Source organism: Nocardia noduli (assembly GCF_019038455.1).
In the GTDB taxonomy this organism is placed as follows: domain Bacteria; phylum Actinomycetota; class Actinomycetes; order Mycobacteriales; family Mycobacteriaceae; genus Nocardia; species Nocardia noduli.
Map to the genome: position 1 here is coordinate 1 of NZ_JAFMPL010000006.1, position 57671 is coordinate 57671.

45 protein-coding genes and 1 tRNA gene (1 of these 46 running past the window's edge) are annotated in these 57671 nt (G+C 67.6%); 19 read left to right on the forward strand and 27 right to left on the reverse strand.

Annotation, left to right across the window (positions count from 1 at the left end):
- The first annotated feature begins 165 nt into the window (after positions 1–165).
- The 4 genes from mobF to JZ792_RS06045 all read left to right on the forward strand — a co-directional run bounded on the left by mobF (position 166) and on the right by JZ792_RS06045 (position 8672).
- On the forward strand, positions 166–5220 hold the full coding sequence (gene mobF, locus JZ792_RS06030) for a MobF family relaxase (protein WP_216907699.1): 5055 nt from the start codon (positions 166–168) through the stop codon (positions 5218–5220).
- Between the two features lie 1447 nt (positions 5221–6667).
- Entirely contained in the window at positions 6668–6907 is a 240-nt protein-coding gene (locus JZ792_RS06035; protein WP_216907701.1) for a hypothetical protein, read from the forward strand.
- 341 nt (positions 6908–7248) lie between these two features.
- On the forward strand, positions 7249–7449 hold the full coding sequence (locus JZ792_RS06040) for a helix-turn-helix transcriptional regulator (protein WP_109528011.1): 201 nt from the start codon (positions 7249–7251) through the stop codon (positions 7447–7449).
- An 11-nt stretch (positions 7450–7460) separates the two neighbouring features.
- The gene (locus JZ792_RS06045; RefSeq protein ID WP_254189390.1) at positions 7461–8672 is read left to right on the forward strand and encodes a tyrosine-type recombinase/integrase; all 1212 of its coding nucleotides are present in this window, start codon (positions 7461–7463) and stop codon (positions 8670–8672) included.
- 42 nt (positions 8673–8714) lie between these two features.
- Here JZ792_RS06045 and JZ792_RS06050 read toward each other — a convergent pair.
- From JZ792_RS06050 to JZ792_RS06060, 3 genes are all read right to left on the reverse strand, one after another.
- Positions 8715–8788: transfer RNA gene (locus JZ792_RS06050), tRNA-Pro, on the reverse strand.
- Positions 8789–8968: 180 nt separating this feature from the next.
- Positions 8969–9823 carry a crotonase/enoyl-CoA hydratase family protein gene (locus JZ792_RS06055; protein WP_216907947.1) on the reverse strand — a complete coding sequence of 285 codons (855 nt, stop codon included), beginning with the start codon at positions 9821–9823 and terminating at the stop codon, positions 8969–8971.
- 398 nt (positions 9824–10221) lie between these two features.
- The gene (locus JZ792_RS06060) at positions 10222–12051 is read right to left on the reverse strand and encodes a flavin-containing monooxygenase (RefSeq protein WP_216907703.1); all 1830 of its coding nucleotides are present in this window, start codon (positions 12049–12051) and stop codon (positions 10222–10224) included.
- A gap of 137 nt (positions 12052–12188) precedes the next feature.
- Here JZ792_RS06060 and JZ792_RS06065 point away from each other — a divergent pair, with 137 nt between their 5' ends.
- The 7 genes from JZ792_RS06065 (at position 12189) to JZ792_RS06095 (ending at position 20501) form a co-directional block, all read left to right on the forward strand.
- Entirely contained in the window at positions 12189–13478 is a 1290-nt protein-coding gene (locus tag JZ792_RS06065; protein WP_216907949.1) for a GAF domain-containing protein, read from the forward strand.
- A gap of 10 nt (positions 13479–13488) precedes the next feature.
- Positions 13489–14703 carry a transcriptional regulator gene (locus tag JZ792_RS06070; protein WP_216907706.1) on the forward strand — a complete coding sequence of 405 codons (1215 nt, stop codon included), beginning with the start codon at positions 13489–13491 and terminating at the stop codon, positions 14701–14703.
- A gap of 115 nt (positions 14704–14818) precedes the next feature.
- On the forward strand, positions 14819–16336 hold the full coding sequence (gene adh, locus JZ792_RS06075; RefSeq protein ID WP_216907708.1) for an aldehyde dehydrogenase: 1518 nt from the start codon (positions 14819–14821) through the stop codon (positions 16334–16336).
- Complete coding sequence (locus JZ792_RS06080) at positions 16336–16731, forward strand: DUF779 domain-containing protein (RefSeq protein ID WP_216907710.1); 396 nt, start codon at positions 16336–16338, stop codon at positions 16729–16731. Before adh ends, JZ792_RS06080 begins: the two co-directional genes overlap by 1 nt.
- A gap of 96 nt (positions 16732–16827) precedes the next feature.
- Complete coding sequence (locus JZ792_RS06085) at positions 16828–17907, forward strand: alpha/beta hydrolase (protein ID WP_216907712.1); 1080 nt, start codon at positions 16828–16830, stop codon at positions 17905–17907.
- 86 nt (positions 17908–17993) lie between these two features.
- Positions 17994–18980, forward strand: a complete 987-nt coding sequence (locus JZ792_RS06090) for an alpha/beta hydrolase (RefSeq protein WP_216907714.1) — start codon at positions 17994–17996, stop codon at positions 18978–18980.
- Positions 18981–19079: 99 nt separating this feature from the next.
- Positions 19080–20501 carry a carotenoid oxygenase family protein gene (locus JZ792_RS06095; RefSeq protein WP_216907716.1) on the forward strand — a complete coding sequence of 474 codons (1422 nt, stop codon included), beginning with the start codon at positions 19080–19082 and terminating at the stop codon, positions 20499–20501.
- A gap of 3 nt (positions 20502–20504) precedes the next feature.
- Here the strand turns inward: JZ792_RS06095 and JZ792_RS06100 are convergent, their stop codons facing one another.
- The 4 genes from JZ792_RS06100 to JZ792_RS06115 all read right to left on the reverse strand — a co-directional run bounded on the left by JZ792_RS06100 (position 20505) and on the right by JZ792_RS06115 (position 24331).
- Entirely contained in the window at positions 20505–20816 is a 312-nt protein-coding gene (locus JZ792_RS06100; RefSeq protein WP_216907718.1) for a Rieske (2Fe-2S) protein, read from the reverse strand.
- Positions 20813–23329, reverse strand: a complete 2517-nt coding sequence (gene nirB / locus JZ792_RS06105) for a nitrite reductase large subunit NirB (RefSeq protein WP_438804296.1) — start codon at positions 23327–23329, stop codon at positions 20813–20815. The genes JZ792_RS06100 and nirB overlap by 4 nt, the downstream gene beginning before the upstream one ends.
- Before the next feature lie 20 nt (positions 23330–23349).
- On the reverse strand, positions 23350–23703 hold the full coding sequence (locus JZ792_RS06110) for a molybdopterin oxidoreductase (protein WP_216907720.1): 354 nt from the start codon (positions 23701–23703) through the stop codon (positions 23350–23352).
- 100 nt (positions 23704–23803) lie between these two features.
- Positions 23804–24331 (reverse strand): hypothetical protein, encoded by a 528-nt coding sequence (locus tag JZ792_RS06115; RefSeq protein WP_216907722.1) that lies wholly within the window; start codon positions 24329–24331, stop codon positions 23804–23806.
- Positions 24332–24593: 262 nt separating this feature from the next.
- On the opposite strand from JZ792_RS06115, the gene JZ792_RS06120 reads away from it, so the two are divergent.
- A complete protein-coding gene (locus tag JZ792_RS06120) occupies positions 24594–26714 on the forward strand; it encodes an acyltransferase family protein (RefSeq protein ID WP_216907724.1) in 2121 nt (706 codons plus the stop codon).
- 75 nt (positions 26715–26789) lie between these two features.
- Here the strand turns inward: JZ792_RS06120 and JZ792_RS06125 are convergent, their stop codons facing one another.
- The 3 genes from JZ792_RS06125 to JZ792_RS06135 form a co-directional block, all read right to left on the reverse strand.
- Positions 26790–29318, reverse strand: a complete 2529-nt coding sequence (locus JZ792_RS06125) for a DUF6493 family protein (RefSeq protein WP_216907726.1) — start codon at positions 29316–29318, stop codon at positions 26790–26792.
- A 2-nt stretch (positions 29319–29320) separates the two neighbouring features.
- Positions 29321–30646 carry an SWIM zinc finger family protein gene (locus JZ792_RS06130; RefSeq protein WP_216907728.1) on the reverse strand — a complete coding sequence of 442 codons (1326 nt, stop codon included), beginning with the start codon at positions 30644–30646 and terminating at the stop codon, positions 29321–29323.
- Between the two features lie 91 nt (positions 30647–30737).
- On the reverse strand, positions 30738–31025 hold the full coding sequence (locus JZ792_RS06135; protein WP_216907730.1) for a cation:proton antiporter regulatory subunit: 288 nt from the start codon (positions 31023–31025) through the stop codon (positions 30738–30740).
- Positions 31026–31205: 180 nt separating this feature from the next.
- Between JZ792_RS06135 and JZ792_RS06140 the strand changes: the two genes are divergently transcribed.
- The gene (locus tag JZ792_RS06140) at positions 31206–32219 is read left to right on the forward strand and encodes a sensor histidine kinase (protein WP_216907732.1); all 1014 of its coding nucleotides are present in this window, start codon (positions 31206–31208) and stop codon (positions 32217–32219) included.
- Between the two features lies 1 nt (position 32220).
- Positions 32221–32874, forward strand: coding sequence for a response regulator (locus JZ792_RS06145; protein WP_216907734.1), 654 nt, complete (start codon positions 32221–32223; stop codon positions 32872–32874).
- A gap of 35 nt (positions 32875–32909) precedes the next feature.
- On the opposite strand, the gene JZ792_RS06150 is transcribed toward JZ792_RS06145, so the two are convergent.
- Together JZ792_RS06150 and JZ792_RS06155 are read right to left on the reverse strand one after the other, a co-directional pair.
- The gene (locus JZ792_RS06150) at positions 32910–34124 is read right to left on the reverse strand and encodes an amidohydrolase family protein (protein ID WP_216907736.1); all 1215 of its coding nucleotides are present in this window, start codon (positions 34122–34124) and stop codon (positions 32910–32912) included.
- Positions 34125–34339: 215 nt separating this feature from the next.
- Positions 34340–34732: a pyridoxamine 5'-phosphate oxidase family protein gene (locus tag JZ792_RS06155; RefSeq protein ID WP_109530830.1), complete on the reverse strand. Its 393-nt coding sequence runs from the start codon at positions 34730–34732 to the stop codon at positions 34340–34342.
- A gap of 226 nt (positions 34733–34958) precedes the next feature.
- Here JZ792_RS06155 and JZ792_RS06160 point away from each other — a divergent pair, with 226 nt between their 5' ends.
- Positions 34959–38195, forward strand: a complete 3237-nt coding sequence (locus JZ792_RS06160; RefSeq protein ID WP_308165173.1) for an ATP-binding protein — start codon at positions 34959–34961, stop codon at positions 38193–38195.
- On the opposite strand, the gene JZ792_RS06165 is transcribed toward JZ792_RS06160, so the two are convergent.
- The 7 genes from JZ792_RS06165 to JZ792_RS06195 form a co-directional block, all read right to left on the reverse strand.
- Entirely contained in the window at positions 38182–38856 is a 675-nt protein-coding gene (locus tag JZ792_RS06165; protein ID WP_216907740.1) for a hemerythrin domain-containing protein, read from the reverse strand. The genes JZ792_RS06160 and JZ792_RS06165 overlap by 14 nt on opposite strands.
- Before the next feature lie 303 nt (positions 38857–39159).
- Positions 39160–39930, reverse strand: coding sequence for an SDR family NAD(P)-dependent oxidoreductase (locus JZ792_RS06170; RefSeq protein ID WP_216907741.1), 771 nt, complete (start codon positions 39928–39930; stop codon positions 39160–39162).
- Positions 39931–39985: 55 nt separating this feature from the next.
- A complete protein-coding gene (locus tag JZ792_RS06175; protein WP_216907743.1) occupies positions 39986–40747 on the reverse strand; it encodes a crotonase/enoyl-CoA hydratase family protein in 762 nt (253 codons plus the stop codon).
- Positions 40748–40864: 117 nt separating this feature from the next.
- On the reverse strand, positions 40865–42043 hold the full coding sequence (locus JZ792_RS06180; RefSeq protein WP_216907746.1) for a thiolase family protein: 1179 nt from the start codon (positions 42041–42043) through the stop codon (positions 40865–40867).
- 131 nt (positions 42044–42174) lie between these two features.
- Positions 42175–42366, reverse strand: a complete 192-nt coding sequence (locus tag JZ792_RS06185) for a rubredoxin (protein WP_216907749.1) — start codon at positions 42364–42366, stop codon at positions 42175–42177.
- Between the two features lie 2 nt (positions 42367–42368).
- Positions 42369–43217 (reverse strand): mycofactocin-coupled SDR family oxidoreductase, encoded by an 849-nt coding sequence (locus JZ792_RS06190; RefSeq protein ID WP_109530762.1) that lies wholly within the window; start codon positions 43215–43217, stop codon positions 42369–42371.
- A 53-nt stretch (positions 43218–43270) separates the two neighbouring features.
- On the reverse strand, positions 43271–44809 hold the full coding sequence (locus JZ792_RS06195) for an aldehyde dehydrogenase family protein (RefSeq protein WP_216907751.1): 1539 nt from the start codon (positions 44807–44809) through the stop codon (positions 43271–43273).
- 91 nt (positions 44810–44900) lie between these two features.
- On the opposite strand from JZ792_RS06195, the gene JZ792_RS06200 reads away from it, so the two are divergent.
- From JZ792_RS06200 to JZ792_RS06215, 4 genes are all read left to right on the forward strand, one after another.
- The gene (locus tag JZ792_RS06200) at positions 44901–46121 is read left to right on the forward strand and encodes a CaiB/BaiF CoA transferase family protein (RefSeq protein ID WP_216907753.1); all 1221 of its coding nucleotides are present in this window, start codon (positions 44901–44903) and stop codon (positions 46119–46121) included.
- Positions 46122–46250: 129 nt separating this feature from the next.
- Entirely contained in the window at positions 46251–47549 is a 1299-nt protein-coding gene (locus JZ792_RS06205; RefSeq protein ID WP_216907755.1) for an amidohydrolase family protein, read from the forward strand.
- 121 nt (positions 47550–47670) lie between these two features.
- Positions 47671–49194 carry a class I adenylate-forming enzyme family protein gene (locus JZ792_RS06210; RefSeq protein WP_216907757.1) on the forward strand — a complete coding sequence of 508 codons (1524 nt, stop codon included), beginning with the start codon at positions 47671–47673 and terminating at the stop codon, positions 49192–49194.
- Positions 49191–49502: a hypothetical protein gene (locus JZ792_RS06215; protein WP_216907759.1), complete on the forward strand. Its 312-nt coding sequence runs from the start codon at positions 49191–49193 to the stop codon at positions 49500–49502. Before JZ792_RS06210 ends, JZ792_RS06215 begins: the two co-directional genes overlap by 4 nt.
- 68 nt (positions 49503–49570) lie before the next feature.
- Here JZ792_RS06215 and JZ792_RS06220 read toward each other — a convergent pair whose 3' ends face one another.
- From JZ792_RS06220 to JZ792_RS06255, 8 genes are all read right to left on the reverse strand, one after another.
- The gene (locus JZ792_RS06220) at positions 49571–50188 is read right to left on the reverse strand and encodes a cysteine hydrolase family protein (RefSeq protein ID WP_216907761.1); all 618 of its coding nucleotides are present in this window, start codon (positions 50186–50188) and stop codon (positions 49571–49573) included.
- A 25-nt stretch (positions 50189–50213) separates the two neighbouring features.
- Positions 50214–51227 (reverse strand): aromatic ring-hydroxylating oxygenase subunit alpha, encoded by a 1014-nt coding sequence (locus JZ792_RS06225; RefSeq protein WP_216907763.1) that lies wholly within the window; start codon positions 51225–51227, stop codon positions 50214–50216.
- Between the two features lie 92 nt (positions 51228–51319).
- Positions 51320–52249 (reverse strand): TIGR03619 family F420-dependent LLM class oxidoreductase, encoded by a 930-nt coding sequence (locus tag JZ792_RS06230; RefSeq protein WP_216907764.1) that lies wholly within the window; start codon positions 52247–52249, stop codon positions 51320–51322.
- A gap of 15 nt (positions 52250–52264) precedes the next feature.
- Positions 52265–53146, reverse strand: coding sequence for an alpha/beta hydrolase (locus JZ792_RS06235; RefSeq protein WP_308165174.1), 882 nt, complete (start codon positions 53144–53146; stop codon positions 52265–52267).
- On the reverse strand, positions 53143–54801 hold the full coding sequence (locus tag JZ792_RS06240) for a thiolase C-terminal domain-containing protein (RefSeq protein ID WP_308165175.1): 1659 nt from the start codon (positions 54799–54801) through the stop codon (positions 53143–53145). The genes JZ792_RS06235 and JZ792_RS06240 overlap by 4 nt, the downstream gene beginning before the upstream one ends.
- A 7-nt stretch (positions 54802–54808) precedes the next feature.
- Positions 54809–56011 carry an acyl-CoA dehydrogenase family protein gene (locus JZ792_RS06245; RefSeq protein WP_216907768.1) on the reverse strand — a complete coding sequence of 401 codons (1203 nt, stop codon included), beginning with the start codon at positions 56009–56011 and terminating at the stop codon, positions 54809–54811.
- A 9-nt stretch (positions 56012–56020) separates the two neighbouring features.
- On the reverse strand, positions 56021–57073 hold the full coding sequence (locus JZ792_RS06250) for an acyl-CoA dehydrogenase family protein (protein WP_216907769.1): 1053 nt from the start codon (positions 57071–57073) through the stop codon (positions 56021–56023).
- A gap of 26 nt (positions 57074–57099) precedes the next feature.
- A protein-coding gene (locus tag JZ792_RS06255; protein WP_216907771.1) for an amidohydrolase family protein crosses the window boundary here: on the reverse strand, positions 57100–57671 show its 3' portion. Its footprint extends 262 nt past the window's final position; 572 of the gene's 834 nt are visible here — the last part of the coding sequence; its start codon lies beyond the right edge, outside the window — the gene reads right to left on this strand; its stop codon occupies positions 57100–57102.

Consider the following 57671-nt stretch of genomic DNA (forward strand, 5'->3'; position numbering starts at 1 on the left):
CTCCTCCCCCGCGCCCACCCTCACATCCACACATTTTCCAAGCGCAGACCTGGTGCACGGCGGATAACGAACCGGACACGCCGAACCGATGCTGGCCAGCATCGGTACAGACTGCATCACCAAAGTTACTGGCGTAGAGATCTTCTGGTCCGGTCTCATGGAGTGGTGACGGCGACCCTGCACAAAATCACCGCAGGTGACGGCTACGAGTACTACACCCGACAAGTCGCGGCGCACGACGCCTCCGACCGGGGCCGTTCTCCGCTGGCCGACTACTACTCCGCACGCGGTGAGACACCAGGGACATGGCTCGGTTCGGGACTGGCGGGACTCACGATCACCTACCGCGACCGCAAACCCGATCCGGCCCCTTCGGACCCCTCGCTGGTCGATGACGAGGTCAAGACCGATCCCGCTCCGCTGGTCGATGAGGACGACGCCTTTCCCGTGCGCGAGGTCGCGGCGTCGCGGGTGAATGTCGGTGACGTCGTCACCGAGGAGCAGATGCTGGCCCTGTTCGGATTGGGGATCCACCCACAGGCCGACGCGATCACCGGCGAGATCGTCGCCCTCGAACTCGCGTGCGGCGCCACACGCAAGATGGCCGAGCGCGCGGCGGAGAAGGCCTCCCGGCTGGGGCGCCGATTCCAGGTCTTCAACGACGACAACGCGTTTCGTCGGCAGTGCGCACGCGCGTTCTCCGAGTACAACACCGACCTGGGCCTCGCCGCCGACGACCCGGTGCCCGACGAGGTCCGTGCACGTATCCGGACCGCGGTCGCGCGTGGCATGTTCCGGTACGAGCTCGCACGCGATCCGCTCAACGAACGCGAGTTGTCGGGGTGGATCGCGCGCAACAGCCGCCAGAACACGACCGCGGTGGCGGGGTACGGGTGGTGTTTCACCCCGCCGAAAAGTGTGGCGGTGCTTTGGGCATTGGCGCCGCCCCGGGAATCGGAACTGATCGCGCAGGCTCACCGTTTGGCGGCCCTCGACGGGTTCGGCTACCTCGAATCGCAGGCGACCTACACCAGGAAAGGGAAGAACGGGGTGAGACAGGTCGATGTCGACGGGCTGATCGCGGCCAGTTTCGAGCATCGTGACTCCCGCAGTGGTGACCCGGATCTGCACACCCACATCGTGGTCGCGAACCGGGTACGTGCCCTCGAAGACGGTCAGTGGGGCACCCTGGACGGGACGATGTTCTATCGGGCCAAGGTCACAGCGAGCGAAATCTACAACACCCGCCTCGAGCATCATCTCGAAACCCTGCTCGGACTGCGGTTCGCGCCACGACCGGGCACCAACCCCAGCAAACGACCGATCCGCGAGATCATCGGCGTCGATGTCGCGTTGATCAAGCACTTCTCCCAGCGCAACGCCGCGGTCATCTCGCGGCTGGGTCAGTTGACCGTGGAATTTCAGCAGCAGCTCGGCCGCGATCCGACCAGCCGGGAGATGTACGGGCTCAGCCAACGCGCGACCCTCGAGACCCGCCCGCACAAACACGCTCCGCGATCACTGTCCGAGCAGCGCGAGATGTGGCGCCGGCAAGCCGAATCGGTACTCGGAAGCAGTGACGCGGTCACGGCCATGCTGACACGAGCCTTGACGCCCAGGTCGGTGACTCGTCCGCAGATCAGCGTGAGGTGGATCGTCGAATGCGCCGAGCAGGTGATCGACACGGTCTCCGGGGAAAGGTCGACCTGGCGGCGAACCCATGTCCGCAGCGAAGCCGAACGCCTCACCCGTGGGCGGGTCCATCCCGACCTGTGGCCGCAGGTCGTCGAGGCAGTCGTGGACCAAGCGCTGGCACCGACACAGTCGGTGCCACGCGGTGACCCGAACCGTGCCGCCGAGCCCGCGTTACGCAACCCACCGGAGGTGTTTCGGCGAGCCGACCGCACCAGCGCGTTCACCGCAGTGGGAGGTCCGATCTACAGCTCGGTGGAGATTCTTTCCACCGAAGCGCAGTTGATCTCGATGATCACCGAATCCCGCGGCCGCGTGGTCCCGGGGCCGGTGGTCGAGGCCGCGATCGCCGCCTATAACGACCACCCCGCTCACCGCGACCGCCAACTCAACCAGGGCCAGGAGGCGGTCGTGCGCGGGTTCGCGACCTCCGGACTCGGTATCCAGATCACCGACGCCCCGGCGGGCACCGGGAAAACCACGGCCATGACGGTGCTGACGAGTGCGTGGCTGGCCTCGGGCGGCACCGTGTGCGGGCTGGCGCCGACCGCGAAAGCCGCCGGTGAACTGAGTGCCGAAATCGCGGCGCCGGTCAATACCGTGGACAAATTCCTGCACGTCCTCGACAGCCACACCCCCACCTTAGAATCGATAGTCTTCGACTCCGATCGGCCTCCACCGTCGCTGCCGCAGTGGATCCTCGACATCGATGAAACCACCCTGGTCATCATCGACGAGCACGTCCAGATCCCCGACCTGGCACGGCTACGCGTGCTGATCTTCATGCTCGGACGCGGTGCCACTGTGCGACTACTCGGTGACCAGTGGCAACTGCAATCCATCGACGCCGGTGGCAGCGCCCGCGACATGATCGCCGTCGCCGGCGCCGATGTCTTGACACTGACCGATGTAGTGCGCTTCGCCGACAATGCCGAAGCCGCCGCGAGCCTGGCGATCCGCGAGGGAAATTCGGCCGGGCTGGGTTTCTACCTCGACCGTGACCGCGTCCGAATCGGCAGCCCCGCCTCGGTGGTCAACGGTGCCTTCCACGCGTGGCTGGCCGACCATCTCGCCAGGCGCGACACCATCATGCTCGCCTCCACCCACGCCGTCGTCGACGAACTCAACGCCCTCGCCCGCGAATACCGGCTCAGCGGAATGCCCGATCCCGGCCTCGAGGTCGCACTCGGCGACGGCCGATCCGCCTCGGCGGGTGACACGATCCGCACCACCCTCAACAACCGTCAATTGACCGTCGGCAACGACGACTTCGTGCGCAACGGCTACCAATGGACCGTCACCTCCGTACGCCCGGACGGCTCGATCGTCGCGGTTCGTCAACTACCCCACCGCCGACACGGCGAGGCCGTGTACCTCCCCGCCGACTACGTCGCCGCGAACACCCGATTGGGCTACGCGGCCACGATCGGCTCGGTGCAAGGGGTCACGGTCGACACCAGCCACACCGTGCTCACCGGCAACGAGAGCCGCTACCAACTCTACGTCGCCACCACCCGCGGACGCTCGGCCAATCACCTGTACGTGACCACCTCTCTGAACGGCACACCCGAGGAATCGTTCTGGACCGAACGCGCGGTACTCCCCCCGACCGCGACCGACATCCTCGTCGCCATCCTCGGCCGCGACGCCACCGCCACCTCGGCACACACCGAACTACGACGCACCATCGACCCGCTACTACGGATAGGACGCGCCGCCGACGTCTACGCCGAAGCCCTCGCCGTAGCCAGCGAACACGCCCTCGGCACAGACGCCATGGCGCGACTGGACGCCGACGCCGAAACCCTGCTCCCGACACTGACTTCCGGCCCCGCATGGCCGGTACTACGCCAACATCTGGCGACCCTGGCCCTGTCCGGACACAACCCCGTCCACGCACTACGCGACGCGATCGCAAGCCGCGAACTCACCACCGCAGACAACATCGCCGCCGTACTCGATTGGCGCCTCGACACCAGCGGCCAACACTCCGCACCCCCAGGACCATTACCGTGGCTTCCCGGAATCCCCCACGCACTCACCCACCACTCGGAATTCGGCGAATATCTGTCCGCGCTCGCCCGCATCGTCACCGACCTCGAACGTCAACTGCGACACAGCGCAAGGGATTTCACCTCCTCGAACGCGCCGACATGGGCACGCCCGCTGCTCGACGCCGATCCTGAACTGCTCGCCGATCTGGTGGTGTGGCGCGCGGCCACCCGCGTCGCCACCCAGGATCTACGCCCGGCCGGACCGCCACGTCACACTGTCATCGAACGACGACACCACCACCGCCTCGTGCTGCGCGCCAACGAAGCCATCGGCGAGGCCAACCTCGCCGCCACGCACTGGGCCGCCACGGTCAAACAACTCGACGACCGCATCACCGACGACCCCTTCTGGCCCGTCCTCGCCACTCACCTCGACAACGCCCACCGCGCAGGCATCGACATCGACGCACTACTCACCCAAGCCGCCGCCCCTCGCCCGCTGCCCGACGACATGCCCGCAGCCGCCCTCTGGTCGCGCCTGGACCTCGACCCCGAAACCCTGTCAACCTCCACGGAGTCCGACAACGGGCTACCACCAGACCCCAACCCCGGTGACATCGTGGAACTTTCGACAACTACCCCACCCGCGAGCAGCCGACCTGACCACACCGGCTCGGGCTTCGAGGCCACCGCGATATCAATCCCCGCCCCGCACGTCATGAACGTCGCCCCCCGACCCGCGGAACTCACCGAAGACACTGGTACCGCAGACCGTCGCGACCATGTCGACGCGACCGCGCCCGAGGATGCCGCCGAACCCGCGGCAAGTCTGGAAACCGACACCGAACCCGCATCGGCACTGTCCCGACTCACCGACGCAGAACTCGCCCAGCGGATCTCCGAACTCACTCGGCACATCGCCGGGATCATCCAACTCGACGCCGCCGTATTCGCGCCGCCACCCCCGGAGACCCCGCAGCGACAACGCCATCACGACGTAGCCGCGATCGACGCCATCGCCCTCGCGCGTACCGCTGCCACCGAACTGAGCGCCGTCCAAGCCCGCGTCGACGACCTCACGCGTTCGATTTCCACCACGGCACAACGCAGAATCACAGCCACGCGCCGCGAACGACGCGGACTCGACACCCAACTCACCACACTGCGCACCGACAAACAGGCACTGCTGACCGAGCTCGACCACGCACGCCACGACGAACGCGCCGCTCGTCGACACGCAGAGTTACTCGCCGGACCTGCCCACGAATGGGACGCCACCCTCAGCACCCTGCGGAGCCGCCTTGAACAGGACGCGCCCAAGCCCCGGCCGAACTTGGTCGTCGCAGGCGATACCTACCTCGTCGCCGAGAAAGAACAGCTCGCCGCTCTGCGCGCCGAACGCGACCGACGCGGACACCTCGACATACCGCCAGCCACCGATTCGGCCATCAGCAATCTCACGACATCCACTACCCCCGAGCGCGACCCACTCCCCGAACCTGCCCCTGACTACGGAATCGACCCACTGTTCTGACTCCGCCGCCACACGGCGACCCAACTGTCGGCCAGATCTATCAGGGCCCTACCAATGAGAACGAGCCGCGGCCATGTGTCAGACGGACATGTTCGCGTCGCCAGCCCATCCCGCTGAGCGCCACCCAAAAGTCACGACCGGCCGCCGGTAATGACCACACATCGCGGCCCTCAAGAAACGTCCGCACCAATTGCTTCATCAAGGCAATCTGCCCGGCGTCGCTGCGGAAACCAAGCGCCGACCGCTAGACCTTGATCGCGTTTGTGACCTTCGCCATAGATCCGACAATTTTTATACAGTTGGCACGGCACTGAGGAGTAGCAGCCACAGGTGTCCACGTTCGAGCCCAGAGCCACTTACAGTTCGATGGCAACGGTTGCCCGACGATCACTGATTCCGTTCAGCAGCGCACGAAATGCCACGCCTCCGCCAATGGCCGCCGAAGTATCGACATCCAACCGAACAGAATCGTGAGGCTCGCCCCGCGGTCAAAAGTGCGGTAGCGGCGTCTACGTAGTCGATTCGATGACCGCGTCCTCAGGACTCTTCGACCGTACGCGGCGGAACAGACGTGATCGACACACGAGTCGACCTGCTCGATCTCGTTGGTGGCGAATCCGCCACCCGGGAGGAGACGGCGTTGACGCCTCTCGCCGCCCAGACCAGCCGCACTCTCGTTCGGTGGCAGAAAAGTCCATCCGGACTACTTCCATAGGCCGACGGACGCCGCAGCCACACAGCAAAGCGAATATTGCCAACTATTAGCAGGACCAGCTGAAGAGCTCACGACCACCGACATCCACCCATTTAGGCCGCAGCCAAAAGTCCCCCAATTTGGGGGGAATTTCCCATTGAAATGCACCCGCTGCGGGGCAGTTACGAACCGAAGGCACCCAGGCCGGGTGTCTTTTCGGCTTTCTTGACCAAACGCGAAAAGTATTGAATGCTCGCAATATCGCTAAACTGCGAGCGAGAGTCTCCAAATGTGTTGCCAGATAGCCGCTACTCGACAAGCACTTCCATAACCGCCCCAGCCAAGAGAGCTCGAGACAGGTGGACCCCGAGCCCCGCCGACCAGCCGCACAGGCTGCAACGCAGTCGATTTCCCCGGGAGGACAACCCGATGCCGCCACACTCAGAAGACCCCATTCCGACATCCCGCACCTCTGGGATGCGGATGGCGAAGCGCCTCCATCGGTGCACGCCGTCGACCGGGAGAATCCACCAGGAGCCGCCCGACCACAGCGGGGCAATCGGCTTCAACGGCAGGTCGAAGCCGAGCCGAACTCCCGACGCCCCCGGCCTGCCGCTCGATCAGCTGACGCCGCCTGATTCCTTCGTCATTGGCGAACTTCACTGCGCCACAACTACTGTCGATGTCAATGGCCGACTCGGGAGCCGCTCGACGCTTCGAGCCCTCGAATGGATACCGGGCCAACCCGTATCGTTGAGAACCGATCGCGGCCTGCTCATCGCCCGAGCAGCAGAACGCGCCCGATGGGCAGTCGGCGCGACCGGCTACTTGCATCTGCCTGCCACGATGCGTCGCGAATGCGATATCGGCACCGGTGATCACGTATTCCTCGCGGCCGTAGTCGATCACGCACTGCTGGTCGTGTATTCCTTGCCCGTTCTGGAGGAAGCGCTCGCCGCGCAGAGGGCCGACCTTTGGGGCAGACGGTCGTGAAGCCCTACGGCTCTGCGCCACCCTGCATCTGGACGACCGCCGCGAAACAGCTGTCGGCGGCCTCATCGGCTTCACGTCTCACCTGGTCCGCCCGGGCTCCAGCGTCTACACCGGCCATTTGCGCACACCGAATCCACAGAGCCGTCGCGGCTACGCTAGCCGCCGGAACGTCATCGAAACAGACTGCGGTGTAGAGGATCCGAATGGACCCTTCTCTCGAGTTCGGTGCGCGCGCCCTCCGTCGAAGGCCGCGGGATCGCCTCGATTTCGATGACAGCACCAGCAACAGGAACACTCGTCGAGCCAGCAACAGCGTGAGAGATCAGAACTGCGAGGTCAGGATGAATGAACAGGAGTGCTACACCACCGAAGAGGTCGCCAGACTGCTTCGGGTGGACGAATCGAGTCTGCGGCGTTGGCGTACCGCTCGCCCACCCCAGGGACCGCCGTTCATACACCTATCGGCGCGTGTGACGCGCTATCTGCGAGCCGACGTCGAGGAGTACATGCGCCGCCACCGTATCGATCCGATGGCAGCGTGATGGATACCAGCATGGTTCACGTGGTCCCGCTCGGGGTCCAGATTCGCGCCGATATCGAACAGCGCGACAGAGCTAAACCGTTCCGCGCTCGCGTCCGCTGGACCGATCCCGCCACCAAACAACGGCCATCGAAGTCACAGGCCTTCGATACTCGTGAGGAGGCCGAGGAATGGGTGAACCGGATTCGGCAAGCCGCCGCCCGCGGCGTCGATCCGATCGCCGCCACGGCCACCCTCGCGGACTACGGGACAGCGAACTGGGCCACCGCCATGAGAGGTCTGGAAGACAAGACCATCGGTCATGCCTATCTCCCGGCGTGGCAGCGGCGAATCGTTCCGGCGATCGGACACCTGCCCGTCACCATGATCACCGCCGGAGTCGCCGATCGCACGGTCATGAAATGGATCGCCGACGGGGTCAGCAAGTCCGCGGTCAAGAACGGATTGGCCGCACTGGCAAGAGTGCTCGACCAAGCGGTCCGCGACGAGGTGATCGAACGCAATCGTGTGGAAGTCGTAGGCTGGCAACGCCAGTACGAACGCTACGAAGACGAACTCGACGACCCTCGATCACTGGCACTGCCGGACTGGGCCACCTTGACCACGCTCGCTGACTCGCTGGTGTCCGCCTCGACCGACGGCTACCGAGGATGGGGCGATGTCGTGATCTTCGCGGCCTGCACCGCGGTCCGCATCGGGGAAGTCGCCGGATGCAGAGTCGGCGACATCGACACCAGCGAATGGGTGTGGCGACTACGACGACAGACCTCGCCCGGTCCCGGAGGCTTGAAAGACAAAGGCACGAAAGGAAAGAGATCCCGCAGAATCCCCATCATCGAGGACATCCGCCCCCTGGTACTCAAACGGATCGACGCCTCCAACGGCAAGACCGACGCCCGACTGTTCGTCGGACCACGCGGCGGCCGGATCCAAACCGGAGTACTCCAGAAGGCCACACACTGGCACGAGGTGGTCACCAAACTCGGATACGAACACCTACGCCGCCACGACCTACGCCACACCGGCCTGACATGGCTCGCCGACGCCGGAGTCCCCCTACATCGGCTCCAACAGATCGCCGGACACACCGACCCCCGGATCACCCAACGCTACCTACACCCCGACATCGAATCGCTCCAGAACGACGGCAACCTGCTCACCATCCACCTACGAGCCCCGCAAAGGTCCCCGAATGGTCCCCAACTACGAGTGGTCGGACAATGACAAAACCCCTCCCGATGCTGGTCGGAAAGGGTTTTGCAACTGTCGGGCTGACAGGATTTGAACCTGCGACCACCTGACCCCCAGTCAGGTGCGCTACCAAGCTGCGCCACAGCCCGTTGCCCCCGCTCGGCGGGTGCTTGACGAGGTTACCCCATCACCCCCCTGCTGGACCAAATCGGCTGGATGCGGCACGGCGGGGCGCGGTTGACGTGCGAGGAAGGCGATCTCGTTATCGATATCGGGCGGCATGGAATCGGGCTCGACGGACCGAATAGGTAGCAGCAAAAGCGGACCTGTCAGTGCGACGGCCGAAATGGCGGGACGGCGAGGTCGGGGCCGAAGATGTCCGGTACGTCGCGGTCGACGCTGTCGGGGAATCGGGCTGGCCGTTTTTCCAGGAAGGACGAGACGCCTTCCAGGGCGTCGGCGCTGGCGCCGCGGGAGAGGAGGGCGCGGGATTCGATGCGGTGGGCGATCATCGGGTGGTCGGCTCCCAGTCCGCGCCAGAGCATTTGGCGGGAGAGGGCGACGGAAACGGGGGCGGTGTCGTCGGTGAGGCGGCGGGCGAGGGTGTCGGCCTGGGCGAGGAGGGTTTCGGCGGGGTGTAAGGCGTAGAAGAGGCCGGCGGTGAGCGCCTCTTCGGCGTCGACGAGGCGGCCGGAGTAGACCCAGTCGAGTGCGGTCTGCATCGGGACGAGGCGGGGTAGGAACCAGCTGGAGCAGGATTCGGGGACGATGCCGCGGCGGTTGAAGACGAAGCCGATGCGGGTGGTGTCGGCGGCGAGGCGGAAGTCGGCGGCGAGGGTCATGGTGATGCCGACGCCGACGGCGGGGCCGTTGATGGCGGCGATGACGGGTTTGCGGAATTCGAACATGCGCAGGACGACTTCGCCGCCGATGTCGCGGAAGTCGTCCGGGTCGCCGGGGTCGGCGACGAAGGTCTGCGCGCCCGCTGAGAGGTCCGCGCCCGCGCAGAAGGCTCGTCCGGCGCCGGTGAGGACGACGGCGCGGATCCGGTCGTCGCGGTCGCAGGTGTCGAAGGCCTCGATCAGTTCGTGTGCCATGGCGGTGGTGAAGGCGTTGAGCTGTTTCGGGCGGTCGAGGGTGATGGTGGCGATGGCGTCGGTGACATCAAGGCGAATATCGGGCATGGCGGTCAGCATGCCATTCGGGCGGGCGCGGTCGACCCGGTTCGGTACGTGGGCGGCGGGCACCGCGGGGGATGGTTCCACCACGCGCGGCGGGGCGGGTCAGCGTATTCGGCATCAATACGACCGGTCATCGGTGGTCGTCCTTCGAAGCACTGTTCCACTTCGCCGAGTCGCTGTTCTGCCTACGGTGTACCGCCCCGCCGATCGACGTCGAGTCCTCGTCGCCCACTCCACCGGCCGGTTCGGCACGGCGAGCCCGTGATCGTCGAGGATTTCATCTGAGGTGACGACTTGCTCGCGGGACGGCTTTCTACCGTGCAGAGGCGGTCGCTGCCCTGGATCGTCGGACAGATAGGTATGGGTGATCGAGATCGGAAACCGCATGTGCGGTGGGCTTTTCAGCTGCGATGGTGCACTTCCTGGAGTCCGTACACCGGTGTCGGAATGCTCTCGTATCGGGCTTTCAATTGCAGTGCGAGGTACAGCGAATAGTGCCGGGACTGGTGCAGGTTGCCGCCGTGGAACCAGAGTCCTTCCTGCTGTGTCGGCTTCCACATGTTGCGGAGTTCGCCTTCCCACGGTCCGGGGTCCTTGGTGGTGCCCGATCCGTAGCCCCAGCATTTGCCGACTTTGTCGGCGACGTCCTGTCCGATGAGGTCGGCGGCCCAGCCGTTCATCGATCCGTAGCCGGTCGCGTAGACGACGAGGTCGGCGGGGAGTTCGGTGCCGTCGTCGAGGACGACGGCGGTTTCGGTCAGCTCGCGCACTTCCCCGTGCGCGAGGGTGATGTCGCCGTCGGCGACCATTTCGGCGGCGCCGACGTCGATGTAGTAGCCGGAGCCGCGGCGCAGGTATTTCATGAAGAGTCCGGAATCGTCGTCGCCCCAGTCGATTCGGAATCCGGCGCGTTCCAGTCGTCGATAGAATTCGGCGTCGCGTTCGCCGATGGCGCGGTAGAGGGGGCGCTGGAATTCGGGCATGAGGCGGTAGGGCATCGAGGCGAAGGCGAGATCGGCTTTGTCCGTGGTGATTCCGGCGTCGATCGCACGTTCGGAGTACAGGTCGCCGAAGACGTGGTCCATCAGTGACTCGGATTTCACGACGTGGGTCGAGGAGCGCTGCACCATGGTGACCGAGACGGCGCCCGTTTCCCACAGGGCGGCGCAGATGTCGTGCGCGGAATTGTTCGAACCGATGACGACCGCGCGTTTGCCGGCATAGCCGTCGGGGCCGGGGTGGGCGCTGGAATGGTGCTGGTCGCCCATGAAGCGGTCCATGCCGGGGAAGTCGGGGATATTCGGTTTGCCCGACATTCCGGTGGCGAGTACCAGGTGCCGGGGCCGGAGTTCGACGGCCGCGCCTTCGCGTTCGACGGCGACGGTCCACTCCCCCGCGAGGTCGTCGTAGCGGGCGGAGGTGCAGGTGGTCGACGACCAGTACGGGACCTCCATCACCGTGGTGTACATCTCCAGCCAGTCGGCGATCTTGTCCTTGGGCGCGAAGACGGGCCAGTTGTCGGGGAACGGGAGGTAGGGCATGTGGTCGTACCAGACGGGGTCGTGCAGGCACAGCGATTTGTAGCGTTTTCGCCACTGGTCGCCGGGTCGGTCGTGGGCGTCGACGACCAGGGCGGGCACGCCGAGCTGGCGCATGCGGGCGCCGAGCGCGATACCTGCCTGGCCGCCGCCGACGATCAGGGTGTAGGGCTGGCGGGTGTAGCCGAGTTCCCGGTCTTCCAGGGCGCGCTGTTCGGACCAGGTGACCCGGCTGGGGTCCGCGCCGTGTCGCACTCCGGTGGGGCGGCGGGTTCGGGTTCCCTCCTCGAAACCTTTCAGTTCCCGCAGGGCGGTGAGCAGGGTCCAGGCGCCGCCGTCGGCGAGTCGCAGGTGTCCGGCGCCGCGGCCCGCGGCGGTCTCGAAGCCGATCCAGGCGGTGACGACGCCGTCGTTCTCGGTCGGCGGCTCGGTGGTGTGGAATCCGGAGGGGTTGGTGGCATCGAGATCGGCGTGTAGCAGATCGGTGATGGCGGCGCGGCCTTCGACGGTGGTGATGTTCCAGGTGAAGGCGATGAGGTCGCGCCAGAAGCTGTCGGTGGCGAACAGGGCGGCGGCGGCATCGGCGTCGCGGGCGGCGAGTGCGGTCTCGAAGGCCGCCAGCCAGGCGTCGACGCGCTGCTGTGGCGTGGAGGCCGCCGGATCGCGCACTATGTGATCGAGCGTCTGGGTCATGGATACTCCTCGGCATGGATCTGTGAGCTACAGCACAGCGCATGACGCGTAATGTCACAATCGTTGCAACGCGTTGCGACCGACGCGGGCAAGACCCGGTTGTGCGACCGGGACCGCACGGACGAGGGATGAAGATCGTGGGTGACTTCGCCGCCATCGAACCCGGTACCGACCTGTCCGGTTACGCCCGCCAGCTGATCCGGATGCACGGCGCGTTGATCGGCGGCAGCCGGTCGCCCCTGCGGCCGCGGCCTCTCGTCGGCAGATCGTGGTCTCGCGCGCTGGACGCGGGGCTCGCGCCCGACCACACGAACGCACGCGCGGTGCTCGGATTCGACGAGGTGGAGATCCGTCGACGTACCTCGGTACTGGCCGATGTCGTCGACGATATGCGGAATGTGATCTTCGGCGTCGGTGACGACTCGAATATGCTGCTCGTCGTCGCCGACGCCGAGGGGGTGGTGCTGTGGCGGCACGGTTCGACGCGAGTTCGCCGCCAGGCCGACACGCTCGGCTTCCAGGAGGGGACGCGGTGGAGCGAGGCCGCGGTCGGCACCAACGGCATCGGCACCGCGATCACGGAAGCCGCTCCGGTGCAACTGTTCTCGGCGGAGCATTTCGAACGCAACCAGCATCCCTGGTATTGCACGGGGGCGCCGGTGCACGATCCGCGGACCGGGGATCTGCTCGGCATCATCGACATCAGCGGGCCCGCGCTCTCGCTGCATCCGGCGGTCACCGCGCTCGTGGCGACCTCGGCACGGCTCGCGGAGACGCAACTGTGGCGTCATCACGAGGACAGGCTCGAACGATTGCGGACCTCGGCGGGGCCGGTGATGGCCGCGTCCACGGGGCCCGCGCTGGTGGTCGATGACGACGGGTGGGTCGCGCACGCGGTCGGTGTCGCGCCGGTCCGGCGGATCCCGGTGCCGCGCACGGGCAAGGCAGTGAGCGTGCCGGGGCTGGGCATGTGTGTCGCGGAGCAGATCGTCGACGGCTGGCTCGTGCGCCCGGAAGCGGGCGGCCTGACGGTGCGCGTCGAACTGGCGCTGACCGATCCGCCGACCGTCGCGGTGCAGGGCAGCGGGTCGGGCTGGCGCAGCGCCGTCTCGGTGCGGCACGCGGAAATTCTTGTATTGCTTCATCTTTCGGGTCGACTGGGGATGACAGTGACGCAGCTGAGCCAGGCGTTGCACGGCGACCCCGATCACGAGGTCGCGGTCAGGGCGGAGATCTCACGACTGCGCCGGATCCTGGGATCCGTACTGGCGAGCAGGCCGTATCGCTTGGCGGACGGCGTCGAGCTGTCGGTGAGCTATGGCGATGCCGAGGGTTTGGCGGGTTCGGATTTCATCCGTCGGGTGGCCGGGGCCGATGTGCGGGCGTTCGCGATGGCCGGTGGCCCCGGCCTGCCCGGCGAGATGTGAGGGGCGACCGTTGGCGCAACGTCGGATCCTGTCCCAGCAGCGAGCCGCGCTGGAGGACGCGTGGGCACGGTGGCTGACACGCGGGGCGGAGGGCGTGCCCGCCGGTGATGACGCGCCCCCACGCGGCGAGGTCGAGCGGTCGTGGCAGCGATCGCTGCGCACCGTGGATCCGGCGCGGGACTGCGCGCCCAGCGCCGGGGATATCGACGCGCGATGGGCCGACTCGGCCTTGCGGGCGCCGGTCACCGAGCTGACCGGGGAATTGCGCAGCATCGCCGACGACGCCGATTTCGTGGCCGCGGTGACCGACGAGACGGGCACGATCCTGTGGTCCTACGGCGGCCGGGTGATGCGGCGGCGGGCGGAGCGGGTGAATTTCGCGCCGGGCGGGCAGTGGGACGAACCGCATATGGGCACCAACGCGCTGTCGCTGGCGTTGCGGACCGATCAGCCGCACACCGTCTTCTCCGCCGAACATCTGGTGGCCGCCCTGCACGGGTGGGTCTGCTACTGCGCGCCGATCCGGGCGGCGGACGGTCGTCAACTCGGTGTGCTCGACCTGTCGACCACGTGGGATCGTTCGCATCCGCTGGCGATATCGACGGTGCGGACGTTGGCGACCGCCATCGAGAGCAAATTGCAGACGCGCAGCGCGATGGCGTCCGGGGTGACGCTGCGATGTCTCGGGACCGGCGGTCTGACACGCGACGGGGTGCCGGTCCGCTTGCGTCCGCGGCACCTGGAGATCCTGGTTCTGCTCGCGCTCGACCCGGAGGGGTATTCGCACGAGCGATTGCATTTCGCGATCTATGGCGATCGGCCGGTCGGGGCGAGCACGTTGAAATCGGAGATGTCGTATCTGCGGCGTGCGACCGGCGGTGACATAACGAACCGGGTCTATCGGCTGGTCAGTCCGATTTCCTGCGACGCGGTCGATGTGGCTGCGGCATTGGCCGCGGGCGATACGGCCACGGCGGTGCGGCTCTATCGCGGTCCGCTGCTGCCGGGGTCGGAGACGCCGGGGATCCTCGGATGGCGGCAGTTCCTCGAGGTCGGTGTGCGGACCGCGGTGTTGTCCAGCGGCGAGGCGGAGTTCGCGCTGCGCTACGGCCGGTACGCGCCCGACGATATCGAGGTGCACGAACACGCCCTGCGGCTGCTGCCCGAACACGACGCGCGGCGCGCGGTGGCGGCGGCCCGTTCGCACCACGCGCTGCGCGACTGAGTCGCGACCGGATCGCGCGGCAGTTCTCCTCAACGTTTCCTCAACCCTCGCCGACGATAGTGACACCCGTCACGGCATCCACCGTGTACCAGCACTCGTCGAGGAGTTATCCGCAATGATCTACGCAAAGCCGGGGACCGACGGCAGCATCGTCGATTACGCAGCCCGATACGAGAATTTCATCGGCGGCGAATGGCGCGCGCCGGTGGAAGGACGCTACTTCGAGAATCCCTCCCCCATCGACGGGGCCACGTTCTGCGAGGTCGCGCGTTCCTCGGCGGCGGATGTCGAACTCGCGCTCGATGCCGCGCATCGGGCCGCGGACGCGTGGGGGCGGACCTCGACCACCGAGCGCGCCAATATCCTGAACCGGATCGCCGACCGCATCGAGGAGAATCTCGAAGCGCTCGCGGTGGCCGAGACCTGGGAGAACGGGAAACCGGTCCGGGAGACGCTCGCCGCCGATCTGCCGCTCACGGTCGACCATTTCCGGTATTTCGCCGGTGCGCTGCGCGGTCAGGAGGGCGCGATCTCCCAGATCGACGCCGACACGGTCGCCTACCACTTCCACGAACCGCTCGGCGTCGTCGGGCAGATCATCCCGTGGAATTTCCCGATCCTCATGGCGACGTGGAAACTCGCGCCAGCACTCGCCGCGGGCAACTGCGTGGTCCTCAAACCCGCGGAGCAGACTCCGGCGTCGATCCTGAAGGTGGTCGAACTCATCGCGGATCTGCTTCCGCCGGGAGTTCTCAACGTGGTCAACGGATTCGGTGTCGAAGCCGGTAAACCGCTGGCCTCGAGCAGCCGGGTCGCGAAGATCGCCTTCACCGGCGAGACGACCACCGGCCGACTGATCATGCAGTACGCCAGCGAGAACATCATCCCGGTCACGCTGGAACTCGGCGGCAAGAGTCCCAATATCTTCCTGCCCGATGTGATGGCCGCCGACGACGAATTCCTGGACAAGGCGGTCGAGGGATTCGTGATGTTCGCCCTCAATCAGGGTGAGGTCTGTACCTGTCCGTCACGCGCGCTGATCCATTCGTCCATCTACGACGAATTCATGGCCCGGTGCGTGGAGCGGACCAAGGCCATCGTGAGCGGCAATCCGCTCGACGAGGCCACCATGATCGGGGCCCAGGCCAGCAACGATCAGTTCGAGAAGATCATGTCCTATATCGATATCGGGCGAAAGGAAGGCGCCGAGATCCTGACCGGCGGCAATCCGCGCAAGGTCGCGGACTTCCCGGACGGCTTCTATGTGGAACCGACGATCTTCAAGGGCCGCAACGATATGCGGATCTTCCAGGAGGAGATCTTCGGACCGGTCGTCTCGGTGACGACCTTCGATTCCACCGACGAAGCGCTCACCATCGCCAACGACACGCTCTACGGCCTCGGCGCGGGATTGTGGACGCGGGATATGAACACCGCCTATCGGTTGGGCCGCGAGATCAAGGCGGGCCGGGTGTGGACCAATTGCTACCACGCGTATCCGGCGCACGCCGCGTTCGGCGGATACAAGAAGTCGGGGATCGGCCGGGAGAATCACAAGATGATGCTGGAGCACTACCAGCAGACCAAGAATCTCCTGGTCAGCTATTCGCCGAATAAACTCGGCTTCTTCTGATGCCGGAGGATGTCCGTCGCGTCGAACTCACCGGATCGGCCGAGGAGATGCTGCGGACGCTGATCGGGGCGCACGGTGCGGTGATGTTCCATCAGTCGGGTGGCTGCTGCGACGGCAGTTCCCCGATGTGTTATCCCCGGGGTGAATTCCGGGTCGGCGCGTCGGATGTCCTGCTCGGATATGTCGCCGAGCAGACGCCGTTCTGGATGAGCGCCGATCAGTTCGCGTACTGGCAGCACACCCATCTCACGATCGATGTGGTGGCCGGGCGCGGCAGCGGGTTCTCGTTGGAAGCGCCGGAGGGTGTGCGATTCCTGATCCGCTCGCGGTTGTTCACCGACGACGAGGTGGCGGCGCTGCGCCCACCGCCGACCGGGGCCGAGCAGGTGTATTGAGCGCGCGGGTCCGCGGCCGGGCGACCGGTCGCGGACCCGCGGATATTCGGGTGGCCGGTAGCATCCGGGTCTGTACCGCAGACGAACGAGGTGCCCGTGACGGTCGAAACTTCTCTCCCACCCGAGCGGGTCGGCACCCGTATCGCCGTCGCGGCCGTGCGCGGACTGCTGCGACTGCCCCGGGGCGTGAAACGTGCGATGGCGGGGCCGGTGATCGTGCGTGACGGCCGGGAACTGGATCTCGACGCACAGATGATCATGCGCGTCACCGGGCTGTTCTCGCGTCGGTCGACCGATCCCGCGGTCGGGCCTGCCCGGCGGCGAGCGCAGGCGCTGCGGATGTCGGCGATCGGGGCGGGGTACCGCGCGGTCGTCGACGTCACGGAGACGACGGTCGCGGGGTCGGCGGGGCCGCTGGCGGCGCGGGTGTACGACCCCGGTCACGCGGATGCCGTGCTCGTGTATTTCCACGGCGGCGGCTGGGTGATCGGCGATCTCGACACCCACGACGGATTCTGTCGAACCCTGGCCCGCCGCGGCGGAATTCGGGTCGTCGCTGTCGACTATCGGCTCGCGCCCGAGCATCCGTATCCCGCCGCCATCGATGACGCCGAATCCGCGTTCCGCGATATCGTCGGGCGCGCGGGCGAATTCGGTGTCGCGGCCGAACGGGTCGCGGTCGGGGGCGATAGTGCGGGCGGATATCTCGCGGCGATGCTGTGTCAGCGGGTACTCGCCGACGGTGGCCCGAATCCGCTGCTGCAATTGCTGATCTATCCGCCGACCGAACTGACGGGGAAATCGGAATCACGCGCGACGTTCGCGGAGGGTTTCGCGTTGACCCGCCACGATATCGACTTCTACGACAATTGTTTCCTGGCGCCGGAGATCGATCGGGCCCGACCGGATGTGTCGCCGTTCTACGCGGAGTCGACGGCGGGACTTCCGCCCGCCGTGGTCGTCACCGCGGGTTTCGATCCGCTGCGTGACGAGGGCGAGGCGTATGCCGAGCGCCTTCGGGCCGACGGCGTGTCGGTGGTACTGCGCCGTTTCGACGGATATATGCACGCCTTCGTCAACAACGCGCTGGCCTTCGGCGCGGCGGTGGCGGAAATCGCCGGATTACTCGCGGGCGCCGTTCCCGCCGAATCACGCGATACCGCCGCGGAGTCGTAGCGCGAACCGAGCAATTCTTGCGTGCTTCCCCCGGATAATGCCGCCCTACCCATAGGCTCGGGTCGGCACGGTATACGCGCGCCGGAATGCCGTCACGGAAGGACAGCGCTGTGGAGAGGCCGCTCTATTACCGGGATCAGTCCGATTGGCGGGCGCTGCAACGCTATCTGCCGTCGCGGCTGCGTCTGAACGATGCGACGGCGCCGACCGAGGATTTCTGGGAATGGCGCGGCAATACCGTGCACCTGGACCGCTATCCCGATCCGGAGGCCCCCGCGAAGGTGGTGTTGCATCACGGCGTCGGCACCAACGGCAGGCAGATGAGCCTGATACTGGGTGCGCCGCTGGCGCGGCGCGGATTCGAGACGGTCGCCATCGACAATCTGGGCTACGGGCTGACGACGACGCGGCCAGGCGCGGTGCACTCCTATGACGACTGGGTCGATCTCGTCGTGGATTTCCTGGCATTCGAGCGGACCAGGGACGACCGGCCGATCGTGCTGTTCGGACTCAGCGCGGGCGGCATGCTGGCCTATCACGTGGCGGCGAAGGCACCCGCCGAGACATTACGCGGCCTGGTCGGCACGACATTTCTCGATCAGCGCGAACAGAAGGTGCGCGACAGCACCTCGCACGACATCGTCCAGTCCCGACTCGGGCTGCCGTTCCTCGGTCTGGTGGCCAAGACCCCGGCGGCCGGGGTCGAATATCCGATGCGACTCGGTGCGAAGATGTCGGCGCTGGTCAACGATCGCGGTGCGCTGCGCGTGATGACGCGGGACAGGACCTCGGGCGGCAATTGGGCCTCGGCGCGTTTCCTGGCCACCTACAGCACCTATACCCCCGCGGTGGAGCCCGAGCAATTCGACGCGTGCCCGATTCTGCTGACCCAGCCGCACCGGGATCGCTGGTCGCCGCTACCGCTGAGCGAATGGTTCCTCTCGCGCGTCACCCACGTTCCGGTGCGCACCGTGCTGCTCGACGACGCCGGTCACTATCCGATCGAGGACGCGGGACTTCGACTGCTCGAGGACGCGGTCGCCGATTTCACTACGGAGGTCTGCGCGCCCTGACCGGACGCCGGGATTCCCTCGCGCGGGAATTTCCGGCATCGTGGACGGTGAGCGACCGGCACCCGGGCCGTGCCGGCACCGGCCAGCACGAGGAGTCGTATGACCACCGCATCCCCGGCTCCACCCCCGGTGAACATGGTCGGGCACGCCCACCTGTCGGGCGTATTCGCGCCGCAGCGAACCGAGGTCGACGTGGACGAGTTGGCCGTGGTCGGTGAGCTCCCCGCGGATCTGGACGGCACCTATTTCCGCAACGGACCCAATCCCAGGTTCGATCCGATCGGGCGGTACGTGTACCCGCTCGACGGTGACGGCATGGTGCACCGGCTGCGCATCGGTGCGGGGCGTGCCGGGTACTCCAACCGATTCGTGCGCACGCCGATGGTGCTCGCGGAGGAGAAGGCGGGCCGCGCACTGTGGGGCGGGATCACCGATACGTACTCCCCCGGTCCGGATCTGGTCGGACCGGAGTTGGCCGGGACCAGCCGTCAGCTGCCCGATATCAATGTGGTCGCGCACGGCGGGCGGTTGCTGGCGATGGCGGAGAGCGATCTGCCCTACCGTCTCGACCCCGCCGACCTGGCCACCCTCGGCCGTACCGACTGCGACGGAGCGATGGCGCTCGGCAGCACCGCGCATCCGAAGATCGATCCGGCGACGGGTGAGCTGGTGCTGTTCACCTACCGGTTGCAGGCCCCGTACCTGGCGTGGTCGGTGCTGGGTCCGGAGGGGTCGACGCGGCGGGCGCCGACCGCGATCGAGGGGGTCGACGAGCCGGTCATGGTCCACGACATGGCGTTGACCGCGCGCTACATCGTGCTGTTCCTGTGTCCGCTGGTCTTCGACATACCGGGCATGCTGCGCGGTGCGTCACTGCTGGACTGGCGGCCCGCGCGGGGCACGCGGATCGCGCTGATCCCCCGCGACGGCACGGCGGTGCGGTGGGCCGAGACCGATGCGTTCTGGGTGTGGCATTTCGCGAACGCCTACGACGAGGCCGACGGCACCGTCGTGGTCGACTACGTGCAGTGGGCCTACCCGGGCGGGCTGGCCGATGTCGACACACCGCAACGCGGCGGGCTGGTGCGCGCGGTACTCGAGCCGCGCACCGGGGGCGTCGATCGCACCGAACTCGCGATGCGGCCGGTCGAATTCCCCCGCATCGACGACCGGGACCTCACCGCGCGGCATACCGTGATCGCCACCGCGGGCACCTCAGGCACCGACCGGACCAGGGACGCGCTGATGTTCCTCGATCCGCGGCGCGGCACCGAAATATGGTGGAACGCGGGCCCTTTCGCGGTCGGCGAGCCGGTTTTCATGCCGGGTGAGCGGCACGCGTACTGGGGCACGCTCGGCACCGATCTGCGCGATATGACGTCCTGGTTCCATATCCTGGCCGCGCAGGACCCCGCGGCGGGTCCGGTGGCCTCGATCCGGATGCCGATCCGGGTGCCCGCGGGATTGCACGGGTCCTGGCTGCCGTCCGACAGTGATCTGCTCGATCCCGGGGAGCGATGAGAGTCAGGTGACGCCCGCGACGCGGATGGCGCCGTCGGTGTCCACCGTCGCCCGATACGCGCACACCCCCGGGCCGCCGCCGGTCTCCGCCCCGGTGGCCAGGTCGAAGGCGCGGCCGTGCAGCGGGCACACGACGACGTGGTTGTCGGCCAGTCCGTCGGCGAGCGGGCCGCCCAGATGCGGGCAGACCGCGTCGAGGGCGCGCACGGTGCCGTCGCGCAGCCGGTAGACGGCGACCTGCGTTCCGTCGACGGCGTACGCGCGGCCCTCGCCGACCGGGATCTCGTCCAGATGCCCGACGATGTCGCCGGTCATCGGATCGGCACCTGAGGCAGCACCGTCAGCGGCAGCGAGGTGCGGAATTGTCCAGGGGTGCTGGGTTCTTCGCCATCCTTCCACGGGTCGCGGTAGGCCTCGACCGCCTTCTGCATCTCGGCGTCGAGGCGGGCCGCGTCGCCGTCGCGATCCTCGACGACGACCGCGCGGATCACGTCGATGCCGACACGCGGCACCCAGGCGTAGGTCCGTTCGAGCCAGTTGGCCTGTTCGCGGTAGTACTGGAGGAAACGTCCGGCCAGTTCGATGACACGTTCCGGGGCATCGACGGTGGCGAGCAGGTCGCCCTTGCGGATATGCGCGCCCGCCGCGCCGCCGACGTAGATCTCCCAGCGTCCACCGTCGACGGCGACGACGCCGAGGTCCTTGCACAGCGCTTCGGCGCAGTTGCGCGGGCAGCCGGTGACGGCCAGTTTCATCTTCCCCGGACCGGCGATACCCTGGAATCGCTGTTCGAGCGCGATGCCGAGCGCGGTGGAATCGCCGACCCCGTAGCGGCAGAAGTCCGATCCCACACAGGTTTTCACGGTGCGGAAACTCTTGCCGTAGGCGAAACCCGACGGCATGTCGAGATCGGCCCAGACGTCGGGCAGATCCTCTTTGCGCACACCGAGCAGATCGATGCGCTGCCCGCCGGTCACCTTGATCATCGGGACCGCGAATTTGTCGGCGACGTCGGCGATCTTGCGCAACTGGGCGGAATCGGTGACCCCGCCCTTCATCTGCGGCACCACCGAGAACGTGCCGTCGCGTTGGATATTGGCGTGCACCCGATCGTTGACGAACCGGGCGTCGCGTTCGTCGATGAATTCATCGGACCACATCATCTGCAACAGCGAGGCCAGTCCCATCTTGGAATTGGCGTCCTCGCGGCCGTCGGGGGCGAGTGCGGCGAAAACCGAAGAGACCGAATGCAATCGGAGCTCCCTGATCAGCCGCATCAGTTCCGGTTTCTCGTAGGGGACGCCGGGCACGTACCAGCGCGCCGACGGATCCTCGGCGATCTCGCCGCCCGCCGCCCATTCCACGATCTGGGCGACGAGGCTTTTGCACGATCCGCATCCCTTGCCCGCCTTGGTCGCGGCCATCACGCCCGCCACCGTCTGCTGGCCGCCCTGTACGCAGCCGACCAGCGTGGCCTTGCTGACGCCGTTGCAATTGCAGACCTGGGTGTCGTCGGCCAGTTCCGCGACGCCGACCTCCACGTCCGGGGTGCCGATATCGAACATCAGCGAGATGCGCTCCTCGGGCAGCGGCAGGCCGCGGTCGAACGCCTGGGTCAGGAACGCGACCTTGCGGACGTCGCCGACGAGGGTGGCGCCGACGAGTTTGCCGTCGCGCACCACGATGGTCTTGTAGACGCCGTGTTTGGGCTCGGAGAACTGGACGAACTCGTCGTCGGGATGTTCGGGCGCCTTGAGCCCCATCGCCGCCACGTCGACCCCGGCGACCTTCAGCTTGGTCGCCATCCTGGAACCGTGATAGGCCGCGCGGCGGTCGGCGCCGGTGAGATGGTCGGCGAGCACTTTGGCCTGGTCCCAGAGCGGGGCGACCAGGCCGTAGACCTGTCCGCGGTGCTGGGCGCATTCGCCGACGACGTAGATGTCGTCGGCGTCGATCGAGCGCATGTGGTCGTCGACGACGATGGCGCGCTCGACGGTCAGGCCCGCGCGCTGGGCCAGACCGACGTTCGGCCTGATCCCCGCGGAGACGACGAGCATGTCGCAGGGGATCTCGGTGCCGTCGGCGAAGGCGACGCCGGTGATCTGGCCGTCGCGGGAGAGCACGCGTTTGGTGCTCTGTCCGGTACGGACCCGGATCCCCAGATTCTCGACCGACCTGCGGACGATCTCGCCCGCCGCCGTGTCCAGCTGGGCGTTCATGAGCGTCATCGCCGAATGCACGACGTCGACCTCGAGGCCGCGGTGCTGGAGGCCGCGCGCCGCCTCCAGTCCGAGCAGACCGCCGCCGATGACGACCGCCTTCTTCCGCCCCGCCGCGTAATCGATCATCGCGGTGCAGTCGTCGAGGCTGCGGAATCCGAAGATGCCCGCCGTGAGCGTTCTGTCGTCGGCCCACATGCCGTCCATGGGCGGGAAGAACGACCGACTGCCGGTGGCGAGGATCAGCCGGTCGTAGTGCAGCGTGGTGCCGTCGTCGGCCTGGACCACCCGGGCGAAACGGTCGATGCGGACCACGCGGCCGCCTGCCCGCAGGTCGATATCGTTGTCGGTGTACCAGTCGAGCGGGTTCAGGAAGATCTCGTCGGTGCCCTCCGATCCGGCGAGCACATTGGACAGCAGGATGCGGTTGTAGTTGCCGTAGGGTTCGTCGCCGAAGACGGTGATGTCGAACATCTCCCGTCCGTCGCGCGAGAGGATCTCCTCGATGGCGCGCACCCCGGCCATCCCGTTGCCGACGACCACCAGACGGGCTTTCGCCGTCGGTGACGCGCCGTTGCCGGTGCCGGATGCGGTCATGGTAGCGGTCATCGCACGGTCCTTCCCACGACTCAGATCTCGACGAGACCGAGGTCGACGATCACGGTGCCGTCGACCCCGGCCGGGGCGGCGACGAACAGTTCGAGGACGGTATCGGCGAGCAGGTCCTCCACCACGCGCAACGAGACGTGGGTCGCGCCCTTCGCGGCGATCGGGAAGTACCGCATGGGGCTGCCGTCGCGCATGAGCAGTACCGAGATCATGTCGTCGGTGCTGTTGCCGCCGCGGAAGTACACCGGCTGGATGATCGCGCCCGGGGGCACCACGTAACGCAGCGTCGGGTCCAGCGGCAGCGGATTGTCCAAGCCCTTGCCTTCGAAGACGAAGGCGCCCTGCAGGAATCGGGGCGTGCTGGTATCGGGCATCTGCATTCCTCCGAATGTCGAGCACTGCTGGCCGGTTCAGCCAAAGTAGTTGCGCGACATTGCGGTCACATTGCCCGCAGGATTCGACCGTGGGTCCGAGTCAGGACCGCGTGGTACGACGCCCCCACGGCTTGAGCACCGAGATCACCGTGCACAGCGTGTAGGTCGCCGAGGCCACGGCGAGCGCCACCGCGAGGGTGACCGGAAGGCGATCGAAACCGGTCGAGGCCGGGTCCGCCGAGATCGCGGCTGCGTCGTCGAGATGGCCGCGCAGCACGGTCAGCGACGCGGTCAGCCCGCCGATGGTCAGCAAAAGTTTCACGATCACCCACCAGTACCGCAGCAGCCCCCATTTGCTGCCGACGCCGAGCAGCACGCCCGAGACCAGCGCCGTCAGACCGAGCGGGACGATGAGCAGATCACCCACCAGATCGTCGGCCCGGTAGGCCGCTCTGGTGAGGGTGTCGTCACCGGTGGCGACGGCCGAGACGGCGAGCGTCAGCATCGCCAGCGTGACGCCGAGCCAGGCCACCGAGCTGAGGGTGTGGACGACCAGGATCCCCCGGTGCGCGCGGCGCGGGAGCCGGAGTCGGATCACCGGTCGGTTGGCTGTCAGTTGCGCGGTCATCGCGAATTCCCCTCGTCGTGCGGCGTCTGGCACACCGTTCGTCAGCAATTCTGGAATCCGGACACCCACCCCGTCATCGGCCCAGCGGCGTCGACTCCGGTACGCGCGCACGCGTACGGCGCCGCGATCGGCGCGAGACCGGTGCGAGCGCAGTCGTTTTGCCATCGAGCGCCGTTTGCGGCATCTTTACTGTTCGACTACCCGGCGCTCACCGGCCGGCGACTCGCGGCCAGGATCGGCGCGAGGGTCGGAAAGGAGCAGCGTGGTACCGGTATCCCCGGACGCGGCCACTCGCGGTAGCGCGATCGTCCCGGAGTCGGCGACCTCCCTGGATCCACCGGGACATCGGGTCTCGCAGGATATTCCGGACTATCGCGACGACCTGGACGGATTGCGCGGTATCGCGATCGCGCTCGTGGTCGGGTTCCACGTGTGGATGGGCCGGGTGTCCGGTGGCGTCGACATCTTCCTGGTGCTGTCCGGGTTCCTTTTCACCGGAATGCTGTTGCGCCGCAGCGCGACGACGGGCGGCCCCGGCATCGGGGCGACCTTGCGCCGAACCGCCCGCAGACTGACGCCCGCGCTGGTGGTGGTACTGGCGGCCGTCGTGATCGCGACCGTGGCGGCCAGGCCGTACACCCAGTGGGGCAATATCTCGATCCAGACGCTGGCCTCGACGTTCTACGTGCAGAACTGGTTCCTCGCCAGGGCCGAACTGGATTACCTGGCGCCGAATCCGTCGGTGAGTCCGCTGCAACATCTGTGGTCGATGTCGGTGCAGGGGCAGTTCTACCTGGCGATACTGCTCGTCGTCGCCGTGTGGGCGTGGATCGCGCGCGGTTCGACGCGCGACCGGTGGCGGATCGGTTTGACGGTGCTGCTCGTCGCGGGCGCGGCGCTGTCGTTCTGGTACGCGGCCGACGGGGCGCAGCGGCACCAGCCGTGGACCTACTACGACACCGGCGCCCGGATGTGGGAACTGCTCGCGGGCGCCGTACTGGCGGGCGCGGCGCCCTGGATCCGGCTGCCGCGAGTGGTGCGGACGCTGCTGGCGATGGCCGGGATCGCCGGGGTGCTGACCTGCGGGGTGCTGATCGACGGCGCGACCGAATTCCCCGGCCCCACCGCCCTGTATCCGGTGCTGTCGGCCGTGGCGCTGATCGTGGCGGGCATGAACGCCGAACCGGTGCAACGGCCCTGGGTGAACCGGTTGCTCGGCACCAGGGTGTTCGCGGGCCTCGGATCGGTGGCCTACGCCTTCTACCTGTGGCATTGGCCGATCCTGATCTTCTACCTGTCCGAATACGGGGCGCCGTCGGCCGGACTCACCGACGGTCTCGTCGTCATCGCGGCGGCGCTGGTCCTGGCCGTGGTCACGCAGCGACTGGTCGAAACGCCACTACGTCGTCCGGCGGGCGCCGACGACTATTCCGCCACCGTGCGACGTTCGCTCACCACCGCGGTCTCGATCATGGCGGTGGCGGTACTGGGCTCGACGGTGACCTGGCAGGTCATCCTGCGCGCGAATCCGGCGAGGCCGCCCGCCGAGCTGAAATTGGAGAAGTATCCCGGCGGTGCGGCGCTGGTGCCCGGTGTCGCCTTCGAACCGGCTCCGATGCGCCCGACGGTACTCGAGGGCTGGGCCGACTCGCCGCCGCCGACGCGCGACGGCTGCATCACACCGGACCGAGAGGTGCGCAGCTGCGTCTACGGCGACCCGGCCGCCGAACGCACCATCGCGGTGGTCGGCGGCTCGCATTCCGAACACTGGATTCCCGCCTTCGAGATCCTCGCCCGCGACCACGGTCTGCGGATCGTCACCTACCTCAAGGAAGGGTGTCCGCTCACCCTCGTCGACCAGCCCGTGTACTACGACTCGCCGTGGCCCGAATGCCGGGAGTGGTCGGTCGAGGTGATCGACCGACTGGCCGAGACCAGACCGGACTGGGTCTTCACCCTCGCGACCTACTACCGCGTCGAAGGCGCGGGTGACGAAGTACCCGCCGAATTCGCGGCGGTGTGGTCGGAACTGGGCGAACGCGGCCTCAATGTGCTGGCGATGCGCGATACGCCCCGTCTGCGCCGCGACGGAGTGCTGTACCGCGCGATCGACTGCCTCGGCGGGCACGGCACCGCCCAGAGTTGCGGGGTCGACCGCGCGGTGGTGCTGGACCCGGTGAATCCGGCGATCGCGGCCGGTGCGAGTCATCCGAACATCTTCCCGATCGACCTCTCGGATTCGGTGTGCCGACCCGACCGCTGCCTGGTGGTGGAAGGCAATGTCCTGATCTACCGCGACGAACACCACCTCACCGCCAGCTACGCCCGCTCGCTGGCTCCCGAACTCGGACGCCAGATCGGAGCCATCACCGGGTGGTGGTAGCGGACCGGACGTCCTCGGTCACGGTTGTCGGCAGTCGATAGAGGCAGTGTGCCGGGCCGTGCCTGGTGCACCCGGTCAGGGGCCGGTCAGGAGGGTGTCCAGGCGGGCGGCCTCCTTCGCAACACGAGTCGAGCGTGATTTGGGCGTCCACACCGTCAGCGCGGGTATCGCGCCTCGGATCCGGTGCAGGTCGGCCGCTTCGCTCGCCGCGGCCAGCAGGTCGGCCATTCCCGTGGGTGGCGCGGTGTCCGGTGTGGGGAGCAGGGAGGTGATGGCGGCGGTGAAGAGGGGCCACAGGTGGGCCCCGGCCCGTACCGCCTCGGTGAGCGAGGGCACCACGCGGCCGAGGATTATGTCGCCGGTGCCGATGAACACACCGAGGTGATGGCCGAGTTCGGCGGCCGGGAGCGCGTTCTGAGCGGCGAGGGAGAGCAGGGCGTCCAGGGCGGCGGCCCGGTCGATCGCTCGCCGTGAGGCCAGCGCGTACAGCAGGACGGTCGCCGTCGCCCGGTCGGTCGCACCGGTCGCCTCCGACAGCGCGAGGATGGTGCCGTCCTGTTCGTACTCACCCGTCGGCCAGCAGGCCGCTTGGTCGAGCAGGTGCGCGGCGATCACCTCGCGGTGCGAGGGCAGCACCGACGGCCACCATCGGGCCGACCATTCGAAGGTGTCGGATCCCTTGCGGGAGGTGTCCAACGTGAAGAGCCGGGACGCCGAGTCCAGATCGGACGCGCAGGTTCCGGTCACCACCAGGCGGGTGACCCGGTCGTCGGCGCGTCTGCGATCCCAGTGATCAGGACCCCAGGCCTTGATCTTCGCGAGGCGGTAGGACAGGTCGACGGGGCCGGGGCCGTCCGCCGACATCCACGCGCGGGCCGTCGCGGCGGCGGGTGAGACGAGGCCGTCGAGCAGACGCCGATCTCCGTCCAGCGGCAGGCGGAGCAGGGCCTGCTCCAGATCGAAACGGCCCGGCTGCCTGCCCGCCGCTTCCCAGGCGCGCAGGCGCGCGGCGAAGATCTCGGGATCGAGGTGACCGGTGGCGCTCGTCGGCGTCGCGAGCAGCGCCGGACCGCCGAGCAGGTCGGCGGCCTCCCGGAACCGGCGCCGGAACAGGGCATCGGGGGCGGGCGCGGATTCGAGCACGTCGTCGACCGGACGCGGCGACCCGGCCAGCAGTGCGTTCAGCAGGATGTCGTTACCTTCCGGATGGTAGAACCCGCTGTACCGGTCGATATCGAGCCGCAGTTCATCGATCGCGGCGGGGCCGTGGGCGACCAGTCCCGCCATGAGCCGTTCCACCTCGGGCCAGGCCGGATCCCAGCCGTGGTACTCCTCGATGATCGCCTCGCGCAATTCGGCGGACGAGGTGATGGGTGGATCGAGCTCGCGCGGCACGACGGGAGCCAGTACCGGGACCTCGATCGTGTCCGCCTCCACGGCACCGTAGGCGGCGGCGATCGCGCTCCGTTCGGTCGACGGCAGGATCGACGCGGACCGCCGGACCGTCTCGGCGGTGAGCGGATCGGCGGATTTCACGCGCTTGGTGACGATCCGGACGGCGCGCTCGCGGATCTCGGAATGTTCGTGCCCGAACACCCCGGCCGCCAGTTCGATCGACATTCCCAGCCGGTCCCGGCTCGCGGCGGTGCGGTCCAACCACGACAGCGCGGCGTTGGCGATGCGGCGTTCGGAACGGAACAGCAGAGCCTGCGCCGCCTCCCGGAAGATCTCCGGCGCCAGCGGTTCGGCCTCGTCCACGGCGCGCACCTGGGTGAAGGCCACGTCGGCGACGGTCGACGCCGAGGCGGGCAGCAACCGGAGGTAGTCACGCACCCGCGCGGCCGCCTCCTGCGGTGTGGGAGCGAGCAGATCGTGCAGGTCGACGAACCACGCGAGGTCACGCGCCTTGCCACCGCGCAGGAAACGCCGCAGGCAGCGGTCGAGCAGATCGTCGCGTTTCATGGTCTCGAACAGGCCGGTGATCAGGGAGTCCATCGGATTCGCCCGGCCGGGAACATAATCCGTGCCCGCGAACCGCGAGAGGTATTCCGCCACCCCGTCCGCCTCGAAGATCGCGGGGGCCATCGTCGCGAAGAGCGCGTCTTCGCTCGGCGGGGTGGAGACGCGCCTGCTCAACCAGCCGAGGACGAACGCGTCGGTCGCGGGCGGGGCCTGCTCCGCTTCCAGGAACAACCCCGCGGCAACCTCCCAGCTCATGTAATCGGGCCGCCAGCCGATGAAATCGGCCGAGCGCAGCCGATCGGACAACCGCCGCGCCAGGTCCAGTCGCCAGGCGGGGGGCCGATGGGAGACCGCCCTCAGCACATGCGCGGCGATGCCGTCGGTGTCGCTCACCGAGCGCAGATCCCGACGCGTGAGCCAGGCGGCGACGGCGGCCGCGCCGCCGAGGCAGCCCGCGCCCGCCACCCGAAGCGGCATGGTCCGCAGGTCGTTCCAATCCAGTGGCGCGCACTCGCGCAGATAGGCGGGAAGTGCGGCGGCCACCTCCTTGCGATCCGCCTCGTCGATCCTCGCCGCGAGCATCGCGACTCCGGCCGAATTCCCGGTCCGGACGCGGGTGCGCATCTCCTCCCAGACACTCATCGTCACGCCTGCCTTCCGGCGTGCAGGCGGGTGGCCAGTACGTGTTTGCACGGGCCGCGTCCGCCCCGGTGGTCGATCCACCAGGCGCAGGTGCACGATCCGTTCTCCACGCGCACGTGATAGACGTGTTCGCCGGAGGTCACGGCGGCGACCCCGCCGTCGCCGAGGCGCACCGCGCCCTGTTCGGCGAGGGCGCGCGCGGCGCGCAATCGCGGGTTCATCGCGGCGACGCGCTCGACGTCGTAGGGCAGTTCACGGTGGAAGAAGGCGGCTTCGGCGGTGTCGTAACCGACTTTGCCGCCCGTGCCGAGTTGGGTGAGGGCGGCGCGCACCCGGGCGATGGGCAGCCGGGCGCGGTCGGCGAGGTCGGCCGGGTCCAGGCGCGGTTCGAAGGACAGCGACGCGGCGACGACTTCGGCGTCCTCGGCGGTCTGGTCGCTGATCAGGGATTCCAGCACGGCCCCTTCGCCGGAGAACCCGCGCCGATCCTCGGGGGAAAGCGTGAGAACGTAACGCATGCCGGGCAATTCGAGTTCCCACACGGAGGCGACCGGACCCGAGTTCGCGGTGACGGCGGGGCCGTACAGCCGCAGCCCGGTGGCGAAGCGCAGCAGGGGCAACAGGGTCGTCAGCCGTTCGGCGCCCGCCAGGCAGAGTGCGCCGGGCGCGGGTCTTGCGGTGGGCCGCAGGCTCCGTCCGGACGGCTGGACCCACAGGTGGCCGCCGCCTCGGGGCAGTCCGCGCAGGAATCGCACGGCCTCGGCGGCGGACAATTCCGCGCGCAGGTCGAAACCGGAGACGATGGCCTGGACCTCGGCGAAGGAACGCAGCCAGCGCTCCGGCAGCGGCACCTTCTTCTCCACCGTCGCGCCGTCGAGCGTGGTGACGACGAGTTCGTCGGCGCCGACGGCGAGGTGCAACGGATCGGACCCGCCGACACGCGCGAGTGCTTCGCGCAGTGGGCCGTTCACGTCGACGTTGGTGGTGCCGCGCGCGGTGACCTCACCGTCGAGTGCCTCCGACAGCACGTCGAGCCTGGCGTAGACCCCCGCGCACGCGGAGAACGATTCCATCCGCAACCGGTCGCCGTTGCAGGTGACCACCGGGTCGCGCATGGACGTCGGCTTCGGCTGGTAGTACCTGGTCTGCGCGACGTCGGCGAGGGCGAGCAGACCCGCCGCCGCCACATCGCCGCGAGTGAGCAGGCCGCTGAAGAACCGGGGGTGGGCGACCGCGCCCTCGGTGCTCACCCCGCCCGATGTCGCGAGGCCGAGCCGCCCGTCGGAAAGGCCGGAGGGGGCGGCGTAGGAATAAGCCTGAGTGGTCATGCGGAGGAAGGTAGACGCGGGCACCGACAAGTTCGGATCGGCCCGAATCACCTTTCGCCACAAGGGGTAACGGTATCGGGGAAATCCGAGGTCACCGGTGCGCGGACGCGGTCCCACGGCGGTCGCGGGTGAGCAGATCCAGGCGTCGTTCCACCCGGGTCAGCCGATCGCCGACCGAGCGGCTGCGCAGGAGGTCGGCGAGCCGGTCGGCGTCCTCGGCGCGCAGCGCGATATCGGCGATCGGCTCGTCGGACTCGCCGTAGAGCAGCAGGCGACGGGTGCCGCCGGTTTCCAGCAGCAACGCGAAATGCGCGCCCTCGGGGGTGCGAAGGTGGAAGAGCACACCGGCGCCTGGGACTGTTGTCCGGTCGATATCCATTCGCGAAACTCCTTTCACCGCCGCGCGTCTTCGGCGTCGTGCCCCAGTCTCGGACCTCGCGCACGTCGGGGGTATCGGCCGCGGCACCCATTCCGCCGGGGCGCACCCGCGCGCGAGCCGCGACCGAATGGGTATCGGGCCCCATGGACAGCGCGGCGGCGATGCGGCCATGCTGGATTCATGACGACGCTCGCGGCGCCACGGAAGCGGTGGGGTCGGCGTGGCCGCACACCCGTGCACGCGCTGTTCCGCCGGGTGTGCGTGATCAACGGCCTCGTCTTCGCCCTCGGGACGCTGGTGCTCGCGCTGTCACCGGCGACGGTGTCGGCGCGCGTGCGACTGACCGAGTTGCCGGTGCTGGTGATCGGGCTGGCCGTCATCCTGGCCGCGAACGCCTTCCTGCTCCGGTCGAGTCTCGCGCCGCTGGACGCGTTGATCGCCTCGATGCGCCGGGTGGATCCGCCGCATCCGGCGAACCGGGTCGACCGCAGCGGTAACGGCGATCTCAACGACCTCATCGAAACGTTCAACGCGATGCTGGACCGGCTCGAATCGGAACGGTCGGTCGCGGGGGCGGCGGCGCTGGCGGCGCAGGAGGGTGAGCGTCAGCGCATCGCGCGCGAACTGCACGACGAGATCGGCCAGAGCCTGACCGTCGCGCTGCTTCGGCTCAAAGGTGTGGTGGATCGTGCGCCCGAACCGTTGCGCGAACAGGTATGCGACGCACAGGAAACCGTGCGCGCGTGCCTGGACGAGGTGCGCGGAATCGCCCGACGGCTGCGGCCGGACGTACTGGAGGATCTCGGTCTCCCGAGCGCGATCAACGCGCTGTGTCACGAATTCGCGCGTACCGCGGGGATCACCGTCGCGCGCGATATCGATCCCGATCTGCCGCGCCTGGATCCCGATGTGGAATTGGTCTGCTATCGGATCGCGCAGGAGAGTCTGACCAATGTGCTGCGGCACGCCGGAGCCGACGCGGTGGCGCTGCGATTGACCGCCGACGCCGACGCGGTCACCGTGCGGATCACCGACGACGGGCGCGGCGGCGCGGTCATCGACGGTGCCGGTATTCGCGGGATGGGCGAACGCGCGCTGCTGGTGAACGGGGCACTGACCGTCGACTCACCCGCGCGGGGCGGGACCGAGGTGCGACTGGTGATTCCGGTGGACCGCGCCGGGAAGGACAGCTGACGTGCCCGGGCCGACCCGCATCCTGCTGGCCGACGATCACGCCCTGGTGCGCAGCGGGCTGCGCATGATCCTGGACAACGAACCGGATCTGACGGTGGTCGCGGAAGCGGCCGATGGATTCGACGCGGTCGCCGCTCTCGCCGAGACGCCGGTCGATCTGGTGATTCTCGATATCGCGATGCCGCGCATGACCGGCATCCAGGCGGCCCGCGAGATCACCCGCACCGATTCCACCGCCCGCATCCTGATGCTGTCGATGTACGACAACGAGCAGTATTTCTTCGAGTCGTTGAAGGCGGGCGCGTCCGGATACGTCCTGAAATCGGTGGCCGACCGCGATCCGATCGAGGCGTGCCGGGCCACCATGCGCGGTGAGTCGTTCCTGTATCCGGGCGCGGTGACGGCGCTGGTCCGCGACTATCTGCAATTGGAGCGCCAGGGCCGTTCCCTGCCCGACGCCATCCTGACGCCCCGCGAGGAGGAGGTGCTCAAACTGGTGGCGGAGGGTCACTCGACCCGTGAGATCGCCGAGACGCTCGTCATCAGCACCAAGACCGTCGATCGGCACCGCGCCAACATGCTCCAGAAGCTCGGCCTGCGCGACCGTCTCGCCCTCACCCGCTACGCCATCCGCGCCGGCCTGATCGAACCGTGACCCGCGCCGCGGCGTAGCGGCTCTCCCGCCGCCGGTTACGCGGTCTCGACGGGAACCCGCGAGCCCAGCAGTTCGAGTGCGTTGTCGCGCATCACCTTTCGGGTGTCCTCGTAGGAGAATTCCGGGAACTGCGGGATGTCGGCGGTGAATGTCGTGGGATCGGCGAGGCCTTCGCCGTGCGGCCAATCGGAGCCGAACAGGATCTTGTCCACGCCGATGGTCGCGGCGAGCAACTTGACGTCGTCCTCGTAGTACGGCGCGATCCAGACGTTGTTCTTCAGCTGCTCCACCGGATCCTCCTTGAAGTGGTACGGCGCGGTGTTCGCGGCCTTCTTCAAGCGCTTGATCAGTCGGTGGACGAAGTACGAACCGTTCTCGATGCTGACCACCTTGAGGTTCGGGTGGCGGGTGAAGACCTGGTGCACGATCAGCGAGGCCATGGTGTCGTGGATGGCGCGGTCGTCGAGCAGGATCTGATCGAGCGGATCCTTCTTGCCGAAGCCCTCGAATGTCGCCTGGCCGCCCCACAGCGCGTTGATGGCGAGGTATCCGCTGTCGGAGAGGTGGAAGCCGACGGGCACGCCCGCTTCGGCCAGCCGCGCCCACACCGGGTCGTGCAGCGGATCGCCCAGGGAGCGGGGCTTGGCCACACCGGGCACGGGCGCGGGGCGGACCAGCACCATCTTGGCGCCACGGGCCAGCACGAATTCGACTTCCTCGACCGCGGCGACCGGGTCGGCGAGGGAGATGATCGGCGCGGAGATCATCCGATGGTCGGGACGATCGAAGCCCCAGTCCTCGTCGAGCCACAGGTTGAACGCGTGCAGCGAGGCCATCGTCGCGGGGATGTCGTGTTTGAGCGCTTCCTCGACACCGCAGGCGAAGGTCGGCAGCATGAAGACCGTTTCCAGACTCTGCCGGTCCATGACGCGCACGCGGGCGTCGCGGTTCTGGTATTCGGGGTGGTCCGCCATGCGGTCCACCTTCATCAACGAGGCGGGGTCGACCCCTTCGGGAATCTCACCGCGGAACAGCAGATCGAGGCAGCCGGGCTCGATGATCGGGTCGAAGGTCGGGTTCGGGACGAAGTTGTTGACCTTGCCCGCCATCACCGCGAGCGTGCGTTTGCCGTCGTTGACCATGCGCACGCCGCGCTGCCTGAACTCCTTGGGCAAATGGCGAGTGAACGCGTCCAGCGTCTCGTAGTAGTGGTTGTCGACATCGACCGCCAGATAATCGAGCTTCGTCATTTCTTGTCCCTTTCGCTCCGGACAGGACGCCCATCGCCGCAACCGGGTGGCCACGACCGCCCGGCAGGCCGTCGCAGGCTTACACGTATCCCTTACTGTACACCTATCGGTAGCGCGGTCCGCAAGTCACTCGGGAACGGATCGGGGGCCGCTTACGCACGCCACACTCCCGCCGCGACGGCACGTGTCGAGGCCGAAACCGCGGGGGCGGGATATCACTTCACGGTGAATTTGGTCGCGTCGAGGATCAGGATGACGCGATCGTAGACATCGTCGGGCAGTGCGCTGTCGGTGTCGCCGTAGCGGTCGCCGAGCTCGCGATAGAACTCCCCCTTCGGATCACCGAGGACGGTGATCAGCCATCCCTGCGTCTCCAGACAGCGCGAGGGCACGTCCGGATCGGTGATGAGAAAGGCGTAGTTCGGGTTCGCCTGCAAGCTCGTGAACTTGCGACGCGGGATCGTGTGACTCATGCGCAGACGCGCGCCGTCCCAGGTGAAGCGCATCGGCGTCAGATCGGGGGCCCCGTGCGGGGTCACGGTCGCGAGCACACCGACGATCGGACGTTGCAGCAGATCCTCGTATCCGGCAGGCACTTTTGAGATCATGAATGACTCCACCATAGGTCGACAGGCGCGAAAGTTGGTTCAACTGTAATCGATACAGTACGCGGACTGGACGGGTCGGCGTCGTGTCCTCGCGCAGACCGGGTGACGAGGCGGGACAACGCGGCGGGCGTACTCGAGCGATCATGTGTCGGGAATCGTCGTGCGAAACGGTGCGCGACACAGGTCGCGAGAGGTGAGCGGACGTGGCTGGTCACGGGAGTCGACCGTGAGGATCTCGGTGCTCGGACCGATCCGGGTGCAGTTCGGCGCGGGTGTGGCCGATCCGGGCACCGGCCGTCAACTCGCGGTGCTGATCAGACTGCTCGCCGCGGGCGGACGGGTGGTCTCGACCGATCGCCTGATCGACGATCTGTGGAACGGCGAACCGCCGCCGAAAGCGCTCGCGGCCCTTCAGGTGCACGTCTCGAATCTGCGCCGGATCCTCGAACCGGATCGGCCACCGCGCGCACCGGCCAGGATCCTGGTCAGCGAGCAGCCCGGCTACGCGCTGCGACTGCCCGAACACGGGGTGGACGCGTGGGAGTTCGACGCGCTGATCTCGGCGGAGGCCGATGACGATCCGACCGCGCGATACCGGCGTCTGACGACCGCGCTCGCGCTGTGGCGCGGTGATCCCTTCGGCGCCTTCGCGGCGGAATCGTGGGCCGAGGCCGAGGGCGCGCGCCTGCACGCGCTGCGCCTGTCCGCCGTGGAATATCGCGCGGCCACCGCGTTGGAACTCGGCAGAGCCGACGAGGTCGCCCATCTGCTTCCCGCCGAATGCGCGCAGCATCCGGCGCGTGAGGAACTGTTCCGATTGCTCGCGCTCGCCCAATATCGGCTCGGGCGTCAGGCCGACGCACTGGCGACGCTGCGGACGGTGCGCGAATACCTGTCCGAGGAACTCGGCGTCGATCCCGGCCCCGCGGTCCGGCAACTCGAGGTCGACATCCTCGGCCACTCCCCCGCCCTGGTCGCCCGCCCGGCCGAGCCCGAAGTGGTCGCCGAACCGCGCGGCGGCGATACCCGAGCCGGGACCGAGCAACGCGAATTCGCCGGGCGCGAAGCGGAATTGGCGACACTGACGCGGACCGCCGAATCCGTCCGGACGTCGGGTCTGCGGGTGGTGTGGATCATCGCCGAGGCGGGCGGCGGCAAATCCACCTTCGCCGAGACCCTGGCCGCGCGGGTGCGAGCGCGGGGATGGACCGCGGCGACCGCCCACTGCCCCGAGGTGGACGGCGCGCCCGCGGCGTGGGCGTGGCGCGAACTGCTCGGCGAATTGGGCGACGGCGCCGATGTCGCCGACCCGTTCGACATCGCCCGCGCGGTCGTCGCCGCCTGCCGGGATCACCCGGACGGTGTGCTGCTCGTCGTCGACGATGTCCATCGCGCGGACAGCGCGACCTTGCAGGTGCTGCGGCAGACCATCGCGTGGATGCGGCAGTTGCCGGTGCTCGTCGTCGCCACCTATCGACCATCCGAAGCCGGGGCCGAACTCTCGGCGACGGCCGCCGCGCTGGTCGCGGTCACCGCCGACCGGCTCGAACTGGCCGGGCTGTCCGACGACGGGATCAGGGAGGTCGCCCGATCGGCCGGTCTCGACCCGCTGGACACCCCGACCCTGGAGATGTTGCGCGCCAGGACCGACGGCAATCCGCTCTTCGTGGGAGAACTGGCGAAATGGGTGGCCTCGCGCGGTGCGCGCGACGCGCTGACCTCGATGCCGAGCGGTATCCGCGATGTGCTGCTGCGCCGGGTCGATCGGCTGCCCGCGGAGGTCGGACGGATGTTGCGGCTCGCGTCGGTCTGCGGGCGCAGTACCGCGATCGACACCCTGCTCGCGCTGTGGACGAGCCCCGGTTCGACCGACGGCGAGGACGAACTGCTCGACGCCATCGACACCGCGGCGGTGGCGGGTCTGCTCACCGCCGACACCGACCTGGTCGTCTTCCAGCACGTGCTGATCCGCGACGCCCTCTACGAGAGCATCCCGGCGTTGCGCCTGCGCAGACTGCACTGGCGCACCATGGGCTACCTGGAATCGCTGCCGAGCCCCGACGCGGACGAACTCGCCTATCACGCGGCACGCGGCGCGACCCCGCAGACGGTCGAGCACGCACTCGGGCATGTCGAGACGGCGGCGCGGGCCCGGTTCGACTCGGATTTCAGGGCCGATTCCGCGCCGCTGTGGCGTTTCGCCGTCGAATTGCGTGACAGCGCGGGGCACGGCGAACCCGGTGCGGCGGCAGCGGATCGCGCGGCCCTGGTCACCGCGTTGTGCGCGCTCGTCACCGCGCTCGCGCATCGCGGCGAGGTCTCGGACGCGCGTTCGGTGCGGGCGCGGGCGTTGTCGCTGGCACAGCGCGACGGCGACGAGCGGCTGACGTTGCTCGCCCTGACCTCGTGGCGCACACCGCGAATCTGGACCACGCGCGAACAGCGTCTCGCCGATACCCAGATGACCTCGGCAGTGCTCGCGGCACTGCCCGGCACGACCGGGGCCGATCGGGTCCGGCTACTCGTCACCGCGGTCTTCGAATTCGAGGGCAACGACACCCCTTTCACCATCGAATGCGCCACCGAGGCCGCGCACCTGGCCCGCGAAATCGGTGATTCCGAATTGTCGTGCGCCGCGCTCAACGCGCTCGCGTACACCGCGCTCGGCCCGGACCTGAGTACCGAACTCCCCGCCATCACCGCGGAATTCCTCACCGTGGCAGCGGATTCCGGCATCGTCGTCTACCGCGCCGCCGCGCACTACTATCGCTTCCTCGCGCACCTGTCCCGCACCGATCTGCTGTCGGCCGCCTCGGAGGTTCGCCTCGGACTCGAGACCGCCTCCAGCGGCCGGGTCGGCGAACTGGTCGTGGTGCTGTCGGCCTTCGACGCCGTACTCGACGTACTGCGCGGCGATCTCGACCGGGCCGCGGGCCGCTATGCCGACCTGGCGGCGCGGCTCACCGCCGCCGGTTTGGCCAACGGCGCCGAGATCGGGCTGGTCGGACAGATGGTGATCGCCTGGTTCCGCGGGTCCTCGGCGCATCTGGTCGAACCGCTGTCGCTGTCCTATCACTATGCGCCGCAGACCATCTCGTGGGTGTATGTGGTCGCGTTGCTCGACGCCGGGCGGGAGGCCGATGCCCGGGTGGTGGCCGAGCGCGACCACGAGGTCGGTCGCGATTTCTACTGGACGGCGCTGTCGGTCTTCCAGGCCCGCGCGCTGGTGCGGTTGCGGATGCGGGACCGGGCCTCGGTCCTCTACGACGAACTGCGGCACTGGTCGGGCACGGTCGCCGGGTTGAATTCCGCGTCGGTGACCTTCGGGCCGATGGACGATGTGCTGGCCGAACTCGCCGAACTGCTCGAGGACACCGAAGCCGCGACCGCCCACCGCGACCGAGCCGCCGAAGTGCGGGAGCGGGTCGCCACCGCGTTGGCCGCGATGGTCAGCCCGCGATGATCGCCTCGCGCTTGTCGAAGGAGCGCACCAGCACCTTCAGCATCAGGCGGATCACCACACCGGCCTCGGCCCGCATCTTCGCGAGTTCCCGTTCGTCGGCGTAACGGACCACCCTCGGCACCTCGAATCTCATATCGCCGCCCTTCTTCGCGGCCTGCTCGACCCGATCCCACTCCGCGACGCCGACGTACCGGTCGACCACGGGGAACACGATCTTCTCCTCCTCACCGATATGTTCGGCGAGCAACGCGTGCGCCGAATCCAGCGCGACGGAGAGATCGCCCGCCGCCCTTCGCCGGTCGGCACCGGCGGCGCGGAACCCGGTCGCCCGCTCGCGCAAGGTCGCCAGCACGGCGTCGAGTTGGACGTGGTCGTCGGAGAGTTCGTGCACGTCGATGGCCGAACCCGCCGACGCGACGAGAATCGGCCAGACGATGTCGTCCTCGATGCTGTGGTGATGGTGGATCGAGTCGCACAGCAGGTCCACGTACTCGGCGATGGCATCGGCCCGCCGCTGTCCGCACACCGATCCGGCGGCGATCGCGCCCGCGATACGCGCGAATCGGGCAGTGTCGGCGAGCATCCCACGATGGGCGATCTTCATACCGGTGACATCGGGGGTCACACGGGCGGTGACGGCGGTTTCGGGCGTGCGTGTCATGGCGCCTCCTGGGCTGTTGGCGGGATCTCGGGCTTGTTCGCCCCGTGTGGATCCCACCTTGCGCCAGGCAACTTGCGGCACACTTGTCTCCCGCTTGCGCACCCGGTTACGGACTCGGGTCGCCTCGGTGTTCATTGACAGCGGTGGCCCTCGTCCGGCGTACATCGTTCCCGTGCAACACGTTCGGACCTGTCGGCCGGTGGCTGGACAGCGCGGTACCCGGGGCCGTCGATGACCCCGGGTACCGATCACGTCTTGTCCCGACACTCGAAGTCCGGCATCCGCCGCGGGAGTGTCGAGCGCCTACTTGGGCTGGAACCGCTGTCCGCCGTCGATGCGCACGACCTCACCGTTGATGTACGGGTTCTCCAGCAGGTGCTGGGCCAGGAAGGCGTATTCGTCCGGGGTTCCGAGACGCTTGGGGAACGGGACCGCTTTCGCGAACTGGCCGAGTTTCTCCTCGCCGAGGAAATCCATGATCGGGGTGTGCATCGTGCCGGGGGCGATGCTGTTGACGCGGATGCCGATGGCGCTCAGGTCGCGGGCGGCGGTGAGGGTCAGCCCGATCACGCCGCCTTTGGCGGCGGAGTACGCGGACTGGCCGATCTGGCCTTCGTAACCGGCGATCGAGCTGGTCATGACGATGGCGCCGCGCTCACCGTTGTCCTTGGGATCGAATTTCGCGATCTTCGCCGCGGTCAGGCGCAGCACGTTGTACGTGCCGGTGAGGTACAGCGCGATCGTATCGGTGAAACCCTTGAGGGTGTGCGGGCTTCCGTCGCGGTTGACGACCTTCTCGAGCACACCGAAACCGCCGTGGGCGATCACCGCGGCGCGCAGGGTGCCGAGTTCGTCGGCCGCGGCGAACGCCGCCTCGATGGTCGAATCGTCCAGCACGTCGGTGCGGACGTAGACCGCCTTGTTGCCGAGTTCCTCGGCGAGGGCCTTGCCCTTGTCGTCGTTGACATCGGCGATGACGACGGCGGCTCCCTGGGCGTGCAACCGGCGAACCGTCGCGTCACCCAGACCGCCCGCACCGCCGGTCACCAGTACTACTTCACCTTCGAAAGACACTGCGTCTCCTTTGATTCGATGGGGGGTTGTTCGTCGGATCGGAGCGCCCGCGGGCTCACTCACCGGTCCAGACGGGGGGCCGTTTCTCGGCGAAGGCCTTCGCGCCTTCCTGCGCGTCCTTCGTGCCGAACACCGGGGCGATGAGCTCGATCTGCTTCTGCCACATCTCGGCGGTGCTCCACTCGGCGGATTTCACCATGACCTCCTTGGTCACCGCGACCGCGATCGGACCATTGGCGGTGATCCGGTCCGCCAGCGCCAACGCCTGCTCGAGCGCTTCGCCGGGTTCGGCAAGAACATTCACGAAACCCCAGCCCGCGGCCTCTTCGGCGGTGAAATTATCACCGGTCAGCGCCAATTCGAGTGCCTTCTGATACGGGATGCGGTGCTGGAGACGCAACAACGCGCCGCCGCCAGCGACCAGGCCGCGTTTGACCTCCGGGATACCGAATTTCGCGGTCTTGGCCGCCACCACCAGATCGGTGGCGAGCACCAGTTCCGTGCCGCCCGCCAGGGCGAAACCCTCGACCGCCGCGATGAGCGGCTTGATCGGCGGCTTCTCGGTGAACCCGAGACCGCGACCGGGGATATACGGGTAGTCGCCCGCCGCGAAAGCCTTCAGATCCATTCCCGCACTGAAGTTCCCACCGCTTCCGGTGAGTACCGCGACCGACAGCTCGGGACTGCCGTCGAGCTCGTCGAGCGCATCGGCCAAACCCTGACTGACCGCCAGATTGACCGCATTACGCGCGTCGGGCCGGTTGATCGTGATGACCAACGTGCGCCCGCGGCGTTCCAGCAGCACTTCGTCCGACACCGGTACCTCCACTCGTCCTTGTTATAGAAAACGCTACTATAAGCATTACTGTAAGAAAAGGGACGCTCTCTGCACGGCATGGGTCGCCCGGGCAGCGAGCATCCGCGAAACGATCGGTCAGACCTCGATGACGAGGGCCCCACCCATACCGCCGCCCGCGCACATCGCCGAGACGCCGATGCCGCCGCCGCGTCGGCGCAGCTCGTAGATCAGGGTCGCCACCTGGCGCGCGCCCGACGCCGAGATCGGATGTCCGAGACTGCAACCGCTACCGGAGAAGTTCACCAGTTCCTCGTCGATGCCGTGGGCGCGGCACGCGGCGATCGGCACCGAGGCGAACGCCTCGTTGATCTCCCACAGCGCCACGTCGCCGACACTCAGGCCGGTGCGATCGAGGATCTTGCCGATCACATTCGCCGCCGCGATGCCGTTGTCGGCCGGTGTGACACCGACATTGGCCCACGCCCGCACCGTCGCCATGACCTCGAGGCCGTTGGCCGCGGCGTAGTCGTCGGCGGTGACCGTGACGGCCGCGGCGGCGTCGTTGATACCGCTGCTGTTCCCCGCGGTGACCGAGAAGCCCTCGATCTCGGGATGCAGGACCGGAAGCGAGGCCAAGCGCTCGAGGGTGGTGTCACGCCTGGGGTGTTCGTCGGCGGCGAAGTCGATGACCGAACCGTCGGCCTGCGTGATCTTCAGCGGCAGGATCTCCTCGGCGAATTTGCCCGCGTCGGCGGCGGCGACGGCGCGCTGATGCGACCGCAGCGCCCATTCGTCCATGGCCTGCCTGCTGATGCCGACCTTCTTGGCGGTGTTCCAGCCAACGGTGATCGACATGTCCCGGGCGGGCGCGTCGGGGGTCTCCGGATGCGACGGCGGCATCCAGGGCTCCTTGAACTCCATCGGGTCCGAACCCGGCACCCGCCACTTCATCAGCGGCGAGGTCGACAGCGACTGCACGCCACCGGCGACGATCACCCGCTCCGCGCCCGCGCCGATATGGGCGGCCGCGTTGGCGATCGAGGTCAGACTGCCCGCGCAGTGCCGGTTCACCGCCTGGCCGGGCACGCTCTCCATGCCGCTCGCCACGGCGGCGTGACGAGCCAGATCGCCACCGCCGTAATTCAATTCGGCGAGGATGACGTCGTCCACCTCGGACGGATCGACCCCGGAGCGGCGAACCACTTCGGTCAGGATGTTGATCGCGAGCGTCTCCGAGGACACGTTCACGAGCGCGCCCTTGAAGGATCGGCCGATCGCGGTCCTGACGGCGCTGACGATGACGGGTTTGGCCATATCACTCAACCTCTGAGTTATCGAGCCGCACCCGCTGGCGCGGCGTCCATGATGGGAGATTCAACTACAGTATTTCATACAGTATGGTCGACAAACGAGGGTCGACGTCGCGCGACCGGATCGCGGGACCGTCATCGCGAGACCTCCACCATGTCGAAATCGGCCTTCTCTGCGCCGCAGTCGGGGCAGGTCCAGTCGGCGGGGATGTCTTCCCAACGGGTGCCCGGCGCGAGGCCGTCGTCGGGCCAGCCGAGCTCCTCGTCGTATTCCCATCCGCAGATGATGCAGCGGTAGAGCTTGTACGCGATGGTGGTTTCGGTCACAGTCACTTCCCCCAGGGCACTGCCTTGACGAACCCGCCCGCGTCGACCCGCAGCTGGCTGCCGGTGATGTAGCGCGACTGGTCCGAGGCCAGGAAGACGACGAGGTCGGAAACATCCTGCGGCTGGATATAGGGAACCGGCATCGCCTGCATCGCCGGGAACGCCAGCTCCGCGTCCTCGCGCGTGGGGGATTCCTTGTCCGGCCGGAAGATCTTGTACATGCCCTCGTTGTGCAGCATGTCGGTGTCGACATTGGTCGGATGCACCGCGTTGACCCGGATGGACTGTTTGGCCAGCTGGATCGACAGGTCGTTGACGTAGTGCGCGACCACCTGTTTCGCGAGGCTGTAGGCCGAACCGCCCGGCCCCTGTTTGGTGGAACTGCCGAGCTGGGCGGCCAGCGAGCCGGTCGCGATGATGGACGCGCCCGGACTCAGATGCGGAATGCTGGCCTGCACGACATTGAAGACGCCGACCAGGTCGGTATCGATGGTGTCCGACCACGACCGCAATGTCTGCCCCTTGCCCAGCGGGGCGATTCCGGCATTGGCGACCACGATGTCGAGCCGGCCCAGTGCCGCGACACCCTCGGCGACGGCGTTCCAGACGGCGGTACGCTCGCGGACGTCGACGATCACCGGATGGAAGCGGCCACCCTCCTTCTCGACCAGCCTGCCGGTCTCCTCGAGATCCTCCGGGCGGGCGAGCGGGTAGGTATTGCCCTCGAGGTCGGCGCAGATGTCGAGGGCGATGACGCTCGCGCCCTCGGCGGCGAGATTGACCGCGTGCGAGCGTCCCTGCCCGCGCGCGGCGCCCGAGATCACCGCGACCTTGTTATCCAATTTTCCCACTACTGGCAACCTTTCAGTTTTCGTCGGCCGGGATTCGCCGGGCCGGGAGCCGTTCAGCTACGCGGAATCCGGGAGCCGATGGTCTTGGTCTCGAGATATTGCTGGAAACCCTCGATGCCGCACTGGCGGCCGACGCCGCTGTTCTTGAAACCGCCGAAGGGCGCGTCCGCGCCGTAGAACATGCCGCCGTTGACGCCGATCGCCCCGGTCCTGACCCGGCGGGCGATCGCCATCGAGCGCTCGGCCGATGCCGAGAGCACCGCACCCGCCAGGCCGAAGGCGCTGTTGTTGGCGATGCGCACCGCGTCCTCGTCGTCGGAGAACGGCAAGACGATCAGCACGGGACCGAAGATCTCCTCCTGCGCGAGCGCCAGATTCGGATCCTCGGAGGCGAAAACGGTGGGCTGCACGAAATGGCCGTCGGCCAGATGCGACGGAAGATCCTCGACCGCACCGCCGCCGATGACCAAACGGGCGCCGTCACGCACGCCGCGCGCGCAGGCGTCGAGCACCCGCTTCTTCTGCGCCGCGCTGATCACCGGGCCGACGAGGGTGTCCGGCAGGGCCGGATCACCGACCGGCACGGCGGCGAACGCGGCGGCGACCGCGGCGGTCATATCGTCGAAGATCGAGCGGTGCACCAGCATTCGGCTGGTCGCCGCGCAAGCCTGACCCGCGTGCACGCAGACGCCGACCGCGCTCTGTAGCGCGTGCATGGGATTGGCGTCCTCCAGCACGATCAGCGCCGACTTGCCGCCCAGTTCGAGGAACGTGCGTTTCATCGTGTCGGCGCCGTTGCGCATGAGCGTGCGCCCGACCGCCGTCGATCCGGTGAACGAGATCAGGTCGACGCGCGGATCGGTCGCGAGCAGTCCGGCGACCTCGTTGGACGGGGTCGCGACCACATTGACCACACCCGGCGGCATGTCGGTGCGCTCGGCGATCAGCCGCCCGATCCTGGTCGCGTTCCACGGCGTGTTCGGATCCGGTTTGAGGACAACGGTATTGCCCGCGGCCAAGGCGGGGCCCAGCTTGTTGAGAACGACCTCGATCGGGAAATTCGACGGGCAGATCGCGGCGACGACGCCCACCGGTTCCTGGACGACGGTGCGCCGGTTGCGGTCGCCGAACAGTCCGCCGCCGTCGAGTACGCGCTCCCAGGCGAAATCGTCGATCAGTCCGGCGGGATACCGCAGCGCGTCGGCCAGCGGCCAGTCCAGCTGCGCGTTCCGCGTCGTCATCGTGGGGCAGCCGACCTCGGCGACGAGTTCGGTTCGCAGATCTTCCTTTTCGGCTTCCAGCGCGCTCTGGAGTTGTTCCAGGCAGCGGCGGCGCAGCGCGCGGTTGGTCGACCAGTCGGTGTCGTCGAAGGCCCGCCGGGCGGCCGCGATGGCCCGCAGCATGTCCTGCTCGCCCGCCGCGGCGGTGCTGCCGAGCAGCAAGCCGGTCGCCGGACTGTGGTTGTCGAAGGCCGCGCCCGAGGCGGCGCCGGTCAGCTCCCCGTCGATGAGCAATCGGAATTCGGCGCGTTCCGCCGCCGCGCGACCCACGTCCGGACTGAGGGCCACACGCTCCCCGACGATGTCACTCACTTTTCCTCCTGATCACCATCCTGGATGATTAACTGTAACCATTACCGTATAGTACTTCAAGATACGTGTCGATCGTGGAAAGGGAGCACCGATGTCGGGTCTGCTCAATGGCGTCAAAGTGGTCGAGTTGGCATCGTGGACATACGTGCCGAGCGCCGGAGCGGCACTCGCCGACTGGGGCGCGGACGTGATCAAGGTCGAAGACACCCGAGGTGGCGACCCCTGCCGCAACCTGGTCGTCGGCGGCCTGGACGGCACCGGCACACCCGTTCAGGCCAATTTCATGATGGAACTCGGCAATCACGGCAAACGCAGTATCGGCGTCGACATCAAGTCCGAACAGGGGCGAAAGATCCTGGGCAGACTGATCGCCGACGCGGACGTATTCCTGACCAATTGGCTGCCCGCCGTGCTCGAGCGAGCCGACCTGTCGGTCGAGCGGATCCGGGAATTCAATCCGAAGGTGATCATCGCGCGCGGCAGCGGCCACGGCAGCCGCGGCCCGGACAAGGATCGCGGCGGATTCGACGGCGCCAGCTACACCGCAAGGGCGGGCGTCGCCTACGCCCTGACCCCGACGAACGCCGAATTCCCGATGGCGCAGGGCCCGGCCTTCGGCGATCTCCAGGGCGGCATCACCCTGGCGGGCGGCATCACCGCGGCGCTGTTCCACCGCGAACGCACCGGCCACGCTCCCCTGGTCGACAGTTCGCTGCTGGCACAGGGCATGTGGGCCGTCGCTCCCGATATCGCGGCCGCCGACTACTACGACATCGATCGCATTCCCGCGGGCGAGGCGGGCACCGCCCTCAATCCGGCGGTGAACCGCTATCGCACCGGCGACAACCGCTGGGTGCAATTGTTGTTCCTGCAAACCGACCGCTACTGGCCCGGATTCTGCGAACGCATCGGCAGACCCGACCTCGGCGTCGACGAGCGGTTCACCCCGCTGGCCGAACTCGTCCGCAACCAGGAGGCCGCGACCGCCGAACTGCGCAAGACCTTCGCCGAACACGACCTCGCCCACTGGCAGAAGGCGCTGACCGACGAACCCGGCGTGTGGGCGACCATCGCCAGCCCGCAGGAAGTACTCGACGATCCGCAGGTTGCGGCCAACGGCTATCTGATGACGGTCGCCGACAGCGCGGGCAACGAGTACCGAACCGTCTCCGCCCCCGTGCAATTCGACGAGACCCCGGCCCCGCCCGTGCGCGCGCCGGAATACGGCGAGCACACCGAGACGATCCTGCTCGAACTCGGACTCGACTGGGACGACATCATCGCCGCGAAGGAATCGGGCGCCATTCTGTAGCACCGGGACGCGCGGGGATCCGGAGCTGCGAGAACAGCCCATCGATCGGCCGAGACCACGTCCCGTGCGGTCCACCATGCGCTATATTGTAAGACATACTGTAGACCTTTCTCAGAGGAGTGTGGTCGTGTGGACAAGAACGACATGATCCTGATCAGCGTCGATGATCACATCATCGAGCCGCCGGACATGTTCAAGAACCACCTGCCGAGCAAATACGCCGACGAAGCCCCCCGATTGGTGCACCTGGAAGGTGGCGCCGATGTGTGGAAGTTTCGCGACACCGTCATTCCCAATGTCGCGCTCAACGCGGTGGCCGGACGCCCGAAAGAGGAATACGGGCTCGAGCCCGACGGCCTCGACGAGATCCGCCCCGGCTGTTTCGACGTCGACGAGCGCATCAAGGACATGAACGCGGGCGGAATCCTCGCCTCGATGAATTTCCCGTCGTTCCCCGGTTTCGCCGGACGGCTTTTCGCGACCGAGGATTCGGACTTCTCCCTCGCCCTGGTACAGGCTTACAACGACTGGCATATCGACGAATGGTGCGGCGCCTACCCCGGCCGGTTCATTCCGATGGCGCTGCCGGTGATCTGGGACGCGGAATTGTGCGCGGCCGAGGTGCGCAGGGTCGCGGAGAAGGGCGTGCATTCGCTGACCTTCAGCGAGAATCCGGCGGCGCTGGGTTACCCGAGTTTCCACGATCCGCACTGGAACCCGCTGTGGAAGGCGTTGGTGGACACCGACACCGTGCTCAGCGTCCACATCGGCTCCTCGGGACGCCTGTCGATCCCCGCGGTCGACTCGCCACCCGACGTGATGATCACCTTGCAGCCGCTCAATATCGTGCAGGCGGCGGCGGATCTGCTGTGGTCACGACCGGTCAAGGACTACCCGGATCTCAAGATCGCGCTGTCCGAGGGCGGGACCGGCTGGATTCCGTATTTCCTGGATCGTGTCGACCGGACCTTCGAAATGCATTCCACCTGGACCATGCAGGATTTCGGCGGCAAGAAGCCGTCGGAGGTCTTCCGCGACCACTTCCTGACCTGCTTCATCAGCGATCCGGTCGGGGTGCGGCTGCGTCACGAGATCGGCATCGACAACATCTCCTGGGAGATGGACTACCCGCACAGCGATTCCATGTGGCCCGATGCTCCGGAGATCCTGCACGCCCTGCTCGAGCGCGAACAGGTCCCCGACGAGGACATCGACAAGATGACGCATCGCAACGCGATGCGCTGGTACTCCTTCGACCCGTTCAAGCATGTGCCACGGGAGAAGGCGACCGTCGGCGCCCTACGTGCGGCGGCGGGTGACCACGACGTCAGCATCCAGGCGCGCAGCCACAAGCACACCGCCGCGGCGGACAAGCTCGCGGCGTTCTCGGCGCAGATCAAAGCGGCGACCGCCCACACCGCGAGCTGACAGCGGCTCCGCGACGACAGTAAGCGGCCGCCCCGCCGCAGGGGTGGGGCGGCCGCGAACTCCTGTGCCCAGACACGTACTGACATCGTTCCGGTTCAGTGGAAATCCGTGAGGTGAGACGTTGAGCATTTCGGTACTGCTCGAAATGGTCGCGGGAGATGATCCCGATCGGGTCGCCGTCGTATCCGACGGCACCCGGATCACGAGCGCGGAATTGAGCACCATGGCCGACCGCGCGGCCGGATTGATCGGATCGTCGGGCGCCGAACACGTCGCCTATGTCGGTACCGGGGGAATCATGTTGCCCCTGTTGCTGTTCGGGTCCGCCCGCGCGGGCCGGGCCTTCACGCCGCTGAACTATCGGCTCAGCGCCTCCGCGTTGCGCGAGCTGATCGACCGGCTGCCCGCGCCGCTGGTCGTGGTCGACGCCGAATACGCCGAGATGGTCGCGGGCTCGGGTAAGCAGACCATCGACTCGTCGCTGTTGTTCGCCACCACGCGCGCCGTCGGTACCGAGGTCGCCACCGTCGACGCCGACCCGGACAGCGTCGCGGTGCTCCTCTTCACCTCGGGGACCACCTCGCGTCCCAAGGCCGTCGAGCTGACCCACGCCAACCTGACCAGTTACGTGATGGGCACCGTCGACTTCGGCGCGGCCGAACCCGACGACGCGGCGCTGATCTGCGTGCCGCCCTATCACATCGCCGGTGTCGGCGCCGCGCTGTCGAATCTCTACGCCGGGCGAAAGATGGTGTACCTCAGGCAGTTCGACGCGAACGAGTGGATACGGCTGGTACGTGACGAACGGATCACCAACGCCACCGTTGTACCGACCATGCTCGACCGGATCGTCACCGCCGCGCGTGGCGGAACCGGAGAGGCGCTGTCGACCCTGCGCACCCTCGCCTACGGCGGATCGAAGGCGCCGCTCCCGCTGGTGCGCGCCGCACTGGCGCTGCTGCCCGAGGTCGGGCTGGTCAATGCCTACGGGCTCACCGAAACCAGTTCCACCATCGCGGTATTGGCTCCCGAGGACCACCGGCTCGCCCACGGATCCGACGATCCCGCGGTCGCCAGACGACTCGGTTCCGTCGGCCGCGCGGTCCCCGGTGTCGAAATGCAGATCCGCGACGGGGACGGCGCCGTCCTCGCCGCCGACGAGATCGGGGAACTGTTCGTGCGGGGCCCACAGGTCTCGGGTACCTACGCCGACATCGGTTCCGTGCTCGACGCCGACGGCTGGTTCCCCACCAAAGATCTGGCTTCCCTGGACTCCGACGGCTACCTGTTCATCGGCGGGCGCTCGGACGACACCATCATCCGCGGCGGCGAGAACATCGCCCCGGCCGAACTGGAGGATGTGCTCGTCGAGCATCCCGAGGTGCGCGAGACCGCCGTCATCGGCCTGCCCGACCCCCGATGGGGCCAGATCATCGTCGCCGTCGTCGTACCGGCCCCCGGCTGCGATCCCGATCCCGAGGTCCTGCGCGCCTTCGTGCGCGAGAACCTACGCGGCTCGCGCACTCCGGATCGGGTCGTCTTCCGCGATCAACTGCCGACCACCCCGACCGGCAAGGTCCTGCGCCGCGCCCTCGTCGACGAACTCGGTTCCCCCACCACATCTCTCGTTCAGGAGTCCTCGTGATCAAGAGCGGCACCCGGCTCGAAAGCCAGGTCTGTGAAACCCAGGTGATCGTCATCAAGTCCACCGACGCCGTGGACGCGCTGCGCTGCGGCGGAGCGCCGATGGTCCCGGTCGGCACGAAAAAGACGGGCAAGTCGGCCGATGCCGTCCTCGACCCGGACTTCGCCGGGGGCAATGCCATGGGCAAACGGTACGTGCACGAGACCGGCGCGGAGATCCTGGTCACCAGGCCCGGAACCGGCACCCTCGACGTGGACGCGACCCCGTTGCGGATCAAGGAAGCCGAGCAATTGCCGTCGAGCGACTGACCGGCATCACGACGAAAGCTCGCCGACTCCTCGGATTCCCCGGAGTCGGCGAGCTTCGTCGTTCGCGCCTACCGCCAGGCGGCGAGCAGTTCCTCGGTCGTGGTGACGGTCGCGAGCAACGACAGGGTGTTGTCGATGATCGCCTCACCGTATTCGCGCGGCACCCCCGCGACGGCGTCACGCGGCAGCACGACGTGATAGGCGGCGTTGACCGCGTCCATGACCAGATTGGGTATCGCGACATTCAGCGAGACACCGACCGCGACGATCGTGGTCACGCCCAGATTGCGCAGCACGGCGTCCAGGTCGGTTCCACCCATCGGACCGAGTCCGTGCTGGCGGCTCAGCACCAGATCCGAAGGCTCGGGGCCGAATTCGGGCAGCAGAGCGGCGCCGGGGCTGTCCGGGGCCACCGCGACGCCGCGACGTCCGATGGCGAAGAGTTTCGCGTTGTGATTCGAGCCCAGACCGTCGGCCCGGCGTCGCACCAGGCAGTGCACGATCCGCACGCCCGCCGCCCTGGCCACCGGCAGCAGTTTCTCGATATTGGGCAGCGCCTCGCGGCGTGCCTCCTCGGCGAGGGCGGGCAGTCCGGCCTCGGGACCGACCACCGCACCCTGACATTCCTGCGTGATGACGGCGGTGCGCTCCGGCACGACCAGATCCGCCAGGCTTCGGGCACTCATGACGCCACCGGCGCGCACATCGGGGTCACGCGGACGTACTCGTCGCGTCGACCGGCGGCACGTCGTAGAACTGGGTGGCCCATTTGCGCAGCGACAGATACGGTTTCGCGTCCTTGGGCGAGAGCGGCGGGCGTTCCACATATTTCTGGTGACGCCAGATGCTCAGGTCCTCCCACACCGTGACCAGGAATTGCTTCTCCACCCGCGCCCGAACCTCCGGCGGCGGTACATCGGATTCGTCACCGGGATTCTTCGGCCACCAGATCGAATAGAACAGATCCGAGCATTCGTCGTCCACCGGTGTCGTGGCGAAGATCAGCCGATGTTTCGAGGAACCGTCGAACGCGCTGATCGAGCCGCCGAGTCCGAACATCTGGGCGTGGATCTTCAACGCCATCTTGTTCGGATCGTCGCTGCGCGCGTCCGGCCAGCCCGTCAGAAAGTTCCAGGTGTGGTCAACCGCACTGTAGTCCAGCATCTGCGGTGTCACGGTCGCGCCGTGCACGTACTCGAAATGCAAACTGTCCGGACCATTTTCGAGCACGACTTGCGGATGCACCGGTTCCCGCTCGGTCTTGCTGGAGAACTCGGGATAGGGCCGGTAGAAATTCTCCGGATCGGTCTCCAGCTCCGGGAACATCCGCAGGATGTCGGGCATCTCCCACTGCGGCTCCTTGCCGTCGGGCTGATGCCACATGAACACGCAGCCGTTCTGCTCGTTGACCGGGTACACCCGCAGCCGCAGACCGCGATTCACCCGATCCTCGCCGGGGATCTTGCGATTGGTGCCGTCCGGGCCCCACCGCCAGCCGTGGAAGGGACATTCGACGCAGTCGCCGACCACCTTGCCGCCGTAGCCGATATGCGCGCCGAGATGGCGGCAGTGCCCGGTGAGGATGTGCAACTCGCCGGATTCGGCACGGTAGGCGACCAGATCCTCACCGAAGTAGCGCAGCGGCCGGACCTCTCCCAGCGGGAACTCGGCCGACCAGCCGACCATGAACCAACCGGTGACCTTCCAGGTGAAGGGAACCTTCACGTGACACCTCCGCGTTCCGAGAACGTTACTGTTACGCTTACAGTAACGCATGGAGTTCGACTTGACGACCCCCGAACGGCGGATCGAACTCGTTAGTGGCTTCCCGCTCGCGCACCGGAGACGACGACCTCGCCGAAGGTTTCGATGAATTTCGTCGCCGCCGCCGGACCGGAGCCGTCGACGTGCACCACCGCGTAGGTCGCCCCGCGTCGTTCCAGGTCGTCGAGATGGTCCAGTGCCGCGCGCACCGAGCCGCCGTCGTCGAAATCGAGGTGCGGACACACGACCTGGACGTCGACGGTCGAGGGATCGCGGCCTGCGGCCTCGAGTCTCCTGCGCAACAGGTCGACGCCCTCGCCGAACTGATGCGCGTTCTCGATCGCCGTGGTGCGCATGGCCGCGGCCATCGTGGCGTCGGCGATGATCGGCATCCATCCGTCGCCGTGCCGCACGACGCGGCCGATCGCGGTCGAGCCGTTGCCGCCGATCCAGATCGGCGGATGCGGGCGCTGCGCGGGCGGCTGTAGCCACATCGGACCGATCGCGGCGAAATCCGCGCCCGTCACCGGTTTCTCGGGATCGGTCCAGATGCCGCGCAGCGCCGCGAGGGCCTCGTCGAGCAACGCGGCCCGCCGCTCGTGTTCGACGCCGAGCGCGGCGAATTCGGCACGCAGATATCCCGCGCCGACACCCGCGATCAACCGGCCGCCCGAGACGATGTCCAGACTGCCGAGCGCCTTGGCCGCCGCGTAGGGATTGTGGAAGGGCAGCACGTACAGATTCGTCATCACCCGGATGCTCGAGGTGACACCGGCCATGAAACTCAGCGCGGCGATCGGATCGAGGGTGTTGTGCCCGCCGTTGTTACGCCACTTCAGTGACGGCGCCGGATGTTCGCTCAGCGCCACCGCCGTGAAACCGGATTCCTCGGCCCGCGTGACCACCTCGCGGATCACCTTCGGCCGCAGGAAGACATCCCCCGCGGAAGGCAATTCACTCGGGTACTCGAGTACGTATTTCATCGAACGGCCTCTCGATCATGACGCGCATTCCTCGACGAACGACAGCAGGCCGAGATGGTAGGCCGTGGCGCCGAAACCCACGCTGATGTTGTGTCCACTTCCGGTTTGTTCGTGCGTGACGAAACGCGGTGCGGCGGTGAAGAATCCCGCGATCTCGGCGAGTGCCTCCGGATCGCTTCGCCATACCCGCTCGTATTCGGCGTAGCTGAATCGCACCGGGACCCGCACCCGCCCGGCCAATCCCGGGAATTCGGTCGGCCAGTCGCGCACCACCGCCCCCTCGTACGGCGGCGAAGGGCAGGTCAGCGATTTTCCGCCGTAGACATCGGGGGGATAGCGGTGCTCGGGATGCCAGAGCAGGTCGCGGATACCGGCGGCACTGCGGGTGTGGCGCATCTCCTCGATGATGCGCGACGCTTCGGCGTGCCTGCGGACGCCGGTGCCCGCGAGTTCGAGGCCCAGCAGCGCGTCGCCGCGATCGTCGGCGGCCATCCGCGCCGCGAGGTCACATCCCGCGGAATGCCCGAGCAGGAAAACACCCGCGCCGCGCGAACTCTCGGCGAGTAGCGCGTCGACGGTGCGGAAGCAGGCATCGACGCGCCGCCGCGGTGATTCGAAGCGATCACCCCACGGCGCGGAGGATCCGTATCCGGGCCGATCGACGGCCAGCACGCTGAATCCGAGTATCGCGCCCACGCGAAGCAGCGACAACCGCGGGCGGCCGCGCACATCGAAATAGCGCGAGGTCGTCGCTCCCCCGTGCACGGCGACGAGCACCGCGCGCGGTTCGCTCACCTCGGCGCACAACGCCGACATGGGAATACCGTCCACCTCGACCTCGCGGGCCGCGACGGTGTCGGCGGCCGCGTAGCCGGTCGACAGGCGTGGCGCGGTCACCGATCCGCCCGCAGGAGCAGGACGCCGCTCGGCGTGAGACCCCCGCTGCTCGCGACGGCGACACGCGCGTCCGGAATCTGGCGCGCACCGGCCTGACCGCGCAGTTGCGCGACCGCCTCGTGGACGAGCCCCATGCCGTGGGTACGACCGTGGGAGAGTTGACCGCCATGGGTGTTCAGCGGCAGCACGCCGTCGCGGGCGATGTTCTTGCCGCCGCGCAGGAAATCCTTCGCCTCGCCGATCCCGCAGAAGCCGAGCGCCTCGATCCAGGACAGGCAGTTGAAGGTGAACCCGTCGTAGAGTTCGGCCACGTCGACATCGTCGGGACGCAGTGACGTGCGCGACCACAGGTGCGCGGCCTGACCGAGTACCTGTGGTTCGTGGGTCAGGGTGCTCTGGTCCCATTCGAGGCGTTCGATGATCTGGGTGCCCACCGCTTCCACCAGCACCGGCGGCTGGGCAAGATCCGCGGCGGTCTCGCGCGCGGAGACCACCACCGCGACCGAACCGTCGCAGGGGACGTCGCAGTCGTAGAGCCCGAACGGTGTCGTGATGGGACGTGCGGAGAGATAGTCGTCCATGGTCAGCGGATCGCGGTAGATCGCCGTCGGATCGAGGGCGGCGTTGGCACGCTGGTTGAGCGCGATCCAGCCCAGTGTCTCCCGGTCGGTGCCGTAGCGATGGAAATGTCGCTGGGCGGTCTGCGCGAGCAGGTGCGCCGCCGACACCGCGCCGAACGGCAGGAGCCAGCTGTCGGCGATACCCGAGGGCGGCGAGATCCGGCCCGCGCGAACCAGTTCCGCGTAGGTGGATTCCCAGACCGTGCGGAAGCACAGCACGTGCCGTGCCAGTCCGCTCGCGACAGCGAGCATCGCCGCGATGACCGAACCGCCGGGCCCGAAGGTCTCACCGCCGCCGTTGTACCAGGTCGGCCGCAGACCGAGCGCGGACTCCACGGCGGTGACGCCGCCCTCGCCGAACGGACCGAAATTCCCCGAACCCGGATAGGTCGACAGTCCGTCGATATCCTCCAGGCGCAGCCCGGCATCCTCGACCGCGGCGCGACAGGCCCGCACCGTGAGCGAGAGCGGATCGGCCATCAGTCTGCGCCCGATCGGCGACATCCCGATGCCGGTGATGGCGACCTTGTCCTCGAATTTCTCCGTGGTCGCCATCGGCCGGACATGCTCGCGCATGGACGCGGGATCGATGGGGTCGGCGGGCAACTCGGCGACCGGCGCCGATTCCCGGGCCGGCCGGAACAGCGGTAACCACACCGCGCCGGCCCGCGTGAACACCACTTCCATCCGCAGCCCGAGTTCGAGCTGTTCCGGATCGCATTCCACCGTATTGGTGGTCAGGCGAACCCGGGTGTCCTCCTCGAGCGCGACCTGCGCGACGACGTACGGCGCGGGCAGACCCGGCACCGCGAAGCGATGATTGACGGTGAACCCGATCAGGGTGGCGTACCCGGGCACCGCCCGCACCCCCATGCGGTCACCCCGGCAGTGCCTGCACACCGGTTGCGGCGGATGGATCAGCGCCGCGCACGACAGGCATTCCTGAATCCGCAACCGGCCGTCGGCGCCGGAGGTCCAGAAGAACTCGGTCTCCGGGGTGAGCGACGGCTGCGGACGTTCCGATGTCCCGGACACCCCGATCTCAGCTCGCCTTCGCCTTCGGCTTGGCCGGATGCGAATAGTTCGGCCTGCCGAGTCCGAGCACGTGCTGGGCGATCATATTGCGGAAGACCTCGAGTGTGCCGCCGTAGATTCCGCACAGCGGCGCCCACCGGTAGACGTACTCCATGCCGCCGTTGTCGGCGGCGCCCTCGGTCTCGATCGGGAGCACGGACGCGGGCCCGAGGACATCCATGAGGTCGGGCGAGATATCGCGCATCGTCTGCGCGAGCGCGACGCGGCCGAACATGTGCGGCGCGGACAGGGCCGCCTCCACCTTGGCGATACTGCGGCCGAGCCGGTAGCCGACCGAGGTGTCGTCGAGCAGCCTGCGACCGTCCGGGCCCGGCTTCGCCGCGATCGAGACGACATTGTCGACCGCGGTCGCCATCATCGTGCCCTGGTGGATCAGGATGGAGACGTCCTGGAGACCGTCCTCGGCCGCGCCGACCACGCCGTGTTCCTCGTTCAACGGCCCCATCAACACCGCCCAGCCGCCGTTCACGTCGCCGAGCCGGTACTTGTCATCGATCCTGACATCGCTGTAGTAGACGATATTGGTCCGGTCGCCGTCGACGGTGCGGATGCCCTGGATCTCGATGCCGGGGGTATCGAGCGGAACCAGGAACATGGTGAGGCTCTTGTGTTTCGGAGCCTCGGGATCGGTATTGGTGATCAGGAAGACGTACTGGCAGTTGTGCGCGCCGGTGGTGAACATCTTCGAACCGTTGATCACCCACTGATCGCCGTCGCGCACCGCACGGGTCTTGGACATCGCCACGTCGGATCCGCCCTCGGGTTCGGTATAGCCCAGGCACAGCCTGACCTCACCGCGCTCCAACCGGGGCAGGACCTCTTGCTGGAGTTCGGCCGATCCGTGTTTGCGCACGGAATTCACCACGATCGAAGTCGTACCCCAGGTGACCCAGGGAATGTGCACCCGCCGTCGCTCCAGATCCCAGATGCGCCGTCGCAGGCGGTTCAGACCGCCTTCTTCCTCCGAATTCAGTTCCGCGGCCAGCCAGCCCGCGGCACCCATCGCCAGGTGCACGCCCTCGTCGAAATTGTCGCCGGTTTCGCGGTCGCGCCTGCGGACTTCGTCGGTGACATGGGTGGCGAGGAACGCGCGTACCTCGTCCAGGAATGCCTGGTCGTCCTCGGACAGTTCGACACGTGAGAAATCCATGATGTCCTCCTAACCCTGCTCTGCCGCGAAACGCTGCGCGACCTGGATGGCGGTGGCGGCCAGATCACCGGCGGCGAGCGGCCATCCCCTGGCGCGCAACAGATATGCCGAGGCAAGCGATTCGGTCGCCACGCCGAGTCCGCCCTGGACCTGCACCGCCATGGTGGCGGCCTTGGGCGCCTCCTCGGCGATGTAGCAGAAGGCCGCGGGGGGCAGTGCCGGTTGGTATTCGGGCTCGTGTTCGAGGAACCAGGCCGCGCGACGGGTCAGGTTGCGCGCGGCATTGACGGTGATCGCGATATTGGCCAGCGGATGGGAGATGGCCTGCAATGTCGAGATCGGCACACCGAGGGTGTAGCGGGTGGTCGCGAATTCCGCCGCCACCCGCATGGTCTCCTCGACCAGGCCGACGAGCGCGGCCGCGGTGAGCACCCGCCATTCGTCCAGCGCGCGTTCGTATTCCGTGAGCGCGTCCGCGCCGGAGGCAAGCACGGTGCGACGGTCGGCGGCGGCGGGATCGACCCAGGCCATCGGGAGGCGGCCGATATTGTCGACCTTGGCCGGGCGGGTGTCGAAACTCAGCCGCACGATCTCGTCACCGTCGCGCACGACGATGTGATCGGCGATCGAGCCGGAGGCGATCAGGCGGATACCGGTCGCCGCGTCGACACGGGTGTCGAGGGCGACCAGTTGCCTGCCCTCCACCACGTCCGCGGTCTCGGGATCGTCGGCCGCCAGCGCGCCGAGGCGCACGAGCAGACGCGCGGCGCAGATGTGATCGATCCACGGCACCGGAGCGATCGCACGCCCGAGTTCCTCGGCGACCAGGCTCAGATCCACCAGGGTCGCGCCGTCGCCGCCGACCGATTCGGGCATCGCCATGGTCGTCGCGCCGGTACCGCACAGCTGTTCCCACAGATTCTTGTCGAATCCCGCCGGTTCGGCCGCGCGGACGACCTCGAGGGAACTGCGTGTCTTGAAGAACTTCACATACACGGCCTGTAATTCCGACTGGTCTTCCGACAGGCTGTAATCCTGCCTGCGCAATTCATAGCGGTCCATATTCGTTTCTCCTCATTCGCCGCGCGTCAGGCGCCGACGGTTCGATCGCCGAAGAAGAATTCCTGCGCGTTGTTGTAGAGATAGTTGTCGAGGACGTCCTCGGGCAGATCCAACGCGACGGCTTCGGGCACGAGTCTGCGCATCGACAGCACCGGCCAGTCCGAACCGAAGATCACCTTGTTCTTGCCGCGCGTTCGCATGAAATGGATCAGACTGTCCGGCAGACGCTTCGGCGACCAGGCCGAGGTCATCAGCCGCAGATTCTCGTATTTCATGAGCAGGCGGATCGCGATATCCCACCACGGATCGGCGCCGTGGATCATGCACAGCCGCAATTCGGGGAACCGGTAGCAGACCCGATCCAGATACATCGGATTCTGTACCTCACCCGGAATCGGGGGGCCGGGAATGCCGGTGTTCATGCACAGCGGCAGGCCCAGTTCGGCGCATTTGTAGTACAGGGGGTAATAGACCGCGTCGGTCGGCGGGTACTGCCCGTCGCCCCAGAAACTCGGCCCCGACGTCGTGTAGGCCACCGGCAGATCGTTCACCAACGCGCCGAGTTCACGCAGCGACGCGACCGGGTGGAGCAGGTCGA

What these genes read in the sequence shown, in the direction of transcription:
- JZ792_RS06040 (WP_109528011.1), top strand. Translation starts at nt 7,249, where the DNA reads ATGAATGAACAGGAGTGCTACACCACCGAAGAGGTCGCCAGACTGCTT.
- JZ792_RS06045 (WP_254189390.1), top strand. Translation starts at nt 7,461, where the DNA reads ATGGTTCACGTGGTCCCGCTCGGGGTCCAGATTCGCGCCGATATCGAA.
- JZ792_RS06055 (WP_216907947.1), bottom strand. Translation starts at nt 9,823, where the DNA reads ATGCCCGATATTCGCCTTGATGTCACCGACGCCATCGCCACCATCACC.
- JZ792_RS06060 (WP_216907703.1), bottom strand. Translation starts at nt 12,051, where the DNA reads ATGACCCAGACGCTCGATCACATAGTGCGCGATCCGGCGGCCTCCACG.
- adh (WP_216907708.1), top strand. Translation starts at nt 14,819, where the DNA reads ATGATCTACGCAAAGCCGGGGACCGACGGCAGCATCGTCGATTACGCA.
- JZ792_RS06080 (WP_216907710.1), top strand. Translation starts at nt 16,336, where the DNA reads ATGCCGGAGGATGTCCGTCGCGTCGAACTCACCGGATCGGCCGAGGAG.
- JZ792_RS06090 (WP_216907714.1), top strand. Translation starts at nt 17,994, where the DNA reads ATGCCGTCACGGAAGGACAGCGCTGTGGAGAGGCCGCTCTATTACCGG.
- JZ792_RS06095 (WP_216907716.1), top strand. Translation starts at nt 19,080, where the DNA reads ATGACCACCGCATCCCCGGCTCCACCCCCGGTGAACATGGTCGGGCAC.
- JZ792_RS06100 (WP_216907718.1), bottom strand. Translation starts at nt 20,816, where the DNA reads ATGACCGGCGACATCGTCGGGCATCTGGACGAGATCCCGGTCGGCGAG.
- nirB (WP_438804296.1), bottom strand. Translation starts at nt 23,329, where the DNA reads ATGACCGCTACCATGACCGCATCCGGCACCGGCAACGGCGCGTCACCG.
- JZ792_RS06110 (WP_216907720.1), bottom strand. Translation starts at nt 23,703, where the DNA reads ATGCCCGATACCAGCACGCCCCGATTCCTGCAGGGCGCCTTCGTCTTC.
- JZ792_RS06115 (WP_216907722.1), bottom strand. Translation starts at nt 24,331, where the DNA reads ATGACCGCGCAACTGACAGCCAACCGACCGGTGATCCGACTCCGGCTC.
- JZ792_RS06125 (WP_216907726.1), bottom strand. Translation starts at nt 29,318, where the DNA reads ATGAGTGTCTGGGAGGAGATGCGCACCCGCGTCCGGACCGGGAATTCG.
- JZ792_RS06130 (WP_216907728.1), bottom strand. Translation starts at nt 30,646, where the DNA reads ATGACCACTCAGGCTTATTCCTACGCCGCCCCCTCCGGCCTTTCCGAC.
- JZ792_RS06135 (WP_216907730.1), bottom strand. Translation starts at nt 31,025, where the DNA reads ATGGATATCGACCGGACAACAGTCCCAGGCGCCGGTGTGCTCTTCCAC.
- JZ792_RS06140 (WP_216907732.1), top strand. Translation starts at nt 31,206, where the DNA reads ATGACGACGCTCGCGGCGCCACGGAAGCGGTGGGGTCGGCGTGGCCGC.
- JZ792_RS06150 (WP_216907736.1), bottom strand. Translation starts at nt 34,124, where the DNA reads ATGACGAAGCTCGATTATCTGGCGGTCGATGTCGACAACCACTACTAC.
- JZ792_RS06155 (WP_109530830.1), bottom strand. Translation starts at nt 34,732, where the DNA reads ATGATCTCAAAAGTGCCTGCCGGATACGAGGATCTGCTGCAACGTCCG.
- JZ792_RS06165 (WP_216907740.1), bottom strand. Translation starts at nt 38,856, where the DNA reads ATGACACGCACGCCCGAAACCGCCGTCACCGCCCGTGTGACCCCCGAT.
- JZ792_RS06180 (WP_216907746.1), bottom strand. Translation starts at nt 42,043, where the DNA reads ATGGCCAAACCCGTCATCGTCAGCGCCGTCAGGACCGCGATCGGCCGA.
- JZ792_RS06200 (WP_216907753.1), top strand. Translation starts at nt 44,901, where the DNA reads ATGTCGGGTCTGCTCAATGGCGTCAAAGTGGTCGAGTTGGCATCGTGG.
- JZ792_RS06220 (WP_216907761.1), bottom strand. Translation starts at nt 50,188, where the DNA reads ATGAGTGCCCGAAGCCTGGCGGATCTGGTCGTGCCGGAGCGCACCGCC.
- JZ792_RS06230 (WP_216907764.1), bottom strand. Translation starts at nt 52,249, where the DNA reads ATGAAATACGTACTCGAGTACCCGAGTGAATTGCCTTCCGCGGGGGAT.
- JZ792_RS06245 (WP_216907768.1), bottom strand. Translation starts at nt 56,011, where the DNA reads ATGGATTTCTCACGTGTCGAACTGTCCGAGGACGACCAGGCATTCCTG.
- JZ792_RS06250 (WP_216907769.1), bottom strand. Translation starts at nt 57,073, where the DNA reads ATGGACCGCTATGAATTGCGCAGGCAGGATTACAGCCTGTCGGAAGAC.